Source organism: Pseudomonas frederiksbergensis (assembly GCF_003732665.1).
Lineage (GTDB): Bacteria > Pseudomonadota > Gammaproteobacteria > Pseudomonadales > Pseudomonadaceae > Aquipseudomonas > Aquipseudomonas frederiksbergensis_G.
Map to the genome: position 1 here is coordinate 273,798 of NZ_MOBP01000001.1, position 57,671 is coordinate 331,468.

40 protein-coding genes and 3 pseudogenes (2 of these 43 cut by a window edge) are annotated in these 57,671 nt (G+C 60.1%); 29 read left to right on the top strand and 14 right to left on the bottom strand.

Annotated elements, in window-relative coordinates; all coding sequences use genetic code 11:
- The 5 genes from aceE to msrA all read left to right on the top strand — a co-directional run.
- Positions 1–1,072, top strand: the 3' portion of a protein-coding gene (gene aceE, locus BK665_RS01265; RefSeq protein WP_123402490.1) for a pyruvate dehydrogenase (acetyl-transferring), homodimeric type. 1,574 nt of this gene lie to the left of the window's left edge; only the last 1,072 of its 2,646 coding nucleotides appear in the window; its start codon lies off the left edge, out of view; it ends in the stop codon at positions 1,070–1,072.
- Positions 1,073–1,083: 11 nt separating this feature from the next.
- Entirely contained in the window at positions 1,084–3,054 is a 1,971-nt protein-coding gene (gene aceF, locus BK665_RS01270; RefSeq protein ID WP_123402491.1) for a dihydrolipoyllysine-residue acetyltransferase, read from the top strand.
- A 276-nt stretch (positions 3,055–3,330) separates the two neighbouring features.
- Positions 3,331–4,725, top strand: coding sequence for an alkaline phosphatase D family protein (locus tag BK665_RS01275; protein WP_123402492.1), 1,395 nt, complete (start codon positions 3,331–3,333; stop codon positions 4,723–4,725).
- Positions 4,726–4,992: 267 nt separating this feature from the next.
- Positions 4,993–7,686 carry a sensor domain-containing phosphodiesterase gene (locus tag BK665_RS01280; RefSeq protein WP_123402493.1) on the top strand — a complete coding sequence of 898 codons (2,694 nt, stop codon included), beginning with the start codon at positions 4,993–4,995 and terminating at the stop codon, positions 7,684–7,686.
- 168 nt (positions 7,687–7,854) lie between these two features.
- Complete coding sequence (gene msrA, locus BK665_RS01285) at positions 7,855–8,502, top strand: peptide-methionine (S)-S-oxide reductase MsrA (RefSeq protein ID WP_123402760.1); 648 nt, start codon at positions 7,855–7,857, stop codon at positions 8,500–8,502.
- Between the two features lie 91 nt (positions 8,503–8,593).
- On the opposite strand, the gene BK665_RS01290 is transcribed toward msrA, so the two are convergent.
- The 8 genes and pseudogenes from BK665_RS01290 to putP form a co-directional block, all read right to left on the bottom strand.
- Entirely contained in the window at positions 8,594–9,430 is an 837-nt protein-coding gene (locus BK665_RS01290; RefSeq protein WP_123402494.1) for a 23S rRNA (adenine(2030)-N(6))-methyltransferase RlmJ, read from the bottom strand.
- Between the two features lie 301 nt (positions 9,431–9,731).
- Positions 9,732–10,055, bottom strand: a pseudogene (locus tag BK665_RS01295) (hypothetical protein).
- A gap of 371 nt (positions 10,056–10,426) precedes the next feature.
- Positions 10,427–11,062 carry a hypothetical protein gene (locus tag BK665_RS01300; RefSeq protein ID WP_123402495.1) on the bottom strand — a complete coding sequence of 212 codons (636 nt, stop codon included), beginning with the start codon at positions 11,060–11,062 and terminating at the stop codon, positions 10,427–10,429.
- 266 nt (positions 11,063–11,328) lie between these two features.
- The gene (locus BK665_RS01305) at positions 11,329–11,679 is read right to left on the bottom strand and encodes a hypothetical protein (protein ID WP_123402496.1); all 351 of its coding nucleotides are present in this window, start codon (positions 11,677–11,679) and stop codon (positions 11,329–11,331) included.
- 2 nt (positions 11,680–11,681) lie between these two features.
- Entirely contained in the window at positions 11,682–16,460 is a 4,779-nt protein-coding gene (locus tag BK665_RS01310; RefSeq protein ID WP_123402497.1) for an RHS repeat-associated core domain-containing protein, read from the bottom strand.
- Positions 16,460–17,191, bottom strand: coding sequence for a DUF4123 domain-containing protein (locus BK665_RS01315; RefSeq protein WP_123402498.1), 732 nt, complete (start codon positions 17,189–17,191; stop codon positions 16,460–16,462). Before BK665_RS01315 ends, BK665_RS01310 begins: the two co-directional genes overlap by 1 nt.
- A 1,569-nt stretch (positions 17,192–18,760) precedes the next feature.
- Positions 18,761–20,773, bottom strand: a pseudogene (locus tag BK665_RS01325) (type VI secretion system Vgr family protein); the annotation flags it as partial.
- 350 nt (positions 20,774–21,123) lie between these two features.
- Positions 21,124–22,608: a sodium/proline symporter PutP gene (gene putP / locus BK665_RS01335; protein WP_123402501.1), complete on the bottom strand. Its 1,485-nt coding sequence runs from the start codon at positions 22,606–22,608 to the stop codon at positions 21,124–21,126.
- Positions 22,609–23,071: 463 nt separating this feature from the next.
- Here putP and putA point away from each other — a divergent pair, with 463 nt between their 5' ends.
- Positions 23,072–27,022: a trifunctional transcriptional regulator/proline dehydrogenase/L-glutamate gamma-semialdehyde dehydrogenase gene (gene putA / locus BK665_RS01340; protein WP_123402502.1), complete on the top strand. Its 3,951-nt coding sequence runs from the start codon at positions 23,072–23,074 to the stop codon at positions 27,020–27,022.
- 339 nt (positions 27,023–27,361) lie between these two features.
- Positions 27,362–29,164, top strand: coding sequence for an acyl-CoA dehydrogenase (locus BK665_RS01355; protein WP_123402503.1), 1,803 nt, complete (start codon positions 27,362–27,364; stop codon positions 29,162–29,164).
- A gap of 114 nt (positions 29,165–29,278) precedes the next feature.
- Here the strand turns inward: BK665_RS01355 and BK665_RS01360 are convergent, their stop codons facing one another.
- The 3 genes from BK665_RS01360 to BK665_RS01370 form a co-directional block, all read right to left on the bottom strand.
- On the bottom strand, positions 29,279–31,216 hold the full coding sequence (locus BK665_RS01360) for a methyl-accepting chemotaxis protein (RefSeq protein ID WP_123402504.1): 1,938 nt from the start codon (positions 31,214–31,216) through the stop codon (positions 29,279–29,281).
- Positions 31,217–31,316: 100 nt separating this feature from the next.
- Positions 31,317–31,619 (bottom strand): cell division protein ZapA, encoded by a 303-nt coding sequence (locus BK665_RS01365; protein WP_123402505.1) that lies wholly within the window; start codon positions 31,617–31,619, stop codon positions 31,317–31,319.
- On the bottom strand, positions 31,616–31,846 hold the full coding sequence (locus BK665_RS01370) for a hypothetical protein (RefSeq protein ID WP_123402506.1): 231 nt from the start codon (positions 31,844–31,846) through the stop codon (positions 31,616–31,618). Before BK665_RS01370 ends, BK665_RS01365 begins: the two co-directional genes overlap by 4 nt.
- A 275-nt stretch (positions 31,847–32,121) precedes the next feature.
- Between BK665_RS01370 and BK665_RS35280 the strand changes: the two are divergent.
- The 5 genes and pseudogenes from BK665_RS35280 to selO all read left to right on the top strand — a co-directional run.
- A pseudogene (locus tag BK665_RS35280) lies at positions 32,122–32,892 on the top strand (MCP four helix bundle domain-containing protein); the annotation flags it as partial.
- Entirely contained in the window at positions 32,884–33,747 is an 864-nt protein-coding gene (locus BK665_RS35285) for a methyl-accepting chemotaxis protein (protein ID WP_375538920.1), read from the top strand. The pseudogene BK665_RS35280 and the gene BK665_RS35285, both read left to right, overlap by 9 nt.
- A gap of 215 nt (positions 33,748–33,962) precedes the next feature.
- Positions 33,963–35,705, top strand: a complete 1,743-nt coding sequence (locus BK665_RS01380; RefSeq protein WP_123402508.1) for a potassium/proton antiporter — start codon at positions 33,963–33,965, stop codon at positions 35,703–35,705.
- A 35-nt stretch (positions 35,706–35,740) separates the two neighbouring features.
- Complete coding sequence (mscK, locus tag BK665_RS01385; RefSeq protein ID WP_123402509.1) at positions 35,741–39,109, top strand: mechanosensitive channel MscK; 3,369 nt, start codon at positions 35,741–35,743, stop codon at positions 39,107–39,109.
- Positions 39,110–39,157: 48 nt separating this feature from the next.
- A complete protein-coding gene (gene selO / locus BK665_RS01390) occupies positions 39,158–40,621 on the top strand; it encodes a protein adenylyltransferase SelO (protein WP_123402510.1) in 1,464 nt (487 codons plus the stop codon).
- Between the two features lie 7 nt (positions 40,622–40,628).
- On the opposite strand, the gene mazF is transcribed toward selO, so the two are convergent.
- On the bottom strand, positions 40,629–40,991 hold the full coding sequence (mazF, locus tag BK665_RS01395) for a type II toxin-antitoxin system toxin MazF (protein WP_123402511.1): 363 nt from the start codon (positions 40,989–40,991) through the stop codon (positions 40,629–40,631).
- Positions 40,991–41,260, bottom strand: coding sequence for a type II toxin-antitoxin system antitoxin MazE (gene mazE, locus BK665_RS01400; RefSeq protein ID WP_123402512.1), 270 nt, complete (start codon positions 41,258–41,260; stop codon positions 40,991–40,993). Before mazE ends, mazF begins: the two co-directional genes overlap by 1 nt.
- A gap of 269 nt (positions 41,261–41,529) precedes the next feature.
- Here mazE and trxC point away from each other — a divergent pair, with 269 nt between their 5' ends.
- A complete protein-coding gene (trxC, locus tag BK665_RS01405) occupies positions 41,530–41,964 on the top strand; it encodes a thioredoxin TrxC (RefSeq protein ID WP_054053186.1) in 435 nt (144 codons plus the stop codon).
- A gap of 133 nt (positions 41,965–42,097) precedes the next feature.
- Here trxC and BK665_RS01415 read toward each other — a convergent pair whose 3' ends face one another.
- Positions 42,098–42,868: a ParA family protein gene (locus BK665_RS01415; protein ID WP_123402513.1), complete on the bottom strand. Its 771-nt coding sequence runs from the start codon at positions 42,866–42,868 to the stop codon at positions 42,098–42,100.
- A 357-nt stretch (positions 42,869–43,225) separates the two neighbouring features.
- On the opposite strand from BK665_RS01415, the gene BK665_RS01420 reads away from it, so the two are divergent.
- The 16 genes from BK665_RS01420 to BK665_RS01495 form a co-directional block, all read left to right on the top strand.
- Entirely contained in the window at positions 43,226–43,951 is a 726-nt protein-coding gene (locus BK665_RS01420) for a beta-ketoacyl synthase chain length factor (protein WP_123402514.1), read from the top strand.
- On the top strand, positions 43,927–44,736 hold the full coding sequence (locus BK665_RS01425) for a lysophospholipid acyltransferase family protein (RefSeq protein WP_123402515.1): 810 nt from the start codon (positions 43,927–43,929) through the stop codon (positions 44,734–44,736). The genes BK665_RS01420 and BK665_RS01425 overlap by 25 nt, the downstream gene beginning before the upstream one ends.
- Entirely contained in the window at positions 44,717–44,977 is a 261-nt protein-coding gene (locus tag BK665_RS01430; RefSeq protein ID WP_123402516.1) for a phosphopantetheine-binding protein, read from the top strand. The genes BK665_RS01425 and BK665_RS01430 overlap by 20 nt, the downstream gene beginning before the upstream one ends.
- A gap of 9 nt (positions 44,978–44,986) precedes the next feature.
- Positions 44,987–45,241, top strand: coding sequence for an acyl carrier protein (locus tag BK665_RS01435; RefSeq protein WP_007936741.1), 255 nt, complete (start codon positions 44,987–44,989; stop codon positions 45,239–45,241).
- Positions 45,238–45,783 (top strand): COG4648 family protein, encoded by a 546-nt coding sequence (locus BK665_RS01440; RefSeq protein ID WP_123402517.1) that lies wholly within the window; start codon positions 45,238–45,240, stop codon positions 45,781–45,783. The genes BK665_RS01435 and BK665_RS01440 overlap by 4 nt, the downstream gene beginning before the upstream one ends.
- Entirely contained in the window at positions 45,780–47,459 is a 1,680-nt protein-coding gene (locus BK665_RS01445; RefSeq protein WP_123402518.1) for an acyl-CoA synthetase family protein, read from the top strand. The genes BK665_RS01440 and BK665_RS01445 overlap by 4 nt, the downstream gene beginning before the upstream one ends.
- A gap of 113 nt (positions 47,460–47,572) precedes the next feature.
- On the top strand, positions 47,573–48,307 hold the full coding sequence (locus BK665_RS01450; protein ID WP_123402519.1) for a glycosyltransferase family 2 protein: 735 nt from the start codon (positions 47,573–47,575) through the stop codon (positions 48,305–48,307).
- Positions 48,304–49,251: a lysophospholipid acyltransferase family protein gene (locus BK665_RS01455; protein WP_123402520.1), complete on the top strand. Its 948-nt coding sequence runs from the start codon at positions 48,304–48,306 to the stop codon at positions 49,249–49,251. The genes BK665_RS01450 and BK665_RS01455 overlap by 4 nt, the downstream gene beginning before the upstream one ends.
- Positions 49,232–50,776, top strand: coding sequence for an HAL/PAL/TAL family ammonia-lyase (locus tag BK665_RS01460; protein ID WP_123402521.1), 1,545 nt, complete (start codon positions 49,232–49,234; stop codon positions 50,774–50,776). The genes BK665_RS01455 and BK665_RS01460 overlap by 20 nt, the downstream gene beginning before the upstream one ends.
- Positions 50,769–51,194 carry an acyl-CoA thioesterase gene (locus BK665_RS01465; protein ID WP_123402522.1) on the top strand — a complete coding sequence of 142 codons (426 nt, stop codon included), beginning with the start codon at positions 50,769–50,771 and terminating at the stop codon, positions 51,192–51,194. Before BK665_RS01460 ends, BK665_RS01465 begins: the two co-directional genes overlap by 8 nt.
- Before the next feature lie 164 nt (positions 51,195–51,358).
- Positions 51,359–51,949 (top strand): outer membrane lipoprotein carrier protein LolA, encoded by a 591-nt coding sequence (locus tag BK665_RS01470; protein ID WP_123402761.1) that lies wholly within the window; start codon positions 51,359–51,361, stop codon positions 51,947–51,949.
- Positions 51,933–54,275 carry an MMPL family transporter gene (locus BK665_RS01475; protein WP_123402523.1) on the top strand — a complete coding sequence of 781 codons (2,343 nt, stop codon included), beginning with the start codon at positions 51,933–51,935 and terminating at the stop codon, positions 54,273–54,275. The genes BK665_RS01470 and BK665_RS01475 overlap by 17 nt, the downstream gene beginning before the upstream one ends.
- Positions 54,272–55,432: a cation:proton antiporter gene (locus BK665_RS01480; RefSeq protein ID WP_123402524.1), complete on the top strand. Its 1,161-nt coding sequence runs from the start codon at positions 54,272–54,274 to the stop codon at positions 55,430–55,432. The genes BK665_RS01475 and BK665_RS01480 overlap by 4 nt, the downstream gene beginning before the upstream one ends.
- On the top strand, positions 55,419–56,666 hold the full coding sequence (locus BK665_RS01485) for an NAD(P)/FAD-dependent oxidoreductase (protein WP_123402525.1): 1,248 nt from the start codon (positions 55,419–55,421) through the stop codon (positions 56,664–56,666). Before BK665_RS01480 ends, BK665_RS01485 begins: the two co-directional genes overlap by 14 nt.
- Complete coding sequence (locus tag BK665_RS01490; protein WP_123402526.1) at positions 56,663–57,388, top strand: class I SAM-dependent methyltransferase; 726 nt, start codon at positions 56,663–56,665, stop codon at positions 57,386–57,388. Before BK665_RS01485 ends, BK665_RS01490 begins: the two co-directional genes overlap by 4 nt.
- Positions 57,388–57,671: the beginning of a hypothetical protein gene (locus tag BK665_RS01495; RefSeq protein ID WP_185076397.1), read on the top strand. Its footprint extends 337 nt past the window's final position; the window shows 284 of its 621 coding nt (coding positions 1–284); it begins with the start codon at positions 57,388–57,390; the stop codon falls past the right edge of the window. The genes BK665_RS01490 and BK665_RS01495 overlap by 1 nt, the downstream gene beginning before the upstream one ends.

Here is a 57,671-nt window from a genome sequence, read left to right on the forward strand (position 1 = left end):
CCGTCAGTTGGGCATCTACTCCTCCGTCGGCCAGCTCTACGAGCCAGTCGATAAAGACCAGGTGATGTTCTACAAAGAAGACAAGAAGGGCCAGATCCTCGAAGAAGGCATCAACGAAGCGGGCGCCATGAGCTCCTTCATCGCTGCCGGTACTTCGTACTCCAGCCACAACCAGCCAATGCTGCCGTTCTACATCTTCTACTCGATGTTCGGCTTCCAGCGTATCGGCGACCTCGCCTGGGCCGCTGGCGACAGCCGTACCCGTGGCTTCCTGATCGGCGGCACCGCCGGCCGGACCACGCTCAACGGCGAAGGCCTGCAACACGAAGATGGTCACAGCCACATCCTGGCCGGCACCATCCCGAACTGCCGCACCTTTGATCCAACCTACGGCTATGAGCTGGCGGTGATCATCCAGGACGGCATGAAGAAGATGACCGAAGAGCAGCAGGACGTTTTCTACTACATCACCGTGATGAACGAGTCCTACCAGCAGCCAGCCATGCCGGCCGGTGTCGAGGAAGGCATCATCAAGGGCATGTACCTGCTCGAAGAAGACACCCGCGAAGCGGCGCACCACGTTCAACTGATGGGCTCCGGCACCATCCTGCGTGAAGTCCGTGAAGCGGCGAAGATCCTGCGTGAAGAGTTCAACGTCGGCGCTGACGTGTGGAGCGTTACCAGCTTCAACGAACTGCGTCGCGACGGCCTGGCCGTAGAGCGTACCAATCGCCTGCACCCTGGCCAGAAGCCTAAGCTGAGCTACGTCGAAGAGTGCCTGAACGGCCGTAAAGGTCCGGTCATCGCGTCTACCGACTACATGAAGCTGTTCGCAGAACAAATTCGTCAGTGGGTCCCGTCCAAGGAATTCAAAGTCCTGGGCACCGACGGTTTCGGTCGCAGTGACAGCCGTAAAAAGCTGCGTCACTTCTTCGAAGTCGACCGTCACTTCGTGGTGTTGGCAGCCCTGGAAGCCTTGGCTGACCGTGGTGATATCGAACCTAAGGTGGTGGCCGAGGCTATCGTCAAGTTCGGGATCAACCCGGAAAAACTCAACCCACTGGACTGCTGAGGAGACAATCTGTGAGCGAACTCATTCGAGTACCTGACATCGGCAGCGGTGAAGGTGAAGTAATCGAACTTTTTGTGAAGGTCGGCGACCGTATCGAAGCCGACCAGAGCATCCTGACGCTTGAGTCGGACAAGGCGAGCATGGAAGTGCCTGCGCCGAAGGCCGGCATCATCAAGAGCCTGAAAGTGAAGCTGGGCGATCGCCTGAAAGAAGGCGACGAACTGCTGGAGCTGGAAGTCGAAGGTGCCACTGAGGCGGCCCCTGCGCCTGCCGCTGCTGCGCCGGCCGCCAAGGCTGAAGCGGCACCTGCGGCTGCACCTGCGGCTGCACCTGCCGCCGCTGCTCCGGCTGCCGCGCCTGCTGCTGCTTCGGTTCAGCAAGTGCACGTGCCGGACATCGGTTCGGCGGGCAAGGCCCAGATCATCGAAATCCAGGTCAAGGTCGGCGACACCGTCGCGGCTGATCAGTCGTTGATCACCCTGGAATCCGACAAGGCAAGCATGGAAATCCCATCGCCTGCCGCTGGCGTGGTCAAGGCCATCAGCGTCAAGCTCAATGACGAAGTTGGCACTGGCGACCTGATCCTGGACCTGGAAGTGGCGGGTGCTGCGGCCCCTGCTGCTGCCGCGCCAGCTCAGGCGGCTGCACCGGCTCCAGCCGCTGCTGCCCCAGCCGCCGCGCCTGCTGCTCCGGTGGCCGACAGCGTTCAGGACATTCACGTCCCGGACATCGGCTCGTCGGGCAAGGCCAAGATCATCGAAGTACTGGTCAAGGCTGGCGACACCGTCACCGCCGACCAGTCGCTGATCACCCTGGAATCCGACAAGGCGAGCATGGAAATCCCATCGCCTGCCGCTGGCGTGGTGGAAAGCGTTTCCATCAAGCTGGATGACGAAGTCGGTACGGGCGACCTGATCCTGAAGCTCAAAGTCAAAGGCGCTGCGCCTGCTGCTGCACCGGCGCCGGCCGCTGCTGCCGCACCTGCCGCTTCTGCTCCAGCCGCCGCGGCACCTGCTGCTCCGGTAGCCGCCGCACCGGTTGCTGCACCGGCCAAGCCTGGCGCCAAGGTTCACGCCGGCCCGGCTGTTCGCCAACTGGCCCGTGAATTCGGCGTCGAGCTGAACGCGGTTGGCGCAAGCGGTCCGCACGGTCGCATCCTGAAAGAAGACGTGCAGGTTTACGTCAAAGCCATGATGCAGAAGGCCAAGGAAGCACCGGCCGCTGCGGCTGGCGCAACCGGTGGTGCGGGCATCCCGCCGATTCCGGTCGTGGACTTCAGCCGCTTCGGTGAAACCGAAGAAGTGCCGATGACTCGCCTGATGCAAATCGGCGCGTCGAGCCTGCATCGCAGCTGGCTGAACATTCCGCACGTGACTCAGTTCGATTCGGCTGATATCACCGACCTGGAAGCGTTCCGTATCGCTCAGAAAGCCGTTGCAGAGAAGGCTGGCGTCAAGCTGACCATCCTGCCGCTGCTGCTCAAGTCCTGCGCGCACCTGCTCAAGGAACTGCCGGACTTCAACAGTTCGCTGGCACCTAGCGGCAAGGCGATCATCCGCAAGAAGTACGTGAACATCGGCTTCGCAGTCGACACCCCGGATGGCCTGCTCGTACCGGTCATCAAGAACGTCGACCAGAAGAGCCTGTTGCAACTGGCTGCCGAAGCCGCCGTGCTGGCCGCCAAAGCCCGCGACAAGAAGCTCACCGCTGACGACATGCAAGGCGCCTGCTTCACCATTTCCAGCCTCGGCCACATTGGCGGCACCGGCTTCACGCCGATCGTCAACGCGCCGGAAGTGGCGATCCTCGGTGTTTCCAAGGCAACCATCCAGCCAGTCTGGGACGGCAAAGCCTTCCAGCCGAAACTGATGCTGCCCCTGTCGCTGTCCTACGATCACCGTGTGATCAACGGCGCCGCTGCGGCACGCTTCACCCAGCGTCTGAGCAGCCTGCTGGCCGACATCCGCACCATCCTGCTGTAACACCAGCGGGCCCTCCGCCACCGGAGGGCCTGCTGCGTTCGACGATTTCCGAGCGCCACGCTCGTACCTCAACCCCGCCAATTTGGCGGGGCTTTTTTTTGCCTCGGAAAAACCCTGGCAGCTTCCTACAGCTGTGGCTGAACTTGCCCACAACGCCAGTCCCTTTCGGCCCGATATTTTTTGCCGGCCAGTAACTAGTCTTAGTTGCATAAAGTTCAAACTGAACTTTGACACCATCAATAGCTTAGTTAGCACTACTTCGAACGGATTCGAAATATGTTTAAACCGACTGTCGGCCCGATTATTGGCCACACTACAACTAACCACGCGCGCATTTTTCTGCGCGGAGATTCTCAGCATAGCGACAGTGTATTTGCCGGCATCCGTTATCGGCGCCTGGGCGATGAACGCTGGACTAAAGGCGTGTTTGCCAAACTGTCACTGTTGCGCGACCGGTGCGATGTCATTGCGCTGAATAATCTGGGAGAAGATACCGAATACGAATACCAGGCGGGTTGGTTCAGCCCGATGAACCCGGTGCATACCGTGGAAACGGTGCAGGAATTGCCGCTGCAATGGCCGCGGGAGATCTATCGTTTTCGCACTCGCTCCAGCCAGCGCGCACTGCCGCGGGCCTATATCGTCGGGTCTTGCCGGTATCTGCGCATGACTGCCGGCATTGCGTCGATGCCGCATTTGGGCGACCGGATCTTTGCCTCTATCACGCATCTGGCGGAACAGGCCGATCCGCCGATCAGTGCGACGCTGATGACCGGGGATCAAATCTATGTCGATGACTTGAATCGCATTGCCCCTGACCGGGAATACAAGGAGATCCTCAGTAAATACCGGGCGGCCTTTTCACAACCCAACATACAAAAGTTAATGTCTGGCACATCGACTTACATGATCCTTGACGACCATGAAATTGAAGACAACTGGCCCGCCAATAAAAGCGCAAGTGATAACGACTTGTATGAAAATGCCATCGCCGCTTATGAGCTGTATCAAGCCAGCCACAGCCCTGCGCATGAACTATTGAGTAACGGGCAAATAAGCCGAAAACTGGAACAATATTGGTATCAGTTTGCCGACGGCGATATTGAATGGTTTGTTACCGATAGCCGAACCCGGCGCAATTTGTCCGCCGAGGATCGACGCATCCTCGATGCAGAACAGGAACACGCGTTGCTCAAATGGCTGATCAACAGCCCGGCACGGGTGAAATTAGTGGTCACCAGCGTGATGTTTTATCCCGACCGTAAAAACCTCGGCGACGACGCCTGGAAAGCCTTCCCGGAACAACGCCTGCGGTTGCTGGAGACCATTCGTACACACCGCATCCGCAACGTCGTCTTCGTTTCCGGCGATGTCCACGGTTCCCTGACCAGTCGTCTGACCCACAGCGAGGACCCGGACTTCGAGGTGCATACCGTCGTGTCATCGCCGCTGTGCAACAGCAAGCTGCTGCCGTATGCCCGGGAATCGACGTTCATCCTGGATCAGCCACTGGCGCACACGGCGGCCGGCGATTATCGGCATGCGCTCACGAGCAAGGTGGTGAGCCAGGATAATTTCGCGCATCTGGTGGTTGAGGCTGAGCAGATTCGGGTCAATTACCATGATCGGGAGGGCGAGCTTTTGCAGTCGATTGGCATTCCATTGCGTTAAAAATCAAAAGATCGCAGCCTTCGGCAGCTCCTACAGGGTGTACGCCATCCCAATGTAGGAGCTGCCGAAGGCTGCGATCTTTTCAGCCAAAACCATTACTTTCACCCCTTCATTGGAGAAATCCTGCCTCCTGCCGACATATTCTTATAGCACTTGGCCTTCATGTCTCTTGTCAGTCGGTGCCGCAATGATGCAACCTTGCCGCAGGCAACAGTTAAGAGGGCGAGAGCCCGGCGCGATCAGCATATTCGAAGCGAGTTCCCCCCCATGAAAAGCCAACCCGATGCCGCCAGCCGTATGGTGGCCGAGGTAGTGACGCAGTTGCCTGTGCCCTCGCGGCTCGGCATGCTGCGTTTCGAACGGCTGAATGAAGCAAGCTGGGCGCTGTTGTTTCTCGATCCCAATTGCGAACGCCAGTTCGGCCTGCCGGCGGTGGAGCTCTGCGCCCTGGTCGGCTCGCCCTACGCCAGCCTGATGGAGCCCGAAGCGCGCTATCAACTGCATGACGCGATCCAGCTGCAACTCGCCGACAGCCCGCATTACCTGATCCGCTATACCCTGCACACCGCCGCCGGCACGTTGAGCCTGCTGGAACTGGGCGAAGCCTACAAACAACACAATCGACACCTGCTGCGCGGCTACCTGATGGTGGTGGATGGCCTGTTCGACAACGAGCCGCTGCTGCCGGCCCTCGACCTGGAAACCCAGAACTCGCGCCTGCAAATCGCCCTGGAACTCAACCAGCGTGCCCAGCAGGAACAATTGCAGCATCTGGACCGGGTGCGCGCCCAGCAAGACCTGATCCTGCTGCTGACCCGCCAGCGCTACAGCTCCGGCAATTCCCTGCAAGAAGCCGCCGAGCTGATCACCCGCTGCGCCTGCGACATCTACGAAATCGACTGCGCCAGCCTGTGGAACCTCGAAGGCTCGACGCTGGTGCCGATCTCGTCGTATCACCGCGCCACTCAGGAATACCTGATGCCGGAGCCGATCGACGCCAGCAGCTTCCCCGACTACCTCGACGCCCTGCACACCAGCCGTGCCATCGATGCGCACAACGCGATCCGCGACCCGCGCACCCGGGACATGGCCGAGAGCCTGCGGCCACGGGACGTCAACGCCATGCTTGACGCCAGTATCCGCGTCGATGGCCAGGTGGTCGGCGTGTTGTGCCTGGAACAGACCGGCGTCACCCGCGCCTGGCAATCGGACGAAATCGCCTTTGCCGGTGAGCTGGCGGACCAGTTCGCCCAGGTCATCAACAACCACAACCGCCGCACCGCCACCAGCGCCCTGCACCTGTTCCAGCGTGCGGTGGAGCAAAGTGCCAACGCCTTTTTGCTGGTCAATTGCGACGGCGTGGTGGAATACGTCAACCCGAGCTTCACCGCGATCACCCAGTACAGCACCGAAGAAGTCCACGGCCAGCGCCTGTCGGAACTGCCGGCGCTGGAAAACCTCAGCGAATTGCTGTTCGACGCGCCCTCGGCGCTGGCCAAGAGCAACAGTTGGCAGGGCGAATTCAAGAGCCGCCGCAAAAACCTCGAACCGTACTGGGGCCAGTTGTCGATCTCCAAGGTCTACGGCGACAACCGCGAACTGACCCACTACATCGGCATCTACGAAGACATCACCCAGACCAAGCTCGCGCAGCAGCGCATCGAGCGTTTGGCCTACACCGACAACCTGACCAACCTCGGCAACCGCCCGGCGTTTATCCGCAACCTCGATGAACGCTTCGCCCGGGACACCGACACGCCGATCAGCCTGTTGCTGGTGGACATCGATAACTTCAAGCGGATCAACGACAGCCTCGGCCACCAGACCGGCGACAAACTGCTGATCAGCCTGGCCCGGCGCCTGCGTAACAGCCTGAGCCCTAGCGGCAGCCTGGCGCGTTTCGCCAGTAACGAATTCGCCGTATTGCTGGACAACACCGACCTCTCGGCCGGCCAGCAAGTCGCCAACCAATTGCTGGCGACCCTCGACAAACCGATGTTCGTCGACAACCAGTTGATCAGCGTCACCGGCTCCGTGGGCCTGGCCTGTGCGCCGCTGCATGGCCGCGACCCGCAGACGCTGATGCGCAACGCTGGCCTCGCCCTGCACAAGGCCAAGGCCAACGGCAAGCATCAGGTTCAGGTGTTTACCGAAGCGTTGAACGCCGAGGCCAGCTACAAGCTGTTCGTCGAAAACAACCTGCGCCGCGCCCTGACCCAGAACGAGCTGGACGTGTTCTACCAGCCCAAGCTGTGCCTGCGCAGCGGTCGCCTGCTGGGGATGGAAGCCTTGCTGCGCTGGAACCATCCGGAAAAAGGCATGATCCGCCCGGACCAGTTCATCAGCGTGGCGGAAGAAACCGGCCTGATCATTCCGATCGGCAAGTGGATCGCCCGCCAGGCCTGCCGCATGAGCAAGGAACTGACCGCCGCTGGCCTGGGCAACCTGCAAGTGGCGATCAACCTGTCGCCCAAGCAGTTCTCCGACCCGGACCTGGTGGCGTCCATCGCCAGCATCCTTAAGGAAGAAGCGCTGCCGGCGAACCTGCTGGAGCTGGAACTGACCGAAGGCCTGCTGCTGGAAGCCACCGAGGACACGCACCTGCAACTCGACCAGCTCAAGCGTCTGGGCCTGACCCTGGCCATGGACGACTTCGGCACCGGTTACTCGTCGCTCAGCTACCTGAAAAAATTCCCGATCGACATCATCAAGATCGATCGCAGCTTCATCCACGAAATCCCGGACAACCAGGACGACATGGAAATCACCTCCGCCGTGATCGCCATGGCCCATAACCTGAAACTCAAGGTCGTGGCCGAAGGCATCGAGACCGCCGAGCAGTTGGCCTTCCTGCGCCGCCACCGCTGCGACGTCGGCCAAGGCTACCTGTTCGACCGCCCGATCCCGGGTTCCGAGCTGATCGAAAAGCTCAAACGCTACCCGCGTGGCCCTCTGGCCTGAAACCACACCGCATTCCCTGTGGGAGCGAGCCTGCTCGCGAAAGCGGTGTGTCAGTCCCCTCTATGTTGAATGTCATGCCGTCTTCGCGAGCAGGCTCGCTCCCACAGGGATAATTGGGCAAACTGCGTGTCTGACAATTTACATTCAACCTGACTGAGGGGACTGATGATGGTCTTGCGCTCGGAAATTCTGGTGAACAAAAACGTGCTCCCGACTAAAGAACAAGCTCTGCCTGGCCGTGAAACCCCGATGAACCTGCCGGAAAAACACTTCGTCCACGACGCGCCGTTGCTGGGCCCGTTCGACATGAACGTGGATTTCGCGATCTTCGGCCTGGGCTGTTTCTGGGGCGCGGAGCGGCGGTTCTGGCAGCGCGAAGGCGTGGTCAGCACCGTGGTGGGCTACGCCGGCGGCTTCACGCCGAACCCGACCTATGAAGAAGTCTGCTCCGGCCTGACGGGCCACAGCGAAGTGGTGCTGGTGGTCTACGAACCGGAGAAAGTCAGCTACGACGAGCTGCTGAAAATGTTCTGGGAACTGCACAACCCGACCCAAGGCATGCGCCAGGGCAACGACATCGGCACCCAGTACCGCTCGGTGATCTACGCCACCAACCCGGACCAGTTGGCCGCCGCCAAGCACAGCGCACAAGTGTTCCAGGTTGAACTGACCAAGGCAGGCAAAGGCACCATCACTACCGAAATCGACGAAGCCCCGACGGTTTACTTCGCCGAGGCTTATCACCAGCAGTACCTGGCGAAAAACCCTGAAGGGTATTGCGGGATTGGCGGCACGGGCGTGGTTTGCCCGATCTAAGGATAGCTACAAGCGGCAAGTTTCAAGCTTCAAGCAAAAGCCCAGCGCTAATCGCTTTTACTTGTCGCTTGCCGCTTGCCACTTACCGCTGCTACTCCGCAATTAGCCAATCCATCTGCCACCCACCCTGGGTCTGCCCCAGTTTCTGGGACAACCACGGCAGCAGCTCACGCAATTCCTCTTCCAGCCCCCACGGCGGATTCGCAATCGCCAACCCCGAACCGTTCAGGCTGTTCGGCGTATCCAGCGGATGCACCAACAACTCCACCCGCAACAACTTCGGCGCGCCGGAGCCGGCCAGATCCTGATAAAAACGACGCAACAGGCGCTGGTCCTTCACCGGATACCAAATCGCCGCCACGGTCTGACGCATCCGCCCTACCGCTTCTTTGAGCGACGCCGCACAACGCTGCATCTCATCGAGCTGCTCGAACGGCGGATCAATCAACATCACCGCCCGCTTCTCCTGCACCGGCAACATCGCGCGAGGCACATGCCAGCCTTCGCCCAGGTGAACCTTCACCCGACGATCACCGGCCATGTTGTCCTTGAGCAGCAAACCGTCTTCAGGGTGCTTCTCGTTGAGCATCACCCGATCCTGCGGCCGCGTCAGACGCCGCGCCAACTCCGGCGACCCCGGGTAATAGCGCAACTGGCCATCCGGGTTCATGTCGTGCAACACCTTCATGTAATCGGCGGTCAGCGCCGGCAAATCCGGCTGATCCCACAACCGCGCGATCCCTTCCAGATACTCACCGGTACGGCTCGCCTGATCGCCCTGCAGGTCATACAGACCAATACCGGCGTGAGTGTCGAGATAGGCAAACGGCTGCTCCTTGCGCGACATCAGGGCGATGAGGCGGGTCAAAGTCAGGTGTTTGAACACATCGGCGTGATTGCCGGCATGGAAGGCGTGACGATAATTCATGATTGCTCCTGCGAAGGCCGGGAAGTTTACCTTGTACCGAGCCGAACGTCAGGGGTTGGTGGCCGAGCGGCAGCCCACACGGTAATCGCGACCCCGTTCTATGGAAACGATCACCGTAGGAGCTGCCGAAGGCTGCGATCTTTTGATCTTGCCCTTGTGGCGAGGGGGCTTGCCCCCGTTGGGCTGCGCAGCCGCCCCAAAACCAGCCCCCAGACTTGCCAGGCACACCGCAGCGCTCGGTTCAGCGACTGCTCCGCAGCCGAACGGGAGCAAGCTCCCTCGCCACAAAAGCTCTTCGCTGCTACTCCGGCGACCGAGCCCGCAACCGCCGCCCAATCACATCCAACACATCACACCCGTCGCGCAACGGAATGGCGCAGAGCAACGCGAAGTCACTAAGGATGAAGGACTCGCATTCGATGGAATCGCGCATGGACAAGTTTTCCAACACCTGAGTAACGGCACGGATTCGATAGTTGGCAGCGTCATACAAAACATCGAGCGGGGCGTGGGTGTCGACAAATAAGGTCGGCATTTCACAGCAATTGCTGGTGAGTGCCATGTAGCGGTTATCGGGGTGGGAGACTGGTTTTTCTTAGGGTGGGTCGGGGTGAAGGGTTTTCATATTTTTTAGACCTTGGTGGATAAATTGAAGCTACCAACGGCCTTTCCTACGGGCTTGGGTGGCAGCCGTGCGCGGGAGTAGGAAACTGAGGTACCCACCAAACTCAGCCACGCCGAAGCGTGTCCCGCGCACAACCGCCGCGAACGATCTTACGGACACGAATTAAGTGCCGCAATCAGACGACAGCGCAGATGCGCGGTGAATACCTAAGGGTTCCTACACCCTGCCACTGCATTCGCAGCGACAGCCAAAGACTATCCACGGATCTCCCATCGCACCAGTTCATGGAAGCCGCCACGACTTGAAGGAAACTTCCGATGGGCTTGCCCAGAAATTTCGCAGTCATCACAGAAATTTTAAACATCACCTGTTTAATCTGTTGTGCTGGCGATCAGTGCGCTGAGCGTCCGACGTTTGGGATTCCAGATCGTCAGACACCACACCCCCCACCACTCCAAGCCCGCGTCGAAATAGTCACTCCAAGACTCACGCCCCGGAATCGCATCATCGTTATCAAGCCATTCCCGCTTAAACCCTTTAACCCAGTTTATTACAACCAAACCGTCCTGTTCTTCGAGACCAAGAGTTTGCCGCCACTCATGGAAAAGCTCCTGTGCTTCGGGTTCGCCACCCTTAAATTTTGTACCATAGGGCGGTTCTCGGAAATATCCATAAAGCGCAAGCGGCCCTCGTACATAATCTTCGGTCAGAACCAGATTATGTATTTCTTCTCCGTCCAAAATAGTAGCAACGGCTTTATCCAACTCCCAACTGATAGCTGGGTCACCAGGATTCACATACTCCGGATTTTTTATTAATTCGTTATGCCAATCCCACGACTCCTTCATAAGTTTTTCGTGAAGCCTAACCAAGGCCTGCCGATGAGTTGATTCATCGACCTTTACACAATTTTCAGCAAGGAGCACCACAAAGTTAAAAACGCAGCCTGCATCATCCATTCGCTCAAGCAATGACTCAACTTTCTCTTCTTCAATAACTTTCAACACAAACAAAATCCTACCCAGGTAAACAGTCTAGTCATGACAAAGCTCAAAAAACCGGAATATCTATTTCACCAAACTGATTAATCTTCAAGACTCGCCTTGCTAAGGTCTTCTTTCGATTCTTCGCCAGCCAATCTATAAATATCGACGAAAAAGCCACGAGCATCTTTTATTTGCGTTTCGTTCCAAGCAACGCAAATATTTCCTCATAGTCTCTTTCAAACCGAGCTAAAAAATCAGAAAAAACGAGACAGATTTATATATTTTTCTTATTTCATCTCAGACTGATATCGCAATAGGCACTCCAAAAGGACGCGCATAAATTCACGCTGATCTTCAACCTCATCGTCAAAATAGGTTGTCAATTTCTCAAAAACGGAATCAAAACTTTCCTCTCCCTCCAAATAGTAAACCAATGTATCGATATACCACGCACGATCACTATCACTATAGGTAGTGAATTCTGGTCTCATAAGAATGTCGAACAGCTCAGCCAACTCTGCCTCGTCATTAACATCCTTGGACGCTATGATTTCCTCTCTTTCAACGCTGTCAACATTGTCAATATCGAACAAAAAAAGCAGTCCACGTAAAATAGAAAGTTTAGGGGGGCGTTTCATATTCAAAAATCCGCGTACGTAGTTATAGGAGCACCAGCGTTATCCAGTATGACGATAGCGTTTGTTTGCTTACCATAGACTACGCCACTTCGCTTGTACCCCTCGCCTATCTGCTTACCCATATTCATTGGCTCCTTAGATGCCGCAAGGCCATTTCGCCTAAATATCAGCTGAGCACGATGAATGGCATTCAACTGATCTCTGTAACTAATAAAACGTGTCGCAGCACTAGGTATCTTTGGCTGGCCAGCCCTTCTTCCGTTTGTGTACCTTTCAATAATTCCCGTTGTTGGGTTGCGTCCGGTTATTACCCGCTCACGTTGCGACGATAAACTAGTCTGTTTACCATGTTTTTCTAGAAAATGAGCACCTGGAGTGGCCTTCTCCATCTCATCCAAACGACGGTACGCATTCGCCTCCGCCAACTCATCAATTCGCGCCCTCCGCTGCTCCGCCGTCATCTTCGGCAGCGCCGGCTCACCCTCATCAACCCTAGCGCCAGTCGTATCACCCGGCACCGTACAACCCGATTTATTCGGCGGCGGACAATTCCCGCTCAACCCCAACGGATCAACCCACCCCGTCGGATTCGGCGTGTACTGATACTGGTTCAGCCCACCCGCCAACTTAATCGGATCAGGCGTCAGATACCGCCCAACACCCGGATCATAGTACCGATGCCGGTTGTAATGCAGGCCTGACTCAACATCAAAGTACTGCCCCTGAAACCGCAATGGCTGTTCAAGTTGTTCACCGGCCCCGTGTGTCAGGCGAGTGACTTTGCCGTAAGCGCTGTACTTTGCCGCCCAAACAATCTCGCCACCAAAGTCCGTCAGTTCTTGCGGTGTGCCGAGGTGGTCGAGTTGGTAGTAGAACGGGCAGGCTTTGCGTGGGCCTTTGCCGTCGAGCATGGCCAGTGGGCGGAATGTGCCGGGTTCGTAAACATAGCTGCGGTAATGCTCGCGGCTGCTTTCGGCGACGACTTGGTCGCCTTGCCAGAAGAATTCGGTGGTTTTGCCGTCGACGGTTTTGGCGATGCGGCGGCCGAAGGCGTCGTAGCGATATTTCGCACAGCTTCCATCGGGCAAGGTGACGCCGACTAAACGGTGTTGGCAGTCGTAGCGGTATTCGGTGACGAGTTTTTGTGCGGTGCCACGGCGTTCGCGGATGAGGTTGCCGAAGGCGTCGTAGTCGTAATGCCGGTCGCCCTGCATTAACAAGCGATTGCCTTTAACGCTCGCTAAACCAGGGTGGTCCTGCATCAGCAGGTTGCCTGCCGGGTCGTGGGCGAAGCTTTCCGGTGGGTCGTCGCGGGTGTGGCGGACGTGGGTCAGGCGGTTGAGGGCGTCGTAGGCATAGTTGCGCTGGCCGTGGCGGGTGTCGGCGATGTGGTCGAGGTTGCTGTTGGCGCTGTAGGCATAATCGCGGCGATACAGCGGTTGTTGCCGTTGGCTGACGGAATGAGCCTTCAAACGTCCCTGTTCGTCGTAGGCATATTCGCTGAGCAGCAGGCCTTGCTGGCGCTGTTGTTCACGACCGAGTTGGAATTGATGAGCGGTAAGCCGAGCGCCGTTGAGGTCGATGGCGGCGAGTGCGCCGCCCTTGGCGTGGTGGTAGTCGAGTTTGCTGTTGTCCGGCAGGCGCAGGCGTTTGAGTTGGCCGCAGGCGTCGTAGTTGTAGCGCAGCGTGCCCCAACCCTGGTGCTCGGTGATCAACCGGTCTTGCTTGTCGTAGCCGAATTCCAGCGGATGGTCCTGGCCATCATCGACGGCGACCAATCGGCCAAGGCTGTCGTAGCGATACTGGACCTTGACGCCATCGGGCAGCGTCTTGACCAACAGGCGCCCGGCCGAATCCCGCTCGTAACCGGTGACCAACTGCGAACCGTCATCACCGAACTCGGTTTTCTCCAGCAGTTGCCCGTTGAGGTCGTAGGCATACGCCGTGCGTTGGCCGTCGAATCCGGTTTCCTGTCGGATTAATCCGTTCGGCGTGTAGTCCAGGCGATATTTTTCGCCGGATTCGTTTTCGATCTCTGTAAGAAGCAGTTGCGCGTTGTCGTAGCGATACTTCAGCTGGGTGCCGTCGGGATTGATCCGGCGGCTAACCAAATGCAGGTCGTCGGCGTACTCGTAACGGGTAATACGGCCGAGTTCGTCCTGTTCGGCGGTGACCTGGTTGTAGGCGTTGTAGCTGAAAGCGCGGGTGGCGCCTGTAGGAAGCGTCGTCTGAATCAGTCGGCCAACGGCGTCCCATTGGTAACGGGTGACAGCGCCGTGTTCGTCCAGGCTGGTAATCCGCCGTCCCATGACGTCGTAGGAAAACTTTCGTTGCCCGCCATTCGGCAAGGTTTCTTCGACGAGTTGCCCCAACCGGTTCCAGGCGAAGATGTGCCGACTGGTGTCGGGATAGCGGATCGTCAGCAACCGCCCTTGAACGTCGTAGTAGTAATGGGTGACTTGCCCGTCCGGATCGACCGCCTCGGTGACATCGCCCTGGGCGTTACGCCGATAGGTCCACACCGCTTCGCCGCGATAACGCGCATGTAGGAAACCGTTGCGATACTCGTAGGCCGTTGGTTCGTCTTCCGGCGGAATCAGCGCTACCAGGCGTCCGACTTCGTCGTAGCGGTATTCGGTGATCGCACCGAGCGGGTCTTGCTCGGCAATCAATCGTCCCTGTTCGTCGTAGGACTTGAGGTGTTCGCCACCATCCAACTCAACCTTACGCACCAGCCGCGCCCGGTCGTCGTGGACGTAAATCTCTTCGCTACCGTCGATGTTCTTGACGGTGACACTGCCCTCGTCATCCCAGACGTAACGCGTGTCCATCTGCGAAAACGACGCCCAATGCCGGACACATCGCGCAGCCTTGCCGGACTTTTCCCACTCCCAGAAGAAACTCGCCCCACCGGCCAATTGGCGCTGCAGGATGACGTGCTGATCGTCGTAGTCATAACGCTCGCTTTCGCCGGCAGCATTGATGGCGGCGATCAGTTGACCGCGCTCGTCGTAGTCGTAACTGACCAGCGTCTGCTCGGTGTGCCAGGCCTCTCCGAGCGTCTGGGCCGGGCGGAATTGCTGGTAATCGATGGCAATTAAATGGTTGTGCACGTAGCGCAACAACAAGGCGCGGCCGGCGCCGTTGTCGAGACGTTGAATGCGGCCCTGACGGTCGCGGGTGATGCGTAAGTGGTTGTCGTACCCGTCGCTGATTGCTGTCAGAAAACCGTTATTAAAGTGGTAAAAGCGTGTTTCTTCACCGGCCTGGGCGAGGATCAGTTCTTCGGGCTCATCGCCCAGATAAATCGCGGCGCGTGACAGGCTGTTGTGGATGGCCGGGCGCTCGCTGCTCGGCAGCGGAAATGTCGTACGCCGGTTTTCGTGGTCGATCCAGAGGACCTGTTCGCCGTCGATTTCCAGACGATGGGCCAGGCTGTGGCTCCAGCCGAAACCGAGGCCGCTGTCGATTTCCGCGGCGCTGGTACGGTAGAGCCGGGTGAAGTCGAAGGGCAGCACGCCGTCGAGGGTGCCATCGGTTAACGTCAGCAATTCTTCGCCGGTGACCATCGACACCGGGCAGCCATTTTTACAGGTCAAAGGCCCGCAATCGGCACTGTCACCGTTGGGGTTTTTCGCTTGGCTGGAGGCGTCGTCGTGGTGCTCGTCTTTCTTTAGTGAAGCGTTGCGGCGGGCGCTCCAGTTCAACCGCATCCGGCCTTTTTTCATGCCGGCCGCGATGCCCCGGGCGGCGACTTTTTTGTAGCGGTCGACGTAGCTGATGAAGTTATTGATGATCGTGAAGATCGCCTTCACCAGACGCAGCACGGCGCTGAGTAATTGCGCGGCTCGATTGGCCAGGCGCATCGTCAGATAAGCGATACCGGCCCCTACCGCGGCGAACGTCAGGACGATGCCAATCAGGATGTCGATCAACAGCTCCACGATAAAGGTCGACACGGCTTCGGCGGTTTTGCCGGCGATTTCGCTCGGCGGCAGCATGTCCAACCAAAGGCTGGCACTGCGCACCAACAGGCACAGCGCCGCTTCGTCACTGGCCAGCAGTTGGGCTTTTTCCATGACGTTGGGTGCGGTTTTCGCGAGGTCGTGAAGCGCTGCGGCGCTCTCGCCCAACCGCTCACCAAACTTGCCGGGGTCCTTGAGAATCTCCGAAAGCAGGCTAATGCCGTCCCATACACCCTCGATGGCCGCCCAACTGCCCGCGAGCATTCCATTGCCTACAGCCGCCGACGAAGATTCCGACCACTTCGGTTTAAACGTCTGCCACTCATCACGCAGCCACTGTTCAAGTTCCTTCGTCAGCCCACCGTAGGAAGAGAACAGTTCATCCACTTGCTGCGGTGTAACTTCGCTATGCACGCGAATGCGGTAGAACTTCCCCTCCTCCCCTCTGAATGTCCCTTTGCCGTTTTCACCCAGCGTAACCGGCGTCACCTTCCCGCCATCCGCCGCGATCACATCGACCTGGATGTTTCCTACAGGGATGTCATAGACCGATTCGAACTTGCTCTCGATCTCGAGCAATCCACCCTTCGGGCACTGCACGACGGTGGAGATAAAGTCATCGTCGCCAGTGCTTACGGTGGTGCTGGAATTGCCGAACCGGACGATCCGCTCCATCCCCATCAGCGACGGCAAATCCGCTGCATGACTCGCCCTGTCTGCCGTCCGGCTGAACCAGTGCTTTAGTTGTTCGCGATATAAGGAAAGGGTGTTCGGAAAACTGTCGAGCTCCTGCTCGATGCGCACGATCTGATCCATCAGTTCAACTCCGCCATCAGGTAGTCCAGCAGGGCTTGTTTCGGTGCCTGTGGCAGCTCCGGCGCCTCAAGAAAATTCGCGACTTTGCGTCGCAAAACGCTGTAGGAAAAAGCTTCAAACAGGTCCGGACGGTCCTCACTCAGCCACTTCAGCAGGTTGTTGATGCGGGTGACGGCCGACTGCGCGGCGAGCTGTTCCAGAAGGGCTTCGGGGACTTGCCACCACGGGAAAACCTGCGAGCTTTTGCGTGCGCGACCACCGATTTCGAGCGGCTGGCCATTGATCAGGCAACGCCCAATGACTGGCAGCAGATGTGCGGCATCGACCTCGGTGGATTGCAGGATCGGCAGCAGATAGCGCCCGTCCCAAAACCGGAAAAACACCGTGTCGCCATTGGGCAGCAGCGCTTGCGTGAGGGAGCGAAAGTGCTCGACCAACGCCTCAGGGCTCGCGGAAGAAACCGCCAGCCACCCCCAATCGCAAGACTCGGTACTGGCGACCCACTCCAGAAACTCACTATCAGCGGCGACGATTCCCACAAAGGGCATCACCTCTTCCCACTCGGCATACGCGGTTTCGGCCCAGATCGGGCTCGGCGCTTGAGCCGCGATCGAGCGCTGCCAGGCGTTGAACGGCTCAGCCGCGCTGGCATTACTGAAAATTGCGAACAGTTGTTCATCAACCATTAGCGGCCGAAGTTGCAGCCATTGGCTGGGAGTTGCTGTATTCATGACGAACGCTCGTGCAGCGCCCGAAAGAATCGAATGCGCTGTTATCTAAAACAACAATCAAATAGGAATATTCTTCTAAAGCAATAAAACCCAACGCTTAAATGAGTTATTAACTTTTTCAAAAAACAATGCTTTACGCACAAAAAAACTACGTTAACCAGCCGCTGAATCTACCGGTGATTATGCCAATTATGGAAATAGTACCTAGTACCAGCATCAATCCATTAACGATTACAATTTTCCGTCGCAGACCAACTGGAAAGCATTCATAGTCGTTCGAGTCGAGTTCCCCATTCTTCAAATATTTTCTCGAGAAAACCAAGAGGGCGCCCACGCGGCTAATAAAAAGAAAGCGCCCAACAGGGTCCCACCCCAATAAGCTTTTTTTATCAACAACAGCTGGCGAGTTGCTAAAATGCTTCAATATATCCGCCGCACAAAAATACGCGAGATACAACATAGCCAATGAAACTAACAAGATAAGAACGATCAAAACTAGACCACTTAAAAAGAAGGCTATTTCAGGATTAGCTCTCACTTTGTCACCTCATACAAAATTTCCGCTCCTCGCTCTCCCAAGTCCCCTAATTCGTTACCCAAAACAGCGGAGCCTAATCCAGTCAATACAAGTCCGCAGGCGATTCCTCCGACCCCGAACGTACCTGCTCCAATAGCGACGCACACTGAGCCTCCAATCGCAGCGCCTGCAGCTCCACCCGCGAGAATCCCACCAAACTTTCCGCTCTCTGTGAACATCACTTTCCTGCAAGCCTCTTCGGTCCCACTTTTGCAAGTTTCCTTAACCTTGATTCCAGACGCAGAGGCTTGTAGACCGACCCCAACCCAGCCCCCAATCTTGATCACTTTACTGGCCTTACTCACCCCATCAACATGAGTCGCATACCCCGGAATCCCTCCCGCTGCCCCTGCCTTACTCCAGTGGTGAACAAGGCTGCGGCTGGAAATCCCCAATGCGCTTTTCAGTTTTGGATGATTGGCAATACCTACACCTTTACGTACCAATGGCCCGAGGCTGTTATCAAGTTGTGTCATCAATCGTTTTCGCTCAGCAAAGAACTCCGCCCCCTGAAGCTTTCCGTGCTTGTCAAACGTGCGCTGATGCAACTTCTCAAGTTCCTGAAGAGTGGTTGATAAGTTGCCCAGGTGTTTGCCAAACATCGCCGCACCAATCCCAACCCCAGTCGACCCTTGCGATAGAAACGACTCAATCTCCCCATGATGCCGCGCCATAAACTCCGCCTCGGCATCGCTCAACGGCTCAAGCGCCGCATCAACTTTTTGCGCAGCCTCCATTAGCAAGGCTTCTTCGCGAGTGCATTGCGTATTGCGCGGATCACTGAGGACAATCAACTGTCCGGGTTTGGCGAAGTTGGAGAGTTGTGGATTAAGGTTTCTGAATTTCTCCAGCACCGCTGGCTCAGGCTGTGGAAACAATATCGACTCAAGTGCAGACCGAGACATACCCTGCTCGACGATGTGGAAACCCGGTTCGACGGTTGAAGCAGGCGCAGTGGATGAAGCCTTTGGCGCACCACTAAATGTGTTCGGCGCAGGACACATCCCATCCTTGCAACGTTCACATTCCTCACAAAACGGCGCATCGCCTTTCAAGGTCATTATTTGCGCCGTACTGAGCATCGCCGGGGCCGGGGGCGCGGTGAGTTTTAGCAGAGCCTCCGGGGAGATCGGTGCCGCCGCCATGGCCGCCATCGGCGCCCCACCGACCTGGATCGGCACGCTGCTGAAAATCCCGCCCGGGCCGATGTTGATCCACTGCCCGCCCGCCTGAATGGTTGCGCTTGCACCGCCGTCGATCACCACTTGCTGGCCGGCGCTGACATGGAATTGCTGACTGGCGTTGAGGGCCTGGCTGGTGACGCGGATGTGACGATCGCCGGTCACCAGCAAGTGGTCGTCCTGGCGGATTTCGGTTTGGCGCTGGCCGTGGGTGATGCGTTGTTCATCAGCCTTCAGCTCATGCCGAGCGGTGCCGGATACGACGATGCTGCGGGCGTTATCCACTTGCACCTGTTGATCATTCAACACGTGCTGGGTCCAGTTTCGCTGGGCGCGCAGGTAAATTTCCTCGGCGCCTTTACGATCCTCGATGCGCAGTTCGTTGTAGCCACCGCCGCCGGGACTGCTCTGGCTGCGGAAAATACTGCGGGTTTTGTCGGCGGGAAGGTCCAGCGGCACGGGTGTCGCGGCGTTCGGCAGGCAGCCCATCACCAGCGGTTTGTCGGCATCGGCGTCGATGAAACCCACCAGCACTTCCATGCCGACGCGGGGTATCAATACGCTGCCGTAGCGGTCGTGGGCCCAACCGGTGGCGACCCGCAGCCAACAACTGGAGTGCTCGTTCAGTTCACCGTCACGATCCCAGGCGAGCTGGACTTTGACCCGGCCAAATTCATCGCAGTGGATTTCGCTGTCGATCGGCCCGGTGACCACGGCCGGTTGATAGCCGAGCATGCGCGGCTTGTCCGGCCCCAGTGGTGGGCGGTAGGAAACGTCCCAAGGCGTTGCGAGAAAGGTATTGCGATAGCCCTGGAATTCGCCGTCGTCGGTGACGGACTCTTCCAGCACTTGCGGCTGACGGCCACGGTGTTCGATTTCTGTGATCAGCCACAGGTCATTCCAGGCTTGGCGCGGATGTTCGCTCAGGTGCAGGAAATGTCCGCTGACCAACGCCGACTGATCGCTACGACCTTCGGCCTGGCGGTAATCAGCGCCGTGGCGTTCCAGGGCTCGTTGGGTCAGTTGTTTGCCGGACTCGCGGTCGGTGAATTGACCGGGAAAGTGATAATCCTCCAGCACCGGGCGGTGTTCGCTGTCGACGCGGCTTTCGAGTGGCAGACGCGGTTTGTGGAAGTCGTAGTCCCGGCGTGTAACCGCTGTAGTCCGGGTTTCCAGGCGCACGTTGAAACGCTTGATCGCCGGAGCACTGGCCGCCATGCCGCTGCCGGGCAGGTACAACGTGGGTTCGGGCAAACGCGGAAACACTGTCTGGTCGTCGCCGAACACCAGTAAATGCCCGTCGGGGTCGTGCTGGAAGTGGTAGTGAATGCCGATCTCGGCGCACAGGCGCTGGATAAACGCCAAGTCGCTCTCCGCGTATTGCACGCAGTACTCGCGCTCCGGGTAGTCACTGCCCAGTTGAAAATCGAAGGCATCACGCTGGATGCCGTGGTCCTTGAGGATTTGCGTGATGATTGCCGGCACGCTTTGGTGCTGGAAAATCCGCTGATTAAAGCGCTGCCCGAGGTAGGCCAGACGCGGGACCAGGCTCACTTGGTAGCGTGTCAGACGTTTACCGGAATCCCCCTGGCCGACGCGATAAATCTGACCGTGAATACCGGAACCTTGCCCATCGAAACTCAGAAACGCCTGACGGTGCAGGAGGTTTTCAAGTTCCAGATCCGGTCGTTCGCTGACCAGTTCCAGGTCGAAACGGAAAGGTTGGCTGATGGCTTCCTTGCCCGTGAACTCAAGCACCTTGAGCTCATTCTGGACGCCGTCGAGGGTCAACGTGAAACGCGGTTGATTGGCAGGCGCGAACATCCGATGTGTCTCTGCAGAATGAAGGCGGGCGATTCTGCATGAGCGACAAGGGGTGTTGAGTGGAGGTCAGGAAAATCAGATTTGCCCTACTTTTTTAGGGAATTGTCCTTCAAGAATTGGTGCATTTGGCTACAGACATTTCCTTCAAAAACCACCACCGACCCTGTGGGAGCGGGCTTGCTCGCGAATACGGTGCAACAATCAACATTGATGCAAGCTGACCCGCCGCTTTCGCGAGCAAGCCCGCTCCCACAAGGGATCTTCTATACCTTGGGCAATGTGCAAACAAAAAAAACGGCCCGCCTCCAAAGGAGACGGGCCGCTTTCATACAAGCGATGGAGTTAAAGCATCACTTGTTCAGGCGGAAATCCGCTTCGGCCGCAGCAAAGCGCTGCAGCATGCCACGGGTTGGCTCGCCCATTTTGCTGACGAAGTAGATCGCCAGGCTGGCGAAGATGAAGCCCGGGATAATTTCGTACAGGCCCAACACGTTGAAGTGCTTCCAGACGATCACGGTGATCGCGCCCACCAGGATCCCGGCCAGCGCGCCGTCGCGGGTCATGTCTTTCCAGATCACCGAAATCAGTACGACAGGACCGAACGCAGCACCGAAACCGGCCCAGGCGTAGCTGACCAGACCCAGTACACGGTTTTCCGGGTTGGCGGCCAGTGCGATGGCAATCAACGCCACCAGCAACACCATGGCGCGGCCGACCCAGACCAGTTCAACCTGGGAAGCGGTTTTGCGCAGGAAGGTTTTGTAGAAGTCTTCGGTCAAGGCGCTGGAGCACACCAGCAACTGGCAGCTCAGGGTGCTCATCACCGCCGCCAGGATGGCCGACAGCAACACACCGGCAACCCATGGGTTAAACAGGATTTTTGCCAGTTCGATAAACACACGTTCGTGGTTTTCGGTCACAGGTGCCGCCAGCCCGGGGTTGGCCGAGAAGTAGGCGATGCCGAAAAAGCCTACAGCGACGGTGCCGCCCAGGCACAGGATCATCCAGGTCATGGAGATGCGACGGGCGTTGGCAATCGACTTGACCGAATCCGCCGCCATGAAACGCGCCAGGATGTGCGGTTGGCCGAAGTAGCCCAGGCCCCAGCCCATCAGCGAGATGATGCCGATGAAGGTGGTGTTTTTCAGCATGTCGAAGTTGCTTGGGTCCTGCGCTTCGATGGCCAGGAACGTGGTGTCGATGCCACCGGTGGCCAGCAGCACGATGATCGGCGTCAGCAACAGGGCGAAGATCATCAGCGTGGCTTGTACGGTGTCGGTCCAGCTCACGGCGAGGAAACCGCCGACGAAGGTGTAGGCAATTGTCGCGGCAGCACCGGCCCACAGCGCCGTTTCGTACGACATGCCGAAGGTGCTTTCGAACAGACGGGCGCCGGCCACGATGCCGGAAGCGCAATAAATGGTGAAGAACACCAGGATCACGATGGCGGAGATGATCCGCAGCAGGCCGCTTTTATCTTCGAAACGGCTGGAGAAGTAATCCGGCAGGGTCAACGCATCACCGTTGTGCTCGGTCTGCACCCGCAGGCGACCGGCGACGAACAGCCAGTTCAGGTAGGCGCCGACGATCAGGCCGATGGCGATCCAGCTTTCGGACAGGCCGGACATGTAGATGGCACCCGGCAGGCCCATCAGCAACCAGCCGCTCATGTCGGAAGCGCCGGCGGAAAGCGCAGTCACCACGCTGCCCAGGCTGCGACCGCCCAGGATGTAGTCAGAAAGGTTGTTGGTGGAGCGATAGGCCATGAAGCCGATCAGCACCATTGCTGCGATGTAGATCACGAAGGTGATCAGGGTTGGATTGCTTACGCTCATTCGAATGCTGCCCTGGCTTTGTTTTTATGTAGCGGCGAAGTGTGAAACGCCGACAAACGACACTGTTTGTTCAGACGGTTTCCAGCCCCGCGCATTTATGACTGATGTTTCCCCAGGAAAGCCATCAGCCGGCGCACCTGTCTTTTTTGACCGGTTGCACCTTGGGCGCGAATCCTATTCAACAACGCAAATAAGGTGCAACCCATTTCTTGAGAATCAGTTGCACCTACACCAAATAAACGGAAAAAGACTGTTTTTTGCTCCCTTTTAGCGCAGTCAGGCTCTGTTACTAGAAGTAAAAGCACCAAGCAGGAGCGGTACGTTCGTACCGGAATTTAATTCCTGACGAGCCGCTTATTATTCCGACAAAAAAGGGTTGCACCCGGTTGCACCTCGACCAGCGCACAGCTAATCTTGCGGCCAGCTGATGCCACGCGGTCGTGGCAAACATGAGGATAAAAATATGGCTACCACCACCCTTGGGGTCAAACTTGACGACCCAACCCGCGAGCGCCTCAAGGCTGCCGCGACCTCGATTGATCGCACGCCGCACTGGCTGATCAAGCAGGCAATTTTCAATTACCTGGAAAAACTCGAGGGTGGTGCAACCCTGACCGAGCTGAGCGGTTTGACCAAGGATTCCGACGACGCCGTCGATGCGCCGACGGATCACGCCCATCAGTGCTTCCTCGAATTCGCCGAAAGCATCCTGCCGCAATCAGTCCTGCGCGCCTCGATCACCGCCGCCTACCGTCGCCCTGAGCCGGAAGTGGTGCCGATGCTGATCGAGCAGGCGCGCTTGCCTGCCGCGATGGCCGAAGCCACCAACAAGCTCGCCTCCTCGATTGCCGACAAACTGCGCAACCAGAAAAGCGCCGGTGGCCGTGCCGGGATTGTTCAGGGCCTGTTGCAGGAATTTTCCCTGTCGTCCCAGGAAGGCGTTGCGCTGATGTGCCTGGCCGAAGCGCTGCTGCGCATCCCGGATAAAGGCACCCGCGACGCCCTGATCCGCGACAAGATCAGCACCGGCAATTGGCACCCGCACCTGGGCAACAGCCCGTCGCTGTTCGTCAACGCCGCCACTTGGGGCTTGTTGCTGACCGGCAAACTGGTCGCCACCCATAACGAAGCCGGCCTGACCTCGTCCCTGAGCCGCATCATCGGCAAGAGCGGCGAGCCGATGATCCGCAAGGGCGTCGACATGGCCATGCGTCTGATGGGCGAGCAGTTCGTCACCGGCGAAACCATCGCCGAAGCCCTGGCCAATGCGAGCAAGTTCGAAGCCAAGGGTTTCCGCTATTCCTACGACATGCTCGGCGAAGCGGCACTGACCGAACACGACGCCCAGAAATACCTGGCCTCGTACGAACAAGCCATTCACTCGATCGGCAAAGCCTCCCACGGTCGTGGGATTTATGAAGGCCCGGGCATTTCCATCAAACTGTCGGCCCTGCACCCGCGTTACAGCCGTGCGCAATACGAGCGCGTGATGGATGAGTTGTATCCGCGCCTGCTGTCCCTGACCCTGCTGGCCAAGCAATACGACATCGGCTTGAACATCGACGCTGAAGAAGCGGACCGTCTCGAGCTGTCGCTGGATCTGCTGGAACGCCTGTGCTTCGAGCCGCAACTGACTGGCTGGAACGGCATCGGTTTCGTGATCCAGGCCTACCAGAAGCGTTGCCCGTACGTGATCGACTATGTGATCGACCTGGCTCGTCGCAGCCGTCATCGCCTGATGATCCGCCTGGTGAAAGGCGCGTATTGGGACAGCGAAATCAAGCGCGCCCAGGTCGAAGGCCTCGAAGGCTATCCGGTCTATACCCGCAAGGTGTACACCGACGTTTCCTACATCGCATGTGCGCGCAAATTGCTGTCGGTGCCGGAAGTCATCTACCCGCAATTCGCCACGCACAACGCCCACACCCTGTCGGCCATTTACCACATTGCCGGTCAGAACTATTACCCCGGCCAGTACGAGTTCCAGTGCCTGCACGGCATGGGTGAACCGCTGTACGAACAGGTTGTAGGCAAAGTTTCCGAAGGCAAGTTGAATCGTCCGTGCCGCGTGTACGCACCGGTCGGCACTCACGAAACACTGCTGGCGTACCTGGTACGTCGTCTGCTGGAAAACGGCGCGAACACCTCGTTCGTCAACCAGATCGCCGATCAGTCAATCTCGATTCAGGCGCTGGTGGCCGATCCAGTGGCCAGCATCGAGCGCATGGCGACGGCGGAAGGCGGTTTCGGTTTGCCACACCCGCGCATCCCGCTGCCGCGTGATCTATATGGTGCCGAGCGCGCCAACTCCAGCGGCATCGACATGGCCAACGAACATCGTTTGGCGTCGCTGTCCTGTGCCTTGCTGGCCACTGCCCACAACAGCTGGAAAGCCGCGCCGATGCTCGGTTGCGCTTCCAGCACTGAAACCCCGGCGCCGGTGCTCAACCCGTCGGATCTGCGTGACGTCGTCGGTCATGTTCAAGAAGCCACTGTCGAAGACGTCGACAACGCGATCCAGTGCGCCCTCAACGCCGCACCGATCTGGCAGGCCACCCCGCCCGCCGAACGCGCCGCGATCCTGGAACGTGCCGCCGACTTGATGGAAGGTGAAATCCAGCCGCTGATGGGCCTGTTGGCTCGCGAAGCCGGCAAGACCTTCGCCAACGCCATCGCCGAAGTGCGTGAAGCCGTGGATTTCCTGCGTTATTACGCGGTACAGGCGCGCAACGATTTCACCAACGACGCCCACCGCCCATTGGGTCCGGTGGTGTGCATCAGCCCGTGGAACTTCCCGCTGGCGATCTTCAGCGGCCAAGTCGCTGCTGCCCTCGCCGCCGGCAACCCGGTACTGGCCAAGCCTGCGGAACAAACCCCATTGGTGGCGGCTCAAGCCGTGCGCTTGCTGCTTGAAGCCGGGATTCCGGAAGGCGTGTTGCAACTGCTGCCGGGCCGTGGCGAAACCGTTGGCGCTCGCTTGGTCGGTGACGATCGGGTCAAGGGCGTGATGTTCACCGGTTCGACCGAAGTCGCTCGTTTGCTGCAACGCAATGTCGCGGGTCGTCTGGATGCGCAAGGTCGTCCGATTCCTTTGATTGCCGAAACCGGTGGCCAGAATGCGATGATCGTCGACTCTTCGGCACTCACCGAACAGGTTGTCATCGACGTGGTTTCCTCGGCCTTCGACAGCGCCGGTCAACGCTGCTCGGCCCTGCGCGTGCTGTGCTTGCAGGAAGATTCCGCTGATCGTGTCATCGAAATGCTCAAGGGCGCCATGGCGGAATGCCGCCTCGGCAACCCTGAGCGCCTGTCCGTGGACATCGGCCCGGTGATCGACGCCGAAGCCAAGGCCGGCATCGAGAAACACATCCAGGCCATGCGCGACAAAGGTCGCAGCGTGTACCAGGTGGCCATCGCCGACGCGGAAGAGGTCAAACGCGGCACCTTCGTCACGCCAACCCTGATCGAACTGGAACGCTTCGACGAACTGCAACGGGAGATCTTCGGCCCGGTGCTGCACGTGGTGCGCTACAAGCGTAAAGACATCGACCAGTTGATCGGCCAGATCAACGCGTCCGGCTACGGCTTGACCCTGGGCGTGCACACCCGGATCGACGAGACCATCGCCAAGGTGGTCGATAACGTCAACGCCGGTAACGTCTACGTGAACCGCAACATTGTTGGTGCCGTGGTTGGCGTCCAGCCGTTCGGCGGTGAAGGTTTGTCGGGTACTGGTCCTAAGGCCGGTGGTCCGCTGTATCTGTACCGTTTGTTGTCGACACGTCCTACGGATGCAATCGAACAATCCTTCGCTCGCGGTGATGCTATCGCAGCACCGGATGTGCGTTTGCGCGATGCCATGAGCAAGCCGCTGACCGCCCTGCAAGCCTGGGCCGACAGCAACAAGTTTGCCGACCTGAGCGCCCTGTGCGTGCAGTTCGCAGCGCAATCGCAAAGCGGGATCACCCGTGTTCTCGCTGGCCCGACCGGTGAGCGCAACAGCTACGCGATCCTGCCGCGGGAACACGTGTTGTGCCTGGCGGAAGTCGAAGGCGACCTGCTGACGCAACTGGCGGCGGTATTGGCGGTGGGCGGTTCGGCGGTATGGCCGGAAGCTGACGTAACCAAAGCACTTTTCGCACGCTTGCCGAAGGACATTCAGGCGCGGATCAAGCTGGTTTCCGATTGGAACAAAGACGAAGTGGTGTTTGATGCGGTCCTGCATCATGGCCATTCCGATCAACTGCGGGCGGTGTGCCAGCAAGTGGCCAAGCGTGCCGGCGCGATTGTCGGGGTTCATGGCTTGTCCCAAGGCGAGACCAACATTGCGCTGGAGCGGTTGGTGATTGAACGGGCGTTGAGCGTTAACACCGCTGCGGCGGGTGGTAATGCGAGCCTGATGACCATCGGCTGACACACCACTGATCGTTCCCACGCTCCCGCGTGGGAATGCCTCCTGTGACGCTCTGCGTCACGCCGTTTGGGGACGCGGAGCGTCCCGGGCTGCATTCCCACGCAGAGCGTGGGAACGATCAAGCGCCTGGAATGCAAAACCCTTGTGGGAGCGGGCTTGCTCGCGAATGCGGCTTAACAGTCAATATTGATGTCGACTGACACACCGCATTCGCGAGCAAGCCCGCTCCCACATTTGATTAGCGGTGCCCGCACCACACCATCACGCTCATCAATCATCCTGTTCAGCCTTTATTCCCACGCCTAGACTCGGCCCATCCCCAAGAAAAGGCAGGCCGACATGTCCGAGACGTTGCTCAGTTCCCGCAATCTGGCTTTCGAGCTGTATGAAGTCCTCGATGCCGAGGGCCTGACCCAGCGTGAGCGGTTCGCCGAGCACAATCGCGAGACGTTCGACGCCGCCATCGGCACGGCCCGCAGCATCGCCGAGAAGTTCTTTGCCCCGCACAACCGCAAGGGCGACGAGAACGAGCCGCGCTATGAGAACGGTCAGGCGATTCTGATTCCAGAGGTGAAACCGGCGGTGGATGCGTTCCTCGAAGCCGGTTTCCTCAATGCCGCGCGAAGTTTCGACGCTGGCGGCATGCAACTTCCTACATTGTTGTCCCAGGCCTGCTTTGCGCACTTCCAGTCCGCCAACGCGGCGTCGACTTCGTATCCGTTCCTGACCATGGGCGCGGCGAACCTGATCGAAAGCTTCGGCACCGAGGAGCAGAAGCAGCGCTTCCTGCAACCAATGATCGACGGCCGTTTCTTTGGCACCATGGCCCTGACCGAACCCCACGCCGGGTCGTCGCTGTCGGATATTCGTACGCGGGCCGAGCCGGCGTCTGACGGCACCTATCGACTCAAGGGCAACAAGATCTTCATCTCTGGCGGCGACCATCCTCTGTCAGAAAACATCGTGCACATGGTGTTGGCCAAGTTGCCGGACGCACCGGCCGGGGTGAAGGGGATTTCGCTGTTTATCGTGCCCAAGTTTTTGGTCAACGATGACGGCAGCCTCGGTAAACGCAACGACGTGTTGCTGGCCGGGTTGTTCCACAAGATGGGTTGGCGCGGCACCACCTCCACCGCGCTGAATTTCGGCGATAACGGCGAGTGTGTCGGCTATCTGGTGGGCAAGCCCCATCATGGCTTGAGCTACATGTTCCAGATGATGAACGAGGCGCGGATCGGTGTCGGCATGGGCGCGGTGATGCTCGGTTACGCCGGGTATCTGTACTCCCTGGAATACGCTCGCGAGCGCCCGCAAGGCCGGGTGCCGGACAGCAAAGACCCAAACACCGCACCGGTGGCGATCATCCAGCACGCCGACGTCAAGCGCATGCTGCTGACGCAAAAGGCCTACGTCGAAGGTTCGTTCGATCTCGGGCTGTACGCGGCGCGGTTGTTCGACGACACCACGACCCTGGAGACCGAAGATGCACGCAAACAGGCCCATGAGCTGCTGGACTTGCTGACACCCATCGTCAAATCCTGGCCCTCGGAGTTCTGCCTGAAGGCCAACGAACTGGCGATCCAGATTCTCGGCGGCCACGGCTACACCCGCGAATACCCGGTGGAGCAGTACTACCGCGACAACCGCCTGAACCCGATCCACGAAGGCACCCACGGCATTCAATCGCTGGACCTGCTGGGGCGCAAACTGGCGCAGAACGGCGGCGCGGGGCTCAAGCAACTGATCAGCCTGATCGCCAACACCGCCGAGCGCGCCCAGGCGTATGAAACGTTAACTGCGCTGCGTGAGCCGTTGGAGAAACTGGTGGCGCGTCTGCAAACCGTGACCATCGGCCTGCTGACGGACCTGGGCCAGGGCAAGGTCAACAGCAGCCTGGCGAATTCGGCGCTGTACCTGAAAGTGTTCGGGCACACGGTGATTGGCTGGCGCTGGCTGGAACAGGCGATTCGCGCCGAGGAAGGCTTGGCCAAGGGCAATGCGGCGGATGTGAGCTTCTATAAGGGCAAGCTGCAGGCGGCGCGGTATTTCCTGACGTGGGAAGTGCCGGGTTGCCACCATGAGTTGGCGATTCTTGAGGCGCGGGATGATGTGTGCCTGAGCATGCAGGATGAGTGGTTCTGACTGGAGACCTGTAGCGCTGCTGAAATCCATTCGCGAGCAAGCCCGCTCCCACAGTTGATCGCGGTCAACTGTGGGAGCGGGCTTGCTCGCGAAGAGGCCCGCACTGACGACACATCAGCTCAACTTGAACCCTCCCATCTGCCGCGCCAAATCATCCGCCAACCGCTGCAACATCTGACAATCCTCACGGCAAGCCCTGACCTCCCCCGCCGTCGCCCGTGCCAGGTCGGAAATCCCCTGCACGTTGCGGTTGATCTCTTCGGTGACGGCGGACTGCTCTTCCGTCGCCGTCGCCACTTGATGGTTCATGTCGCTGATACGCTCGATCTGCCCGGTAATCGCCGTCAATGACGTGCCGGTGCGTTGGCTCGATTCCACCCCCGTACCCGTTGCCGCTTGTCCCGAGTGCATGGACGACACGGCATTTTCCGCGCCTTGCTTGAGGTTGCCGATCATTTGCTGGATCTCATCGGTGGACGACTGCGTACGCCGCGCCAACGTCCTGACTTCATCCGCCACCACCGCAAAGCCACGGCCCATGTCCCCGGCCCGCGCCGCTTCAATCGCGGCGTTCAGCGCCAACAGGTTGGTCTGCTCGGAGATCCCACGAATCACTGCCAGCACCTGATCAATGGACGCCACTTGATGGGCCAACTCGCCCACTGCCGTGGCGGCGACGCCGATTTCGTCGGACATGCTTTCTATATGCCGGATCGAGCCGCCCACCACTTCCCGCGCCTGCAGCGCTTCATCGCGGGCAGTTTGCGATGCCACTGCCGCATTGCCGGCATTCTGGGCGATTTCCTGCACGGTCAGGCCCATCTCGTGGACGGCGGTGGCCACCATGTCGGTCATTTCCTGCTGCCGCCCGGAGCGTTCGGCGGTGTTGTCCACCACCTTCGCCACTTGGCCGACGGCGGTACGCAAACGCTCGCTGGTGGACAGCACTTCGCCAATCATGTCGCGCTGACTTTCCAGGAAGCGATTGAAGCCGCGAGCCAGGTCGCCCAGTTCATCGGCGCGGCTGGAATCTAACCGGTGGGTCAAATCTCCACCACCGCTACCGATGGCTACCAGCGCCGCTGTTACCTGACGAATCGGCCGCACCAGCCCACGGGCCAGCAACACCACCAGCATCAGGCACACCAGCGCCACGGCCAGACCGATTGCGCTGCTGGTCCACATGGCGCGGCGGGCTTCGGCGTAGATCTGCGACTGGGGCACTTCGGCCACCAGGGTCCAGCCCAGGTCCCGTAGCGGCAGGCTCAATGCCAGAAAATCTTCGCCATCGCGGGTAAATACGCTGTTGGTGGCGGTTTTTTGGCCCATGACTGCCTGCGCCGCCGGGGCGCCGATTTGCTCGGCCAACGTGCGCTTTCCACTGAATTGCGCCTCGGGATGAACCTGGATCAAACCGTCGGAACGCACGAGATAGACCTTGCCGCGCTCCCCGAAATTGAAGTTGTGGATCAGCTCCGACAGCTCTTTCATGCTCAGCCCCAGACCGGCAACGCCCACGACTTTGCCGGCCTGCTCGACCTTGAGGTCGATGAACAGCGCCAATTCTCCGGTCGCGGTGTCATTGTCGATATTGAGGGTGCGCGGCTGGTTGCTGTCCAGGAATGAGTAGAACCAGGCGTCTTTCGGGTTGGAGCGGCTAAGGGTCCGGTCCAGGCCTTTTTCGGTGAGGTAGTGGTTGGACGCGGTGCCAACGATCAGCGCGGTAAAGGCTTTGTGCTCGGCGCGGATGCCTTCCAGGTACTTCACGAACGTGTCGGTCTGGGCACTGTTTTCACCCGCGGCCAGCCAGTCGCGCACCATGCTGTTGCTGGCGATGTCCTTGGCGGCGGTGAGGGGTTGCACGAGGATGCGCTCGATGTCATTGCGCATCGCTTCGATGCTCGACGGCAGCGCCTGTTCGACCAGATAGCGCTGGGCGAGGCGGTTGACCACCAGGGTATAAACGCCAACCACGATCAGAATACTGACCAGCAGGGCGGTGCCCATACTCAGGATCAACTGCCATTGAATACTGCGTCGCCAGAACTGCATGGAGCACCCCCAAAGAATAAGAGGCTGAAACACTGCAACAGCCGTGCCGATTGTATACAACGCAAACGACAATTTATTCTTTGGTTGTGCGCAAAGCCGTTCAGGCCTGATTGATCGTCTTGGCGATCACTTCAACCGTGGCGCTGACTTGCTCTTGGTAACGGTCGAGTTCCTGCTGGTGCTGCTTTTTCATTTCAATTTGCTGGGAGCACAGATTCATCGCCGCCAGCACCAACAGGCGGTCTCCGATCAGCGTCGGATATTTGCGTTTGGTGTCGGCCAGGGCTGCCTTCAACATCATCGCGGCGTCCAGCAGGGTTTGCTCTTCCCCGGCCGGCGCCTTGATCGAATAGTCCTCCCCCAGGATCGAGACGACTTTTACCCCTGCGGCGCCCTGGTTCATGCGTTGACAGGGCCGGCGCTGACGCGCTCAACCAGGGCCTGGATGCGGGCGGCAGTGGCGCCTTGTTTCTCTTCCTGTTCCATCAGGCTCAGTTGCAGGCTTTCGTTTTCATCCTTGGCCTGGGCCAGTTCGGCGCTCAGGGTCTGGTTGGTGCCGAGCAGGCTCTGGTTCTGTTGCACCAGGTCGCTGACCAGTTGTTCCAATTGACTCAGGGATGCTTCCAACATTTTGATTTTCCAAGCTTTTTCAAAGGGCGCGTACGATAAAGAAAAGTCACCACGGATGCCAGGGTTATTGGGGCGCAAGGCCTTGATTTTCCTGGCGGGCGACGTTCCTCGCGAGTTTTAAAGACTGTGATTGGCGGATCTGGTTCCTGCACTTCGTCGCCGCAGTCTGTGTGCGACAAATACGCGCAGGGGCTCAAGACTTTAGTCGTAGAACCGATAAGTCACTCATACAGCAGTCTCAGCCCCGCACGGATGCGCTTTTCCCGGTAAACACCATGTCCCTTCGAAATATCAATATCGCGCCGCGGGCGTTCCTCGGTTTTGCGCTGATTGGCGCCTTGATGCTGATCCTGGGTGTGTTCGCCCTGAACCAGATGAGCAAGATCCGCGCGGCCGGCGAAGACATCGCCAATGCCAGCGTGCCGAGCATCAAGAGCCTGGACGAGTTCACCCAACTGACCCTGCGCCTGCGGGTGCTGTCCTACCGTTTGCTGATCAACCGCGAACCGGACGTGCAGCAGAAGACCATGGAGCTGTTTGACGTGCGCAACCAGCAGATCCGCGATGCCCAGCGGGTCTACGAACCGCTGATCGACGGCCCGCAGGAGCGTGCGGCTTATGATCAGTACGTGCAGTTGCTGGCGCAGTATCGTCAACTCGAAGACCGGATGAAGAGCCTGTCGCGCAACAATCAGATCGATGACCTGCGCAAGATGCTCAACACCGAACTGCTGGCCAACTCCGAGGCGGTCAACAATGCCCTCGCGAAGCTGCTGGAGATCAACACCCAGCAGGTCGCCGATACCAACAAAGGCGCGAGCGACCAGTATTCGTCATCCTTTAATCTGGTCATCACCCTGCTGGTCATCGCCACCGGCCTGACCCTGCTGTTTGCCTGGCTGCTGACCAACAGCATCACCAAGCCGATCGCCAATGCCTTGAGCGCCGCCGAAGAAATCGCCGAGGGCAACCTGACCCGTCCGATTACCGTTGATGGCGAAGACGAAGCCGGTCGCCTGTTGCTGGCCATGTCGAAGATGCAGGACAAGCTGCGCGACACCCTGCAACGGATTTCCGGCTCGGCCACGCAACTGGCCTCCGCCGCTGAAGAGCTGAACAGCGTCACCGACGAGAGCGCCCGGGGCCTGACCCAGCAGAACAACGAAATCGAACAGGCCGCCACTGCGGTCAACGAAATGACCAGCGCCGTGGAAGAAGTCGCCCGCAACGCGGTGAGCACCTCCGAAGCCTCGAAAAACGCCACCACCTCTGCCGGTGACGGCCGTGACCTGGTGCAGGAAACCGTCAGCGCCATCGAACGCATGAGCGCCGATGTGCAGAGCACCGCGACGCTGATCGGCGACCTGGCCAACGAATCCCGGGACATCGGCAAGGTGCTGGACGTGATTCGCGGTCTGGCGGACCAGACCAACCTGCTGGCCCTGAACGCGGCCATCGAAGCGGCCCGTGCCGGTGAAGCAGGGCGTGGTTTTGCGGTGGTGGCGGATGAGGTTCGTGCCCTGGCGCATCGGACCCAGCAGTCCACCAGCGAAATCGAACGCATGATCGGCAGCATCCAGAGCGGCACCGAACACGCCGTGGATTCGATGCGCAACAGCACCGAGCGCGCCGAGTCGACGCTGAACATCGCCCGTGGCGCCGGAATATCGCTGGACACGATCAACAGTGCGATTGTCGAAATCAACGAGCGCAACCTGGTGATCGCCAGCGCGGCGGAAGAGCAGGCGCAAGTGGCCCGTGAAGTGGACCGCAACCTGGTTAACATTCGTGATCTGTCGGTGCAATCGGCGACCGGGGCGAATCAGACCAGTGCGGCCAGCAGTGAGCTGTCGCGCCTGGCGCTGGACCTGAACAACATGGTTGGGCGGTTTAGCCTCTAAACAAAGATCGCATCACTGCCGGAAAGATCGCAGCCTCGTTTCACTCGACAGCTCCTACAGGTTTACGCTGATCCAATGTAGGAGCTGCCGAAGGCTGCGATCTTTTGATCTGCAAAACCTTTTTGACAGCATCACATTTCAACAGGTTAGAATCGCTGGCACGCAGACTGCATGGTCAGTTTGTGCCCGCCTTTCAGCTTTTTGGAGTACTGCCTTTGAATGCGACGACCATCAACAGCCTGTTCTTGATCGGCGCGTTGCTGGTAGGTGCGAGCATTCTGGTCAGTTCCCTTTCGTCCCGCCTCGGTATCCCGATTCTGGTGATTATCCTGGCTGTGGGCATGGCCGCTGGCGTCGATGGCGGCGGCATTATTTTCGATAACTACCCCACGGCCTATCTGGTCGGCAACCTCGCGTTGGCGGTGATTCTGCTCGATGGCGGCTTGCGCACCCGGGTCGCGAGTTTCCGCGTGGCGTTGTGGCCGGCGTTGTCCCTGGCCACGGTCGGCGTGTTGATCACCACCGGGCTGACCGGCATGGCCGCCGCGTGGCTGTTCAACCTGAACATCATCCAGGGCCTGCTGATCGGCGCCATCGTCGGCTCTACCGACGCTGCAGCGGTGTTCTCGCTGCTGGGCGGCAAGGGCTTGAACGAGCGGGTGACCGCCAGCCTCGAAATCGAATCCGGCAGCAACGACCCGATGGCGGTGTTCCTCACCGTGACCCTGATCGACATGCTCGCCAGCGGCCAGACCGGCCTGCACTGGAGCCTGCTCGGCCACTTGGTGCGTGAATTCGGCATCGGTGGCGTGATCGGCCTCGGCGGCGGTTGGGTCATGCTGCAACTGGTCAACCGCATCAACCTGGCCAACGGCCTGTACCCGATCCTGGTAATTGCCGGCGGCCTGCTGGTGTTCGCCCTGACCAACGCCTTGCATGGCAGCGGTTTCCTCGCCGTTTACCTGTGCGGGCTGGTGATCGGCAACCGCCCGGTGCGCAGCCGCCACGGCATCCTGCATATGCTCGACGGCATGGCCTGGCTGGCGCAGATCGGCATGTTTTTGGTGCTGGGCCTGCTGGTCACGCCTCACGACCTGCTGCCGATCGCCCTGCCCGCCCTGGGCCTGGCGCTGTGGATGATTCTGTTCGCACGGCCGCTGTCGGTGATGGTCGGCCTGCTGCCGTTCAAAGCCTTCCACGGTCGCGAAAAGGCCTTTATTTCCTGGGTTGGCCTGCGCGGCGCGGTGCCGATCATTCTGGCGGTGTTCCCGCTGATGGCCGGGCTGCCCCATGCCCAGCTCTACTTCAACCTCGCGTTCTTTATTGTGTTGGTGTCGTTGTTGGTGCAGGGCACGAGCCTGCCGTGGGTGGCCAAATTGTTGAAGGTGACGGTTCCGCCGGAGCCGGCACCGATCTCCCGCTCGGCCCTGGAAGTCCATGTCACCAGCGAGTGGGAGTTGTTCGTTTATCGCCTCGGTGCCGAGAAATGGTGCATCGGCTCGCCCCTGCGCGAACTGAAAATGCCCGAAGGCACCCGGATCGCGGCACTGTTTCGTGGCCAGCAACTGCTCCATCCGTCGGGTAGTACGGTGCTGGAAGTCGACGATTTGCTTTGCGTGATCGGCCATGAACACAACCTCCCAGCCCTTGGAAAGCTGTTCAGCCAGGCACCGCAACGGGGTCTGGATTTGCGGTTCTTTGGCGACTTCGTTCTCGAAGGAGACGCCCAGTTGGCCGCGGTTGCTGCCCTGTACGGGTTGAAAGTCGAAGGCATCGATCCGGACATGTCCCTGGCCCGTTTCATTGCCCAGAAGGTCGGCGGCGCGCCGGTCGTGGGTGACCAGGTGGAGTGGAACAACACCATTTGGACGGTCGCGGTCATGGAAGGGAACAAGATCGGCAAAGTGGGCGTCAGATTCCCCGAAGGAAGTCGCCCGGGCCCCGGGTTGTTCCTCTAAACTGCCATTCTTTTCACCTAGCTCGATCGGTCTCTATGCCAACCCTGCGCTCTTTGTTCGCCATTGCCCTGTTGGGCCTGAGTCTCTCCATTGGTACGTTGCAAGCCGGCGAACCGCCGTCCAGCGAAGCCGTGCAGGGAAGCCTGGACCGGATTGCCGAGCGCAAACTGCCGGAAGCTGACCAGAAAGCCCTGCAATCGATTCTGCAGAACACGCTGACCCAGCTCACCAACAAGAGCGATTACGATCAGAAACTGATCGATCTGAAGCAGCAACTGGCCACCGCGCCCAAGCAGAACATCGAGAATCAGCGTGAGCTGGCCCGGCTCAAGGCCACCAAAGTGGCGCCGATCGAGCAGCGCTACGCCAACTCGTCGATCCAGCAACTCGAACAGATGCTGACCGACCGCTCCACCCAGCAAGGCGAGCTGCAAAAAGCCCTGGCCGAGGCCAACAGCCTGATCATCACCGCCCAGACCCGCCCCGAGCGCGCCCAGGCCGAGATCGCCAGCAGCCAGACGCGCATCCAGCAGATCAACAACATCCTCAAGGCCGGCAAAGACAACGGCAAGACCTTGAGCATCGAACAGCGTGACCAGCTCAACGCCGAACTCGCGGCACTGAATGCCCTGATCCCGCTGCGCCGCCAGGAATTGGCCGGCAACAGCCAGTTGCAGGATCTGGGCAACAGCCAGCACGACTTGCTCTCGGAAAAAGTGGCGCGCCAGGATCAGGAAATCCAGGAGCTGCAAACCCTGATCAACCAGAAGCGCCTGGCCCAGTCCCAAGAGACCGTGACCCAACAGTCCATCGAAGCGCAGAAGTCCGGCAGCAGCAGCTTGCTGGCCACTGAAAGCGCGATGAACCTGAAACTCTCCGACTACCTGCTCAAAAGCACCGACCGCCTCAACGAAGTCACCCAGCAGAACCTGCAAACCAAGCAGCAACTGGACAGCGTGACCCAGAGCGATTCGGCCCTGGACGAGCAAATCAACGTACTCAAGGGCAGCCTGCTGCTGTCGAAGATTCTCTATAAACAGAAACAGGCCCTGCCGCGCCTAAAGCTCGACCGCGACCTCGCGGACCAGATTGCCGACATTCGCCTGTATCAATTTGAAGTCAGCCAGCAACGGGAACTGCTCAGCAACCCGGCCGCGTACGTCGACAACCTGCTCGCGACCCAACCGCCAGAGCAAGTCACCCCGCAGTTGCGCAAGAACCTGCTGGAATTGGCCAACACCCGCGCCGACCTGCTGGAACGCCTGAACCGCGAACTGAGCGCGGTGCTCAACGAATCCATCACCCTGCAACTCAATCAGAAACAATTGCTCAGCACCGCGCAAAGCCTGCGGGCGACCCTCGACGAGCAGATGTTCTGGATTCCGAGCAACAAGCCGCTGGACCTGGAATGGATGCGCGGCGTGCCGGAACGTCTGCAACGGCAGGTCACCACCCTGCCCTGGACGTCCAGCCTGAGCGAGCTGAGCGATGGTCTGATCCAGCGACCGCTGCTGTTCCTGCCGTTGGTGTTGCTGATCGGCGCCCTGCTGTGGCGACGCAAAAGTCTGTATGCCCGACTGAACAAGGTTCACCAGGACATCGGCCACTTCAAGCGTGACAGCCAGTGGCACACGCCCCAGGCGATCCTGATCAATATCCTGCTGGCGATGCCGGTGGCGCTGGGCCTGGCCTTGTGTGGTCTGGCCTTGCAAATCGACGCCCGCGGGCAGAACGCCAACATGGGCGCGGCACTGATCCAGATGGGCCAGGCCTGGCTGGTGTTCTACACCGCTTACCGGATTCTCGCGCCGGGTGGAGTGGCCGAACTGCATTTCCGTTGGGAAAAACCCCAGGTCGAGTTCCTGCAAGGTTGGGTTCGACGTCTCGGATTGGTGGTCATGGCGTTGGTGGCGGTGGTGGCGGTCGCTGAACTGCAACCGGCGGCACTGGCGGATGACGTGCTCGGCATGCCGGTGGTGCTGACCTGTTATGCCTTAATGGCCTGGTTGCTCAGTCGCCTGCTGATCAGCAGCCCGACCCATGAAAGCGCTTCGCTGTTCCGCAAGGCCGTGGGGGTCATGTTCACGGTCCTGCCCGTCGCATTGTTCGTGGCGGTGTGCTTCGGCTATTACTACACCGCGCTGAAACTCAGCGACCGGTTGATCAACACCCTGTACCTGCTGATGTTCTGGCTGGTGATCGAAGCCACGTTCGTCCGTGGTCTCAGCGTTGCGGCCCGGCGCCTGGCCTATCAGCGCGCCCTGGCCAAACGCCAGGCTGCCAAAGAGGCCGGCGATGGCGAAGCGGTGATCGAAGAGCCGACCCTGGACATCGAGAAGGTCAACGAACAGTCCCTGCGCCTGATCCGTCTGGCCTTGCTCGGCGGTTTCATCGCGGCGCTGTACTGGGTCTGGTCGGACCTGATTTCGGTGTTCTCGTACCTGGACAACGTCACCCTCTACGAATACACCAGCGGCACCGGCGCCAACATGAGCATGGTGCCGATCAGCATCGGCGACATGCTCGGCGCGCTGATCATCATCGGTATCACCTTCGCCCTGGCGCGCAACTTGCCCGGTTTGCTGGAAGTGCTGGTGCTGTCCAAGCTGAATCTGGCCCAGGGCAGCGCCTACGCCACCACGACGCTGCTGTCTTACGTGATTGCCGGCGTCGGTTTCGTCTCGACCCTGTCCACCCTCGGCGTGAGCTGGGACAAGTTGCAATGGCTGGTGGCGGCGCTGTCCGTGGGACTCGGCTTCGGGATGCAGGAGATCTTCGCCAACTTCATCTCCGGCATCATGATCCTGTTCGAACGCCCGGTGCGGATCGGCGACACCATCACCATCGGCAACCTGTCGGGCACGGTGAGCAAGATCCGCATCCGCGCCACGACCATCACCGACTTCGACCGCAAGGACATCATTGTCCCGAACAAGACGTTCATCACCGGGCAACTGATCAACTGGTCCCTGACCGACACCATCACCCGGGTAACCCTCAAGCTCGGCGTCGATTACGGTTCGGACCTGGACCTGGTCAAGTCGCTGTTGCTGCAAGCGGCCCGGGAAAACCCGCGAGTGCTCAAGGAACCCGAGCCCCACGTGTACTTCCTGAACTTCGGCGAAAGCACCCTCGACCACGAGTTGCGCATGCATGTGCGCGACCTCGGCGACCGCAACCCGGTGCTCGATGAGGTCAACCGCTTCATCAACCATGAGTTCAAGAAGCAGCACATCAACATCTCGTTCCGGCAGATGGAGGTGTACCTGAAGAACCTCCACGGCCAGGAATACAAGTTGGTGCCGGTCGAGGAAGAGAACAAAACCATCCTCTCCCGCGAAGCGCCCCACGAAGCCCTGCGCGACGACCCGATGCAAGAGCCGCCCGAGACCAAACTCGACTAACCGCCTTATCCCTAGCAGAATGCTCGGACATTCTGCTGGAGATGGCCGTTGAAAGCCCTCGACGAACTGACCTTCGACAATCGCTTCGCCCGCCTGGGCGATGCGTTCTCAACCCACGTGCTACCGGAGCCCATCGCGAATCCGCGACTGGTGGTCGCCAGCCCCGCCGCCATGGCGCTGTTGGACCTGGACCCGGCCGTGGCCGAGACCCCGGTGTTCGCCGAACTGTTCGGCGGCCACAAGCTTTGGGCCGAAGCCGAGCCACGGGCGATGGTCTATTCCGGGCATCAGTTCGGCTCCTACAACCCGCAATTGGGCGACGGTCGCGGCTTGTTGCTGGGCGAGGTCTACAACGAGGCCGGCGAACACTGGGACTTGCACCTCAAGGGCGCCGGCCAGACGCCTTACTCACGGATGGGCGACGGACGGGCGGTACTGCGTTCCTCGATCCGTGAGTTTCTCGCCTCCGAAGCGCTCAATGCCCTGAACATCCCGACCACTCGCGCCCTGTGCGTGATCGGCTCCGACACGCCGGTGTGGCGCGAGAAACAGGAACGGGCGGCCATGGTCCTGCGCCTGTCACCGAGCCATGTGCGCTTCGGCCATTTCGAATATTTCTACTACACCAAGCGCCCCGAACAGCAAAAAGAACTCGGCGAGCACGTGCTGGCCATGCACTTCCCCGAATGCCTGGAACAACCGGAACCGTACCTGGCGATGTTCCGCGAGATCGTTGAGCGCAACGCCGAGCTGATCGCCAAGTGGCAGGCCTATGGCTTCTGCCACGGGGTGATGAACACCGACAACATGTCGATCCTGGGCATCACCTTCGACTTCGGCCCGTTCGCCTTCCTCGATGACTTCGACGCCAACTTCATCTGCAACCACTCCGACGATCAGGGCCGCTACTCCTTCAGCAATCAGGTGCCGATCGGCCAGTGGAACCTCAGCGCCCTGGCCCAGGCCCTGACGCCATTTATCAGCGTCGAAGCCCTGCGCGAAACCCTCGGCCTGTACCTGCCGCTGTACCAGGCCCACTACCTCGACCTGATGCGCCGCCGCCTCGGCCTGACCACCGCCGAAGACGACGACCAGAAACTGCTGGAGCGTTTGCTGCAACTGATGCAGAACAGCGGCGTTGATTACACGTTGTTCTTCCGCCGCCTCGGAGATGAATCACCCGAGTTGGCCGTCGCCCGATTGCGCGATGACTTTGTCGATATCAAGGGCTTTGATGCATGGGGTGAGCTCTACGTTGCTCGGGTTTCGCGTGAAGGCTCGCTTGATCAGGAGCAACGCCGGGTTCGGATGCACGCGGTTAATCCCCTTTACATCCTGCGCAATTACTTGGCGCAGAAAGCGATCGATGCGGCGGAGAGTGGCGACTATGCCGAAGTCCGCCGCCTGCACACGGTGCTGAGCAATCCGTTTGTGGAACAGGCGGGAATGGAGAGTTACGCCGAGCGGCCTCCGGAGTGGGGCAAGCATCTGGAGATTAGTTGTTCGTCGTGATGGCCGATCAATCCAGTGGATCAATAGCACTGACGACGCGGGCAACGATGTCTGCCATCGTTACGTCATCAAGGCGTTCAATAAACTTGGCTGAGCCGTCTCGAACACGTTGCTCAATATCAAAACTGCGCACTTGGTTACACACAGCTACACCGTTTGTTTCGTGACCGGTAACGACCACCGCCAAACCAGAGTTTCGACTAAAACTCCCGCCGCTGGTCACGGGCACGGTCATGCTCACGCCCAGCGCATTGATTTCCCTTGGTGTGATCACAACAAAACGATGGCGGTTCATCATTTCTCTCCCGGCCACCGGGTTCGGGTCAATCCAAAAGACATCGCCCCGCTGCGGGGCCTGCCGACGAACCATTAACCCAACTCCCGGCCAACAGGATCACCATCGCGAGCCCATGCTGTCTGTTCGTTCAACTCGGCCAGTTCTTCTGACCCCTGAAGCAATTCATCAAGGCTGTAACGCTTGCGGGTTATTTGCACAACCGGGCGAGCAATCAACTCGCCATCGACCACGTTGAGCTCCAACTGAGAACCGACTTCAAGATGCAGCAATTTCAGCAAGGTTGGCGGGAGCGTAATAACGGCGGCACCGCCCTGGCGGCGTATTTTGGAAGTCACGGACATGAGATCACTCCAATCCGAAAGGTGTGGGATGTCGATGCCTCGACAAGTGCAACAAAAGTAGCACGCAGATGAAAGCAACGCGAATTCCTCAAATCAAGAACGATAAAGGTTGAAGTTGCTTCCAGCGTAGCCATCGATTGCCCGTCGATCGCCAGGAAAATGTGAGTATTTGCGACACGCAGCATTCCCGCCTTGGACCTACTGCTTGATAAACAAGAAGCGCAACTCCAAATCAGTTGCATTGATTACTCACTCTTATGGAGCGCGCCATGTCCGACTCATTACTCATCCCCTGCCCCCACTGCAACGGCCTCAACCGTATCCCCGCCGAGCGCCTGAGCGACCATCCGAAATGCGGCCGCTGCAAGGCTGAGGTGCTGCTGAGTAAGCCGTTCGAATTGAAGCAAGGTGATTACGCCAGTCAGATCAAGGGCGATTTGCCGTTGCTGGTGGATGTGTGGGCGGAGTGGTGTGGGCCGTGCAAGTCGTTTGCGCCGGTGTTCGAACAGGCGGCGGGGCAGTTGGCGGGCAAGTGTCGGCTGGCCAAGCTCGATAGTGAGGCGAATCAGCAGTTGTCGGCGCAGTTGGGGATTCGTTCGATTCCGAGTCTGATTCTGTTCAAGAACGGCCGGGAAGTGGCGCGCCAGAGCGGGGCGTTCCCGTTGCCGCAGTTGATGAGTTGGTTGCGTAGCCAGGGAATCTGAAGCCACCCCGAATCAAAAATGTGGGAGCGGGCTCGCTCGCGAAAGCGCAGTGTCAGTCGACATCAACATTGACTGATACACCGCTTTCGCGAGCAAGCCCGCTCCCACAGGGGTTCGGTGTTGCCTGCGGGAATCAGGCGTTTTCCAGCAGGTTGTGCAGCTCGACAAACTGCTGGGTCAGTTTGTGTCGCGGATCAAGGTGGATCAGCGGCGTATTCGCCTGATGCGACTCTCGCATGCGCACCGAGCTGCCCAGGTACACCGGCAACACCGGCAAACCTTCGGCGATCAGTTCGTCGAGGATTTGCTGAGGCAGGCTCGCCCGGGCCTGGAACTGGTTGACCACGATGCCTTCGACTTCCAGGCCTTCGTTGTGGTCTTCCTTCAATTCTTCGATTTCCGCCAGCAAACCGTATAGCGCCTGACGAGAGAAACTGTCGCAGTCGAACGGGATCAGCACACGATCAGCGGCGATCAATGCTGATACCGCATAGAAGTTCAGCGCTGGCGGAGTGTCGAGGTAGATCCGGTCGTAGTCTTCGCTCAGCTCGTCGAGCAATTTGCGCAGCTTGTTGAACTTGTGTTTCGCCTCAAGCTTGGGCTGCAAGTCGGCCAGCTCAGCGGTGGCGGTAATGACGTGGAGGTTCTCGAACGGGGTTTCGTAGATATCCACCTGGTTTTTCTTCGAGAACGGCCCGGACGACAGGGTCTGCTTGAAGAAATCGGCGATCCCCATGGGGATGTCATTGCCGGTCAGGCCGGTGAGGTACTGAGTGGAGTTGGCCTGGGCATCAAGATCCACCAACAGGGTGCGATAGCCCTCGCTGGCACTGACCGCTGCCAGATTGCAGGCGATGCTGGACTTACCCACACCGCCCTTCTGATTGAACACCACGCGCCGCATGTCAAAACCTCCGTGTATCAAAGAATGACCGAGTGTAGTAGTCCACGGCGTCGCTTAGCTACCTCGCAGGCATGGGGACTACACAGTCAGGTGCATTCTCCTGATGAAAAAAGCGGCGAACTCACGCGGTGATCGCAGACAGAACCGACAGACTGGCCCGCGCCGATGTGGATAATGGCCATACGACAGCTTTTTCGCGGACCAAACGGTACATTCGTTTGCGCAAAGTGTAACCAGTATTTGCTACACGCCCGTCGCACCGGGATAATGCGCGCCACTCGGCGTTAAGCGCCACGTACGGTCGGGCGCTGTTTTAGCGTCTGACCACGTCAAGGAAAGCCCGCAGGGGCGGGATGAATCTTTGTGATCAACTTCAACATCGCCCAATGGCGCGCATGGGCCCCTGGGCTCGAAAGCGTGGACGATTGGCAGGCCTGGAGCCGACAACCGGTCGTGCTCCCGTGCAGCGATGCCGCCCCCGACGTATCGTTTCTGCCGGCCATGCAGCGCAGACGACTCAGCCGCCTGGCGCGGATGGCCTTCAGTGTCGGCTGGCCGTTGGCCGATGGTCGGCAGGACCTACCGTTGGTCTTTATTTCCCGGCACGGCGAAACCCCGCGCACCTTCGATATTCTCAGCGACCTGGCGGCGGATCAGCCGTTGTCCCCGACCCAATTCAGCCTCTCGGTACATAACGCGATTATCGGCTTGTGGTCGATCATGCGCGGCGAAACCAGCGAAATGACTGCTCTCGCCGCCGCTGGCGATGGGCTTGAACACGGCATGCTTGAGGTTGCGGCGCTGCTTTCGGAAGGCGCGCCCGCCGTGTTGCTGGTGGTCACTGAAGAACAACCGCCTGAAGCCTATTCGACCTGGATCGACGATGTGCCCTTCCCTTACGCGGTCGGTCTGCTGCTCACCCCCGGGAATGACTGGCAGCTGTCCCTGAACAGCAACCCCGACGGATTGTCCAAAGCTCACTGGCCCCATGCCCTGAATCTCTTGCGTACCCTGCTCGGCCAGCAAACAACCTGCCAACATGCCTGGAAAAATCGTGTATGGACCTGGCAACGCAACCCGTAATCGATAAAAACCGCGACGCCTACTACTGGCGCCTGCTGGCCACCGCCGCGAGCTTCACCCTGTTCGGGTTGGGCGGGCTGTGCCTGCGTCTGCTGGTTTTCCCGCTACTGGGCTGCCTGCCCGGCGATGCCCTGGCCCATCGGCTGCGAGCACGGAAAATCGTCAGCCGCTGTTTCTGGTTTTTTGTCCGCTTCATGGCCCGCACCGGCGTGCTGACCTACGACATCCAGGGCGCGGAAAAACTCGGGCGTCCGGGGCAGATGATCATCGCCAATCACCCGTCGCTGATCGATGTGGTGTTTTTGATCGGCCTGGTGCGCCACAGCAACTGCGTGGTCAAACAGAGTCTCTGGGACAACCCTTTCACTCGTGGCCCGCTGCGCCGCACCGAATACATCAGCAACGACGGCAGCATGGACATGCTCGACGCCGCCGCCGACGCCCTGAAAAGCGGCCAGACCCTGATCATTTTCCCCGAAGGCACCCGCACCCAGCCTGGCCAGCCGCCGGCCTTTCATCGGGGTGGCGCGGCCATTGCCCTGCGCGGTGCGAAAATCCTCACCCCGGTGGTTATCAAAGTCAGCCCGAGCACTTTGACCAAGGCCGAGCCCTGGTATCGCATCCCAAAACGCCGCGTGCACTTCAGTTTCCGTGTGGGGGCCGATATAGACCCACAGGCCTTCGCTGCGCTGGGGCCAGCCCCCCAGGCTTCGCGCAAGCTCAACGATTACTTGCATCACTACTTTATTAAGGAGCTCGCCGAAGATGAGCGATCTACACCGTGATATCAAACTGCTGATCATCGATGCCCTGGGCCTCGAAGACATCAGCGTCGACGACATCGGCGACGACCAGACCCTGTTTGGCGAAGGCCTGGGGCTGGATTCGGTCGACGCCCTGGAACTTGGCCTGGCGATCCAGAAAAAGTACGGGATCAAGATCGATGCCGACGCCAAGCACACGCGTAATCACTTCTCCAACGTGGCGAGCCTTGCGGCGTTCGTCACTGCAAAACAGGCAGCTTGAGACCGGACCATGCAAACTCGTGACGATATCTTCAACACCCTGCGCGATGCCCTGGTCGAACTCTTCGAGCTGGACCCCGAGCGCATCAGCCTCGAATCCAACCTGTACCAGGATCTGGAGATCGACAGCATTGACGCCGTCGACCTGATTGACCACATCAAGCGCCAGACCGGCAAGAAAATCGCCGCCGAAGAATTCAAATCGGTGCGCACCGTCAGCGACGTGGTCGAGGCGGTCTACCGTCTGGTTCAACCGGCCGCATGAGCCGACTGATCGGCCTCGGCCTGCTGCTGGCGGGCCTGCTGTACCCCTTCGCGGTGTATTTCGGCATGGAGCACTTCGCCCCGTGGCAGTTCGGTCTGCTGCTGGGCAGCCTGTGGCTGGCTCGGGCGCTGAGCGGTGTGCGGCGGCCCGGCAGCCTGTGGATGGCCATCATCGCCATCATTTTTTGCCTGCTGCTGGCAGTGTTCGACAGCCCTGAACTGCTGCGCTGGTATCCGGTGCTGATCAACGGCTTCATGCTGGCGCTGTTCGGGCTGAGCCTGAAATACGGCCCGCCGATGGCCGAACGGCTGGCCCGTTTGCGTGAACCGCAACTGCCGGCCAAGGCCATCGTGTATACCCGCCAGGTCACGGTGGCCTGGAGTGTGTTTTTTCTCTGCAACGGTTTGTGCGCCGCCGCGCTGACCCTTTGGGCGCCGCTGAGTTGGTGGATGTTGTACACCGGCCTGATCTCCTACGGGTTGATCGGCCTGATGTTTGCCATTGAATGGCTTATACGACAACGGGTACGAGGCCACCCATGAATTGGATATCACTTGAGCAACTGCTGCTCAAGGCTCAGCCGGAACGTGCCGTGACGGCCGAACCGGCGTTGAATCACGGGCAATTGTGCGCACAGGCCCTGAGCCTTGCCGCCGGCCTGCAAGCCCAGGGTGTGCGGCGCATTGCCGTGCACCTTGAAGACGCCGCCGAGCTGGCGATTGCACTGCTGGGCGCCTGGCGCGCCGGGGTCAGCGTGTTGCTGCCCGCCGATCTGCAAGCCCAGACCCGCCAGCGCTGGTTGAATGAAGTCGACCTGTGGCTGACCGATCAGGCCGACGACGCCCACCTTGCCGATTATCAGCATGAGCCGATGTCCGCTGCCGCGCTGGATCTGGATCGCTGTCAGTTGAGCCTGTGCACCTCCGGTTCCAGCGGCGAACCCAAGCGTATCGACAAAACCTTGCGGCAACTGGCCAATGAAGTCCAAGCGCTGGAGCAGTTGTGGGGCGCCGACCTGGGCCGGGCCTGCATCATCGGTAGCGTCGCCACCCAGCACATTTACGGTTTGCTGTTCCGCGTGCTCTGGCCGTTGTGTGCCGGGCGGTCGTTCGTGCGCAAGCAACTGGCCTTCCCGGAAGACTTGCAGCGCGCCAGCCGCGAACATCCGGCGTTTGCCTGGGTCGCCAGCCCGGCGCTGCTCAAGCGCATGGGCGATAACCTCGACTGGCCAGCCTTGAGCGCGGTGCGCCGGGTATTTTCCTCCGGCGGTGCCCTGCCCGCCGAAGCAGCCCAAAGCCTGTTCGAACGCCTGAAGCAATGGCCGACGGAAATCCTCGGCAGCTCGGAAACCGGCGGCATTGCCTGGCGCCAGGGGCAAACGCTGTGGCAGCCATTCACCGATGTGCTGCTGAGCCAGGACAACGACGGCGCGCTGCTTATCGCCTCGCCCTACTTGCCTGCCGGCCACATCGAACACACCGCTGACGCCGCACGGATCGCCGCCGATGGCCGTTTCGAGTTACTGGGACGGCTGGACCGCATCGTCAAACTGGAAGAAAAACGTATCTCGCTACCGATGCTGGAACAGGCACTGATGGCCCACGACTGGGTCGCCGAAGCGCGCCTCGGCGTGGTTCAGGAAAACCGCGCCTCCCTGGGGGCGCTTTTGGTGCTCAGCCAACAAGGGCTGCATGCCCTGCGCAATCAGGGGCGGCGCACCCTCACCCAGGAACTGCGTCAGCACCTGAGCCAGCATTGCGAAGCCCTGGCCCTGCCACGACGCTGGCGCCTGCTGCGCCAACTGCCGCTGAACGCCCAGGGCAAACTGCCCCAGGCCGACGTCGAAGCGCTGCTGCTCGCGCCGCGCCCCAAGGGCCCGGACGTGCTGGAACAGACACAAACCGATGGCGAATGGAGCCTGCAACTGGCCGTGCCGCCGGACCTCGCTTATTTCAGCGGCCACTTCCCCCAGGCGCCGGTACTGCCCGGCGTGGTGCAAGTAGATTGGGCGCTGAGCCTCGGCCAGCAATTGATGGACCTGCCGAGCACCTTCGCCGGCATGGAAGTGTTGAAATTCCAGCAACTGGTGCGTCCGGGGGACGAAATCCAACTGCACCTGCGCTTCGACCCGGAGCGCAGCAAGTTGTACTTCACCTTCCGCAACGACACCGCCACCTGCTCCAGTGGGCGGATTGTGCTGGAGGTGGCGCATGCCTGAGTTTGGAGAGTGCTGCGCACTCATTCGCGAGCAGGCCCGCTCCCACACAGATCCAATGTGGGAGCGGGCTTGCTCGCGAAGCAGACGCCTCAGTGCCTCAGGTGTACGCAACCATGCATAACCCCTGCGCCATCATCCCGGTCTACAACCACGAAACCGCGATTACCACGGTGGTCGACGCCCTGCTCGCCCAAGGCTTGCCGTGCATCCTGGTGGACGACGCCAGCGCTCCGTCCTGCGCCAAAGTGCTCGATCAACTGGCACACCGGGACCACACCTACCTGATCCGCCTCACCGTCAATCAAGGCAAGGGCGGTGCGGTGATGACCGGTTTTCGTGAAGCCGCACGCCTGGGTTTCAGCCACGCCTTGCAGGTGGACGCCGACGGCCAGCACGACCTGTCCGACGTCGCGACCTTCATCGAAGCGTCCCACGCCCACCCCGAAGCGGTGATCTGCGGCTATCCGCTGTACGACGCCAGCGTGCCCAAGGGCCGTTTGTATGCGCGCTACCTGACCCACGTGATGGTGTGGATCAACACCCTGTCGTTGCAGATTCGCGACTCGATGTGCGGCTTCCGCGTCTATCCGTTGCCGCCGACCCTGGCGCTGATCAGCTCGGCGAAAATCGGCAAGCGCATGGATTTCGATTCGGACATTCTGGTGCGCCTGGCCTGGCGCAATCTGCCGATGCAGTGGCTGCAAACCAGGGTTCATTACCCGCTGGACGGCGTCTCGCACTTTCGCCTGTTCCACGACAACGTGTTGATTTCGAGCATGCACACCCGGCTGTTCTTCGGCATGTTGCTGCGCGCTCCGGTCATCCTCTGGCGGCGGTGGCGAGCATGACCGTGAACACCGACAAAAAACACTGGGCCGACCGCGAGGAACGCGGCAGCTTCTGGCTGATGAAATTCACCGCCCTCTGCGCCAAAGTGCTGGGCCGGCGGCTGTTGAGCCCGTTGCTGTACGGCATCGTTTTGTACTTCTTCCTGTTCGGCCGCAGCGCCCGCAAAAGCGCCTGGCAATACCAGCAACGCCTCGCCGATTTTAGCGCTCGCCCGGAACTGCGCCCGACCCACTGGCGCGTCTTCGGACAGTTCATGGCCTTCGCCGATTCCATGCTCGACAAGCTCGATGTGTGGAACGGCAAACTGCGCATCGAACAAATCGAAATCGTCGACCCGGCGCTGCTGCGCACGCAACTGCGCGGCACCCGTGGGCAGATGCTGGTGGGCGCGCATTTGGGCAACCTCGAAGTCTGCCGCGCGCTGGCGGAGATCGGCGAGAAGGTCACGATGAACGTGCTGGTGCACACCAAGCACGCCGAGCAGTTCAACCGTCTGCTCGGCGAGGCCGGGGCGAGCAATCTGCGGCTGATTCAGGTCAGCGAACTGGACCCGGTGATCATGCTGCAACTGCATGAACGCCTGGAGCGCGGCGAGTGGCTGGCGATTGCCGGCGACCGCGTGCCGCTGCATGGCGGGCGCAGTGTGACCGTGGACTTCCTCGGCCACCCGGCGGCATTCCCCCAAGGCCCGTGGCTGCTCGCCGGTCTGCTCAAATGCCAGGTCAACCTGATGCTGTGCCTGAAGAAGCCGACCGGTGATTATCGACTGACCCTCGAACCCTTCGCCGAGGCCGTGACGTGGAAGCGCAGCGACCGCGAACAGGTCATTCATCAGTGGGCTTCCCGCTACGCCGAACGCTTGGGTCACTATTGCCTTGAAGCGCCACAACAATGGTTCAACTTTTACCCTTTCTGGAAGACCGATGACGACGCCAACGCTTGAGCCGGTAACCTTCGGCGAACTCCCTTTGCGCATCGAAGACGTGCTGGCCCTGGCCAACCGTCAGGCGCCGACCCGGTTGCAGGGCGACCCTGATTATCGCGAGCGCATCGCCAAGGGCGCGCGATTCCTCGACTCCCTGCTGGACAAGGAAGGCGTGATCTATGGCGTGACCACCGGTTACGGCGATTCCTGCGTGGTCGCCGTGCCGCTGCATCACGTCGAAGCCTTGCCGCGTCATCTGTACACCTTTCACGGTTGCGGCCTGGGCAAACTGCTCGACGCCCAAGCCACCCGCGCAGTCCTCGCGGCGCGTTTGCAGTCGCTTTGCCACGGCGTGTCCGGGGTGCGCGTGGAGTTGCTGGAACGCCTGCAAGCCTTCCTTGAACACGACATCCTGCCGCTGATTCCGGAAGAAGGCTCGGTGGGCGCCAGCGGTGATTTGACCCCGCTGTCCTACGTCGCCGCGACCCTGTCCGGCGAGCGCGAAGTGATGTTCCGTGGCGAACGCCGGGACGCCGCCGACGTGCATCGCGAACTCGGCTGGACGCCGCTGGTGTTGCGCCCCAAAGAAGCCCTGGCGCTGATGAACGGCACCGCCGTGATGACTGGCATCGCGTGCCTGGCCTTCGCCCGCGCCGATTACCTGCTGCAACTGGCCACCCGTATCACCGCGTTGAACGTGGTGGCATTGCAAGGCAACCCGGAGCATTTCGACGAACGCCTATTCGCCACCAAGCCGCATCCGGGGCAGATGCAAGTCGCCGCGTGGCTGCGCAAGGATCTGGCCATCGACGCGCCGACCGCGCCGCTGCATCGCCTGCAAGATCGCTATTCCCTGCGTTGCGCACCCCACGTGCTCGGCGTGTTGGCCGACAGCCTGAACTGGCTGCGCTCGTTCATCGAAATCGAGCTCAACAGCGCCAACGACAACCCGATCATCGACGCCGAAGCCGAACGCGTGCTGCACGGCGGGCACTTCTACGGCGGGCATATCGCGTTCGCCATGGACAGCCTGAAAACCCTCGTCGCCAACGTCGCCGACTTGCTCGACCGCCAACTCGCCTTGCTGGTGGACGAACGTTACAACCACGGTTTGCCGAGCAACCTGTCCGGCGCCAGCGCTGACCGGGCGATGCTCAACCACGGCTTCAAGGCTGTGCAGATTGGCACCAGTGCCTGGACCGCCGAAGCGCTGAAAAATACGATGCCGGCCAGCGTGTTTTCACGCTCCACCGAATGCCACAACCAGGACAAAGTCAGCATGGGCACCATCGCCGCTCGCGATGCAGTCCGTGTGCTGGAGCTGACCGAACAGGTCGCCGCCGCGACCCTGCTGGCCGCCAATCAAGGCGTCTGGCTGCGCAGTCAGGCCGAAGATGCGCGACCACTGCCGCCATCACTCGCGGCCATGCACGAAGAACTGGCCAAGGACTTCCCGCCGGTCATCGAAGACCGCGCCCTGGAAAGCGAACTGCGCCTGTGCCTGAAACGAATCGCCGAGCAACACTGGAGGCTGCATGCGTAGCAAGGGAGTGCTTCACGCCGATACGGAAATCCTCGTGCCGTTCTTCGACGTCGACACCATGCACGTCGTGTGGCACGGCCATTACGTCAAATACCTGGAAGTCGCCCGGTGTGCGCTGCTGGACAAGCTCGGCCACAACTACACCGCGATGGTTGAGTCGGGTTTTGCCTGGCCGGTGATCGACCTGCAACTGCGCTACGTGCGCGGTGCGGTGTTCGGCCAGACGCTCAACGTGCGCGCCAGTCTGGTGGAGTGGGAAAACCGCTTGAAGATCAATTACCTGATCAGCGACCTGCACACCGGCGAACGCCTGACCCGCGCCAGCTCAGTGCAGGTCGCAGTCGACATGAGCAGCCGCGAGATGCAATTGGCCTCGCCCAAGGTCTTCACCGACGCCGTCGAAAGGATGCTGCCATGAACACCGATATCGACACCGCTTCTGAGGCCAACACAGTCCCCTGTGGCGAGCGAGCTTGCTCGCGCTTGAGTGCGCAGCACTCACTATCCGGGCACTGGCTGGCAGGTTTTTGGGGCCGCTTCGCAGCCCAGCGCGAGCAAGCTCGCTCGCCACATTTTTCAGCGATCAAGTGTCTGGCTGCGTTGACGCTGCTCGGGTTGTCATCGCTCGCCAATGCCTTCGACCTGCAACAACTCAGCGATCAACTGGCCAGGCCGGATGTGATCCACGGCCACTTCATCCAGGAAAAACACCTGCGCGCCCTGCCCCAGCCACTGGTCAGCAAGGGCACTTTTGTCCTCGCGAAAAACCACGGTTTGCTGTGGCTGCTGAAAACGCCGCTGCAACAGGATTACCGGATCAGCGCCAAGGGCATCGCCCGGCGTGATGCCAGCGGCTGGCAATTGTTGCCGGGCAAGAGCGCCGGGGCCGAGCAGAACCGGTTGTTCCTCGCCGTGCTTCAGGGCGACAGCAGCGGTTTGCAGCGAGATTTCGAGTTGAGCCTGAGCGGCGACGCGCAGAAATGGAAACTGACCCTGACCCCACGCTCGATGCTGCTCAAGCAAGTGTTCAATCAGATCAACATTGACGGCGGCGAACTGGTCAGCACCATCGAACTGCTGGAAACCCAGGGTGACAGCACCCTGTTGCGCATGCAGGACAGCACTAGCGCACAACCCTTGAGCGATGCGGAGCAACATGACTTTGCCGAGTGAACGGATGCTCCCACGGCTGTTCCTGATCCTGCTGCTGGCGGTGCTCGCGCTCGCCGGTTGGCAATGGCGTGACGGCGCTCCGCTGTCGGCCAACTTGATGGAACTGGTGCCAGGCACGGCGCCGGACGCGCTGGAACTGCGCGCCGAACAACGCATGCAAGAACCGCTGAACCGCGAAATGCTGGTGCTGGTGGGCCACACCGATCGCCAGCAAGCAGTGGCCATGGCGCAGAAACTTGGCGAGCAGTGGCAGGCCAGCGGTCTGTTCGAAAAGGTCCAGTGGACCCTGCAAGCCGACTTGCCGGCCCTGCGCACGCAGTTGTTGCAAGGTCGCCTCGCGATGCTCTCGGACGAGGATCGACAACAACTGATCGAGCACCCCGACGCCTTTGTCCAGCAACGGGTGCAAGCGCTGTTCGACCCCTTCACCGGTTTCACTTTGGTGCCAAGCCAGGATGACTGGCTGGGCCTGACCGGGCGTATCCAGAACAGCCAGCCGCAACACGGCGCGGTACAACTGGACATCGGCAGCGGCGCCTTGATCGCCGATGCCAACGGCAAGAGTTGGGTGCTGCTGCGGGCGCGCACCACTGGCAACGCCTTCGACATGAACCTGCCGCTGCAAGTCGCCGACCTGCTCAAACACAGCCGCGAAGAAGCGGCCCAGGGCGATGTGCAATTGCTCGCCGCCAGCGGTTTGCTCTACGCGGCCAACGGTCAGCAGCAAGCGACACGGGAGATGACCTGGGTCGGTGGCGGCGCCACGCTGGGCATCCTGTTGCTGCTGTTGCTGGCCTTCCGTCGACTGCGGGTGCTGCTCGCCTTTGTCCCGGTCCTGGTCGGCATGCTGTTTGGTGGCGTGGCGTGTGTGGCGCTGTTCGGGCACATGCATGTGATGACGCTGGTGCTCGGCTCAAGCCTGATCGGCGTCGCAGTCGACTACCCGCTGCATTACCTGTCCAAGAGCTGGAGCCTGAAACCCTGGCACAGTTGGCCAGCCTTGCGCCTGACCCTGCCGGGGCTGACCCTGAGCCTGATCACCAGTTGCATCGGCTACCTCGCGCTGGCCTGGACCCCGTTCCCGGCCCTGACGCAAATCGCCGTGTTCTCCGCCGCCGGTTTGCTCGGTGCTTACCTGTCGGCGGTGTGCCTGTTGCCGGCGCTGCTCAAGGGCGCCAACCTGCGCCCGGCGCAATGGCCGCTGCGGGTTGCCGAGTTTTTGGTGAACCTGCGAGAGTCGCTGCTCAAACGGGCGAGCACGCCGGTGTTGCTGGCGCTGGTGATTGCGTTCTGCGTCGGCGGTCTGTTGCAGCTCAGCACCCGGAATGACATCCGGCAATGGGTCGGCATGCCGCAACACCTGACCGACGAAGCCCAGGCCATCGCACGCATCACCGGTTACCAGCCCACCAGCCAGTTTTTCCTGATCCGCGCAGCCAATCAGCAAGAACTGCTCGAACGTCAAAACGCCCTGGGCGATCGCCTGGAGCAACTGGTCAACCTCGACAAACTCCAGGGCTTTCTGTCCCTCAATCAACTGGTCAGTCAGCCGAGCCAACAGAAACAAGTGCGCGATGCCCTGAGCAAATTGCCGCAATTCTGGCAACCGTTGCTCGACGTCGGCGTACCGGTTGAAGCACTGCAAGCCGAGCTGATCAAGCTGCAAGCATTGCCCACCGAAGACATCGACGCGGCGCTGGCCGGGCCGTTGGCCGAGCCCTATCGCCCCCTGTGGCTGGGGCCGACCGATGACGGCGGCGTGGCGGCCATGGTCAGCCTGCAAGGCTTGAACAACCCGTCGCTGCTGCGGGTCCAGGCCCTGGACTTGCCGGGGGTGGAACTGGTGGATCGCCTCGGTGAACTGAACAAGGTATTCGCTGAAACCCAGATCAGCGCGGCGGAATTGAAACTCGCCTCCTGCGTGCTGATCGTGCTGGTGCTGATCCTGCCGTTCGGCCTTAGCGGCGCGTTAAGAATCGTCGCCCTGCCGCTGCTCGCCGCGCTGTGCAGCCTGGCCAGTCTCGGTTGGCTCGGCCAGCCGCTGACGCTGTTCAGCCTGTTCGGCCTGCTGCTGGTGACGGCGATCAGCGTCGATTACGCGATCCTCATGCGCGAACAGGTCGGCGGCGCCGCAGTGAGCCTGCTGGGCACCTTGCTGGCGGCGTTGACCACTTGGCTGTCGTTCGGTTTGCTCGCCGTTTCGAGTACCCCGGCGGTGAGCAACTTCGGTTTGTCGGTGAGCCTGGGCCTGGCGTTCAGTTTCATTCTGGCGCCGTGGGCAGGACGTCACGTCCAAGCCCTCCCGGTTGCGGAGCAGACAGCATGATGATCGCGCTATTTTGGGCCATGGCCCTGGGGATGTTCGCCGTGGCCACCCGGGTCGGCCGGCATTTCGGGTTGATCCCGATTGTCAGCCAGTTGCTGCTGGCGACCTTCGGTTTGCCGTTGTTGATGTATTTCTGGATCGAACCAGGCTGGCAACTCAGCGGCGCGGAGCTGATTTCGCCGGTGTGGCTGAAAAACCTCTACAGCCTGAGTTTTGCCTTGTTGCTGGGGCACATCCTCAGCGACGTCATCGACCTGCAACTGGATCGCCAGAGCCTGAAAATCGCCCTGCCGAGTTTCTGCCTGCCGTTCACCTGCGGGTTAGCGACGGCGGTGTGGCTGTTGCCGCCGCAGTCGTGGCTCAGTTCGTTGGCGGTCGGTCTGGTGTTCGCCATTACCGCGATTCCGGTGTTGTATCTGTACTTGCGGCACATCAACTACCCGCCCGACGCCACCCGGCGCCTGGTGCAAACCGCGATCCTGATCGACCTCACCTGCTGGACCCTGTTCGGCTTCGCCCAGGGCAGCCTGCACCTGAGCAGTCTGCTGCTGCCACTGGCCGGCGCATGCCTGCCGCTGCTCTTTCGGTTGCTGGGTTTGCGCCAACCGCTGTTGTACAGCGGCGGCTTCTTCGCGCTGCTGGTGGTGGCCGAACACTTCAAGCTCAACGCGCTGATTTTCGGCATCGGTTACCTGCTGTGCATGGCCGCGCTGAAAGTGCCGCTGGTATTGCCGTTGCCGGCGCGGTGGATGAATCGTTTGCAAACCTGGATCGCCATACCGCTGATCCTCACCTTCGGCATCGTGCAGATCAATGTGCATGCGGCCATGGCCAGTCTTGGCTGGGTGCAACTGGCGGCGCTGCTGCTCTTTCCGATTGCCAGCAAATTGCTCGGCAACTGGCTCGGTCTGGGCTGGGCCGGCGTTTCCGTTGAGGGCGCCAGCCGCTGGCGCGAAAGCCTGCTGCTGAATATTCGCGGGTTGAGCGAGATCGTCTTTCTCAACCTGCTGCTGCAACAACAACTCATCAGCCCGGCGCTGTACTTTGCGCTGATGCTGATGGGCCTGATCGCGACACTGCTGCCGGCACTGGCCGGCATGCACCGAATCCCGCTGAATATCGCCGCCCCGGCAAGGAGTCCACGTGCCAACCGTTGAAATGGAATATCGTCAGGTCGTGGTCATCGGTGCCGGACCTTCGGGGGCCATCGCCGCCGCACTGCTCAAGCGTAAGGGTCACGATGTACTGGTGATCGAGCGCCAGCATTTCCCACGTTTTTCCATCGGCGAAAGCCTGCTGTCCCACTGCCTGGATTTCGTCGAAGAGGCCGGCATGCTGGACGCGGTGAACGGCGCCGGCTTCCAGGTAAAAACCGGTGCGGCGTTCGCCTGGGGCGAGCAGTACAGCGCCTTCGATTTTGGCGACACTTTCAGCAACGGCAAACCGACCACGTTCCAGGTGCAGCGCGCGGATTTCGACAAACTGTTGGCGGATCAAGCCGCTTTGCAAGGCGTGGAATTGCGCTACGGCGAAGCCATCGTCAGCGCCGATTTCAGCCAGGCAAAACCACAGCTGAAGGTGTTGCGTGAGGACGGCAGCGAGTACCGCATCGAAGCCGATTTCGTGCTCGATGCCAGCGGCTACGGCCGGGTATTGCCGCGCTTGCTGGACCTGGAAGCGCCGTCGAACTTTCCGGTGCGCCAAGCGGTGTTCACCCACGTCGAAGATCACATCGAACACCCGACGTTCGACCGCACCAAAATCCTCGTCACCACCCACCCGATCCATCGCGATATCTGGTTCTGGACCATCCCGTTCAGCAACGGTCGTTGCTCGGTGGGCGTAGTGGCCGCAGCGGAACATTTCGCCGGCCGCACCGATGATCTGGACGCGTGCCTGCGCGGTTTCATCGCCGAAACCCCAAGCCTGTCCCGCGTGCTGAACAACGCGGTGTGGGACACCCCGGCGCGGACCATCGGCGGCTACTCGGCCAACGTCAAAACCCTGCACGGTCCGGGCTTTGCGCTGCTGGGCAACGCGGCGGAATTCCTCGACCCGGTGTTTTCCTCCGGCGTGACCATCGCCATGCGCTCGGCGAGCATGGCCGCCGCCGTATTGCATCGCCAGTTGCAGGGCGAAAGCGTCGACTGGCAGACCGAGTTCGCCGAGCCGCTGAAACGCGGCGTCGACACCTTCCGCTGCTACGTCGAAGGCTGGTACGCCGGGACCTTCCAGGACGTGATTTTCCACGAAGCCAGCTCCAACGATATCCGCCGCATGATCGCCTCGATCCTCGCCGGTTACGCCTGGGATGAACGCAACCCGTTCGTCAGCGAAGCGAAGCGCCGGTTGAAGGTGATTTCGGAAATCTGTGCAAGGGATGCCACATGAGTTACTTGAGCGACAACTACGTCGAAGAGACCAAATTCGGTTTCTGGTTCCTGCGCAGCCACACCTGGCAACACCATGTACTGCGGGTAGCGATCAATGATTTGCGCGCTTTGTTCAGCGAGTCGTTGCCGAGCAACCCGGTGTTGCTGGATGCCGGTTGCGGCCAGGGCAAGTCGTTCCAGTACCTGCGTCAGACCTTTGCGCCCCAGCGGTTGATTGGCGTGGATGCCGACCCGCACAGCCTGAATCTCAGCGCTGAGGAAGCGGCGCGTCAGGGCATGGAGGTTGAGTTGATCGGCAGTGACTGCGCGACGCTTAACGTGGCGGATGCCAGTGTTGATCTGCTGTTCTGCCACCAGACGTTCCATCATCTGGTGGAGCAGGATCAGGCCCTGGCGGAGTTCTACCGCGTGCTCAAGCCCGGCGGCTATCTGCTGTTCGCCGAGTCCACCGAGGCTTACATTGATACGTGGGTGATCCGCTGGCTGTTCCGCCACCCGATGCACGTGCAAAAGAGCGCGGCCGGGTATCTGGAGATGATTCGCCAGCAGGGTTTCGAGTTTGGCCCGCAGAACGTGTCGTACCCCTATTTGTGGTGGAGCCGCGCCACGGATTTCGGTCTGCTTGAACGCTTTGGTTTGCGTAAGCCAAAACCCTTTGGCCAGCGGGAAGAGACGCTGGTGAATGTGGTGGCGCGCAAGCCGCTTGAAGGTGTTGTTTGATGTCTAGCGCAACTCAACAAATCTGTGGGAACCCCTGTGGGAGCGGGCTTGCTCGCGAAAGCGGTGGGTCAGTCAACAAATGGGTTGGATGTTCCGACGCCTTCGCGAGCAAGCCCGCTCCCACAGGGTTTGTGGTGTTGCTGAGATTTGTGCTGCTCGGGTTCGTTCTGTTGCTCAGCGCCTGCGCCAGCCGCGCCCCGCTGCCCGAGCACAGCCCAACCCTGGCGCTGCCACTGCAATTGCACATCCAGCGCCTGGTGGCCGATGATCGTCAGGACTGGGT

Coding starts and splice junctions, on each gene's coding strand:
- trxC (WP_054053186.1), top strand. CDS start 41,530: ATGTCCGACTCATTACTCATCCCCTGCCCCCACTGCAACGGCCTCAAC.
- BK665_RS01370 (WP_123402506.1), bottom strand. CDS start 31,846: ATGTTGGAAGCATCCCTGAGTCAATTGGAACAACTGGTCAGCGACCTG.
- msrA (WP_123402760.1), top strand. CDS start 7,855: ATGGTCTTGCGCTCGGAAATTCTGGTGAACAAAAACGTGCTCCCGACT.
- putA (WP_123402502.1), top strand. CDS start 23,072: ATGGCTACCACCACCCTTGGGGTCAAACTTGACGACCCAACCCGCGAG.
- mazF (WP_123402511.1), bottom strand. CDS start 40,991: ATGGTTCGTCGGCAGGCCCCGCAGCGGGGCGATGTCTTTTGGATTGAC.
- BK665_RS01430 (WP_123402516.1), top strand. CDS start 44,717: ATGAGCGATCTACACCGTGATATCAAACTGCTGATCATCGATGCCCTG.
- BK665_RS01475 (WP_123402523.1), top strand. CDS start 51,933: ATGACTTTGCCGAGTGAACGGATGCTCCCACGGCTGTTCCTGATCCTG.
- BK665_RS01280 (WP_123402493.1), top strand. CDS start 4,993: ATGAAAAGCCAACCCGATGCCGCCAGCCGTATGGTGGCCGAGGTAGTG.
- BK665_RS01440 (WP_123402517.1), top strand. CDS start 45,238: ATGAGCCGACTGATCGGCCTCGGCCTGCTGCTGGCGGGCCTGCTGTAC.
- mazE (WP_123402512.1), bottom strand. CDS start 41,260: ATGTCCGTGACTTCCAAAATACGCCGCCAGGGCGGTGCCGCCGTTATT.
- BK665_RS01465 (WP_123402522.1), top strand. CDS start 50,769: ATGCGTAGCAAGGGAGTGCTTCACGCCGATACGGAAATCCTCGTGCCG.
- BK665_RS01435 (WP_007936741.1), top strand. CDS start 44,987: ATGCAAACTCGTGACGATATCTTCAACACCCTGCGCGATGCCCTGGTC.
- BK665_RS01365 (WP_123402505.1), bottom strand. CDS start 31,619: ATGAACCAGGGCGCCGCAGGGGTAAAAGTCGTCTCGATCCTGGGGGAG.
- BK665_RS35285 (WP_375538920.1), top strand. CDS start 32,884: ATGCAGGACAAGCTGCGCGACACCCTGCAACGGATTTCCGGCTCGGCC.
- BK665_RS01290 (WP_123402494.1), bottom strand. CDS start 9,430: ATGAATTATCGTCACGCCTTCCATGCCGGCAATCACGCCGATGTGTTC.
- BK665_RS01455 (WP_123402520.1), top strand. CDS start 48,304: ATGACCGTGAACACCGACAAAAAACACTGGGCCGACCGCGAGGAACGC.
- BK665_RS01305 (WP_123402496.1), bottom strand. CDS start 11,679: ATGAAACGCCCCCCTAAACTTTCTATTTTACGTGGACTGCTTTTTTTG.
- BK665_RS01490 (WP_123402526.1), top strand. CDS start 56,663: ATGAGTTACTTGAGCGACAACTACGTCGAAGAGACCAAATTCGGTTTC.
- BK665_RS01480 (WP_123402524.1), top strand. CDS start 54,272: ATGATGATCGCGCTATTTTGGGCCATGGCCCTGGGGATGTTCGCCGTG.
- BK665_RS01460 (WP_123402521.1), top strand. CDS start 49,232: ATGACGACGCCAACGCTTGAGCCGGTAACCTTCGGCGAACTCCCTTTG.
- BK665_RS01425 (WP_123402515.1), top strand. CDS start 43,927: ATGGACCTGGCAACGCAACCCGTAATCGATAAAAACCGCGACGCCTAC.
- BK665_RS01355 (WP_123402503.1), top strand. CDS start 27,362: ATGTCCGAGACGTTGCTCAGTTCCCGCAATCTGGCTTTCGAGCTGTAT.
- BK665_RS01415 (WP_123402513.1), bottom strand. CDS start 42,868: ATGCGGCGCGTGGTGTTCAATCAGAAGGGCGGTGTGGGTAAGTCCAGC.
- BK665_RS01315 (WP_123402498.1), bottom strand. CDS start 17,191: ATGAATACAGCAACTCCCAGCCAATGGCTGCAACTTCGGCCGCTAATG.
- BK665_RS01360 (WP_123402504.1), bottom strand. CDS start 31,216: ATGCAGTTCTGGCGACGCAGTATTCAATGGCAGTTGATCCTGAGTATG.
- mscK (WP_123402509.1), top strand. CDS start 35,741: ATGCCAACCCTGCGCTCTTTGTTCGCCATTGCCCTGTTGGGCCTGAGT.
- BK665_RS01445 (WP_123402518.1), top strand. CDS start 45,780: ATGAATTGGATATCACTTGAGCAACTGCTGCTCAAGGCTCAGCCGGAA.
- BK665_RS01275 (WP_123402492.1), top strand. CDS start 3,331: ATGTTTAAACCGACTGTCGGCCCGATTATTGGCCACACTACAACTAAC.
- BK665_RS01310 (WP_123402497.1), bottom strand. CDS start 16,460: ATGGATCAGATCGTGCGCATCGAGCAGGAGCTCGACAGTTTTCCGAAC.
- putP (WP_123402501.1), bottom strand. CDS start 22,608: ATGAGCGTAAGCAATCCAACCCTGATCACCTTCGTGATCTACATCGCA.
- BK665_RS01450 (WP_123402519.1), top strand. CDS start 47,573: ATGCATAACCCCTGCGCCATCATCCCGGTCTACAACCACGAAACCGCG.